This window comes from Cupriavidus sp. 207A1, assembly GCF_057798955.1.
The window spans coordinates 111,763-168,758 of the sequence record NZ_JBYOJO010000013.1 but is presented as its reverse complement, the minus strand read 5'-3'; the positions used below and the strand labels follow the sequence as shown (position 1 = coordinate 168,758).

48 protein-coding genes and 1 pseudogene (2 of these 49 only partly in view) are annotated in these 56,996 nt (G+C 67.8%); 26 read left to right on the top strand and 23 right to left on the bottom strand.

Annotated elements, in window-relative coordinates; all coding sequences use genetic code 11:
* The 3 genes from prmC to AC3FMM_RS23200 form a co-directional block, all read left to right on the top strand.
* A protein-coding gene (prmC, locus tag AC3FMM_RS23210; RefSeq protein ID WP_116313147.1) for a peptide chain release factor N(5)-glutamine methyltransferase crosses the window boundary here: on the top strand, positions 1-489 show its 3' portion. The gene continues 405 nt to the left of window position 1, outside the view; 489 of the gene's 894 nt are visible here — the last part of the coding sequence; the start codon falls outside the window, past its left edge; it ends in the stop codon at positions 487-489.
* Positions 490-610: 121 nt separating this feature from the next.
* Entirely contained in the window at positions 611-922 is a 312-nt protein-coding gene (gene grxD, locus AC3FMM_RS23205; RefSeq protein ID WP_012354019.1) for a Grx4 family monothiol glutaredoxin, read from the top strand.
* A gap of 8 nt (positions 923-930) precedes the next feature.
* Entirely contained in the window at positions 931-1,554 is a 624-nt protein-coding gene (locus AC3FMM_RS23200) for a UbiX family flavin prenyltransferase (protein WP_012354020.1), read from the top strand.
* 28 nt (positions 1,555-1,582) lie between these two features.
* Here the strand turns inward: AC3FMM_RS23200 and AC3FMM_RS23195 are convergent, their stop codons facing one another.
* The 3 genes from AC3FMM_RS23195 to AC3FMM_RS23185 all read right to left on the bottom strand — a co-directional run bounded on the left by AC3FMM_RS23195 (position 1,583) and on the right by AC3FMM_RS23185 (position 4,616).
* Positions 1,583-1,777, bottom strand: coding sequence for a hypothetical protein (locus AC3FMM_RS23195; protein ID WP_112776756.1), 195 nt, complete (start codon positions 1,775-1,777; stop codon positions 1,583-1,585).
* 143 nt (positions 1,778-1,920) lie between these two features.
* Entirely contained in the window at positions 1,921-3,438 is a 1,518-nt protein-coding gene (gene amaB, locus AC3FMM_RS23190) for an L-piperidine-6-carboxylate dehydrogenase (RefSeq protein ID WP_115681249.1), read from the bottom strand.
* Entirely contained in the window at positions 3,435-4,616 is a 1,182-nt protein-coding gene (locus AC3FMM_RS23185; RefSeq protein WP_116313149.1) for a saccharopine dehydrogenase family protein, read from the bottom strand. The genes amaB and AC3FMM_RS23185 overlap by 4 nt, the downstream gene beginning before the upstream one ends.
* 130 nt (positions 4,617-4,746) lie before the next feature.
* On the opposite strand from AC3FMM_RS23185, the gene AC3FMM_RS23180 reads away from it, so the two are divergent.
* Positions 4,747-5,196, top strand: coding sequence for an Lrp/AsnC family transcriptional regulator (locus tag AC3FMM_RS23180; RefSeq protein ID WP_010809873.1), 450 nt, complete (start codon positions 4,747-4,749; stop codon positions 5,194-5,196).
* Between the two features lie 45 nt (positions 5,197-5,241).
* Complete coding sequence (gene dapB / locus AC3FMM_RS23175; RefSeq protein ID WP_115711005.1) at positions 5,242-6,051, top strand: 4-hydroxy-tetrahydrodipicolinate reductase; 810 nt, start codon at positions 5,242-5,244, stop codon at positions 6,049-6,051.
* Positions 6,052-6,087: 36 nt separating this feature from the next.
* Here the strand turns inward: dapB and AC3FMM_RS23170 are convergent, their stop codons facing one another.
* The 4 genes from AC3FMM_RS23170 to AC3FMM_RS23155 all read right to left on the bottom strand — a co-directional run bounded on the left by AC3FMM_RS23170 (position 6,088) and on the right by AC3FMM_RS23155 (position 11,157).
* The gene (locus AC3FMM_RS23170; RefSeq protein WP_488687543.1) at positions 6,088-6,819 is read right to left on the bottom strand and encodes a hypothetical protein; all 732 of its coding nucleotides are present in this window, start codon (positions 6,817-6,819) and stop codon (positions 6,088-6,090) included.
* 178 nt (positions 6,820-6,997) lie between these two features.
* The gene (locus tag AC3FMM_RS23165) at positions 6,998-8,488 is read right to left on the bottom strand and encodes a chloride channel protein (protein WP_116313152.1); all 1,491 of its coding nucleotides are present in this window, start codon (positions 8,486-8,488) and stop codon (positions 6,998-7,000) included.
* Positions 8,489-8,592: 104 nt separating this feature from the next.
* Entirely contained in the window at positions 8,593-9,609 is a 1,017-nt protein-coding gene (locus tag AC3FMM_RS23160) for a Bug family tripartite tricarboxylate transporter substrate binding protein (RefSeq protein ID WP_116313153.1), read from the bottom strand.
* Positions 9,610-9,663: 54 nt separating this feature from the next.
* Positions 9,664-11,157 carry an acyl-CoA synthetase gene (locus AC3FMM_RS23155; protein WP_116313154.1) on the bottom strand — a complete coding sequence of 498 codons (1,494 nt, stop codon included), beginning with the start codon at positions 11,155-11,157 and terminating at the stop codon, positions 9,664-9,666.
* Between the two features lie 123 nt (positions 11,158-11,280).
* On the opposite strand from AC3FMM_RS23155, the gene AC3FMM_RS23150 reads away from it, so the two are divergent.
* From AC3FMM_RS23150 to AC3FMM_RS23140, 3 genes are all read left to right on the top strand, one after another.
* Complete coding sequence (locus AC3FMM_RS23150) at positions 11,281-12,195, top strand: LysR family transcriptional regulator (protein WP_488687542.1); 915 nt, start codon at positions 11,281-11,283, stop codon at positions 12,193-12,195.
* A 134-nt stretch (positions 12,196-12,329) separates the two neighbouring features.
* Entirely contained in the window at positions 12,330-12,863 is a 534-nt protein-coding gene (locus tag AC3FMM_RS23145; protein ID WP_488687541.1) for a winged helix-turn-helix transcriptional regulator, read from the top strand.
* Positions 12,856-14,214 carry an MATE family efflux transporter gene (locus AC3FMM_RS23140; protein ID WP_116313156.1) on the top strand — a complete coding sequence of 453 codons (1,359 nt, stop codon included), beginning with the start codon at positions 12,856-12,858 and terminating at the stop codon, positions 14,212-14,214. The genes AC3FMM_RS23145 and AC3FMM_RS23140 overlap by 8 nt, the downstream gene beginning before the upstream one ends.
* A 113-nt stretch (positions 14,215-14,327) precedes the next feature.
* Here the strand turns inward: AC3FMM_RS23140 and AC3FMM_RS23135 are convergent, their stop codons facing one another.
* The 4 genes from AC3FMM_RS23135 to AC3FMM_RS23120 form a co-directional block, all read right to left on the bottom strand.
* Positions 14,328-15,776 (bottom strand): efflux transporter outer membrane subunit, encoded by a 1,449-nt coding sequence (locus tag AC3FMM_RS23135; RefSeq protein WP_488687540.1) that lies wholly within the window; start codon positions 15,774-15,776, stop codon positions 14,328-14,330.
* A complete protein-coding gene (locus AC3FMM_RS23130) occupies positions 15,773-18,961 on the bottom strand; it encodes an efflux RND transporter permease subunit (RefSeq protein WP_115711020.1) in 3,189 nt (1,062 codons plus the stop codon). The genes AC3FMM_RS23135 and AC3FMM_RS23130 overlap by 4 nt, the downstream gene beginning before the upstream one ends.
* Positions 18,958-20,181, bottom strand: coding sequence for an efflux RND transporter periplasmic adaptor subunit (locus tag AC3FMM_RS23125; protein ID WP_115711022.1), 1,224 nt, complete (start codon positions 20,179-20,181; stop codon positions 18,958-18,960). Before AC3FMM_RS23125 ends, AC3FMM_RS23130 begins: the two co-directional genes overlap by 4 nt.
* Before the next feature lie 250 nt (positions 20,182-20,431).
* Complete coding sequence (locus tag AC3FMM_RS23120) at positions 20,432-22,846, bottom strand: carbohydrate-binding family V/XII (protein WP_488687539.1); 2,415 nt, start codon at positions 22,844-22,846, stop codon at positions 20,432-20,434.
* Positions 22,847-23,116: 270 nt separating this feature from the next.
* On the opposite strand from AC3FMM_RS23120, the gene AC3FMM_RS23115 reads away from it, so the two are divergent.
* Entirely contained in the window at positions 23,117-24,262 is a 1,146-nt protein-coding gene (locus AC3FMM_RS23115) for a metallophosphoesterase (protein WP_326347771.1), read from the top strand.
* Between the two features lie 34 nt (positions 24,263-24,296).
* Here AC3FMM_RS23115 and AC3FMM_RS23110 read toward each other — a convergent pair whose 3' ends face one another.
* Positions 24,297-25,211: a phosphoribosyltransferase gene (locus tag AC3FMM_RS23110; RefSeq protein WP_326347772.1), complete on the bottom strand. Its 915-nt coding sequence runs from the start codon at positions 25,209-25,211 to the stop codon at positions 24,297-24,299.
* Between the two features lie 134 nt (positions 25,212-25,345).
* On the bottom strand, positions 25,346-27,013 hold the full coding sequence (ettA, locus tag AC3FMM_RS23105) for an energy-dependent translational throttle protein EttA (protein WP_018005229.1): 1,668 nt from the start codon (positions 27,011-27,013) through the stop codon (positions 25,346-25,348).
* Positions 27,014-27,162: 149 nt separating this feature from the next.
* Between ettA and AC3FMM_RS23100 the strand changes: the two genes are divergently transcribed.
* Together AC3FMM_RS23100 and AC3FMM_RS23095 are read left to right on the top strand one after the other, a co-directional pair.
* Positions 27,163-27,387, top strand: coding sequence for a hypothetical protein (locus AC3FMM_RS23100; RefSeq protein ID WP_010812270.1), 225 nt, complete (start codon positions 27,163-27,165; stop codon positions 27,385-27,387).
* Between the two features lie 49 nt (positions 27,388-27,436).
* On the top strand, positions 27,437-27,970 hold the full coding sequence (locus tag AC3FMM_RS23095) for a YgjP-like metallopeptidase domain-containing protein (protein WP_488687553.1): 534 nt from the start codon (positions 27,437-27,439) through the stop codon (positions 27,968-27,970).
* Here the strand turns inward: AC3FMM_RS23095 and AC3FMM_RS23090 are convergent.
* Positions 27,952-28,836, bottom strand: coding sequence for an endo alpha-1,4 polygalactosaminidase (locus AC3FMM_RS23090; protein ID WP_488687538.1), 885 nt, complete (start codon positions 28,834-28,836; stop codon positions 27,952-27,954). The genes AC3FMM_RS23095 and AC3FMM_RS23090 overlap by 19 nt on opposite strands.
* Before the next feature lie 418 nt (positions 28,837-29,254).
* Between AC3FMM_RS23090 and AC3FMM_RS23085 the strand changes: the two genes are divergently transcribed.
* The 4 genes from AC3FMM_RS23085 (at position 29,255) to AC3FMM_RS23070 (ending at position 34,288) form a co-directional block, all read left to right on the top strand.
* Positions 29,255-30,157, top strand: a complete 903-nt coding sequence (locus AC3FMM_RS23085; RefSeq protein ID WP_115711032.1) for an amidohydrolase family protein — start codon at positions 29,255-29,257, stop codon at positions 30,155-30,157.
* 43 nt (positions 30,158-30,200) lie between these two features.
* Positions 30,201-31,115, top strand: a complete 915-nt coding sequence (locus AC3FMM_RS23080; RefSeq protein WP_115681267.1) for an amidohydrolase family protein — start codon at positions 30,201-30,203, stop codon at positions 31,113-31,115.
* Positions 31,116-31,216: 101 nt separating this feature from the next.
* A complete protein-coding gene (locus tag AC3FMM_RS23075) occupies positions 31,217-32,659 on the top strand; it encodes a UbiD family decarboxylase (protein WP_488687537.1) in 1,443 nt (480 codons plus the stop codon).
* A gap of 237 nt (positions 32,660-32,896) precedes the next feature.
* Entirely contained in the window at positions 32,897-34,288 is a 1,392-nt protein-coding gene (locus AC3FMM_RS23070; protein WP_115711035.1) for a nucleobase:cation symporter-2 family protein, read from the top strand.
* A 16-nt stretch (positions 34,289-34,304) separates the two neighbouring features.
* On the opposite strand, the gene AC3FMM_RS23065 is transcribed toward AC3FMM_RS23070, so the two are convergent.
* Positions 34,305-35,228: a LysR family transcriptional regulator gene (locus AC3FMM_RS23065; protein WP_473704257.1), complete on the bottom strand. Its 924-nt coding sequence runs from the start codon at positions 35,226-35,228 to the stop codon at positions 34,305-34,307.
* A gap of 209 nt (positions 35,229-35,437) precedes the next feature.
* On the opposite strand from AC3FMM_RS23065, the gene AC3FMM_RS23060 reads away from it, so the two are divergent.
* Genes AC3FMM_RS23060 through AC3FMM_RS23040 form a run of 5 tightly spaced genes read left to right on the top strand, consistent with a single transcriptional unit; the run spans position 35,438 to position 40,886 of the window.
* A complete protein-coding gene (locus AC3FMM_RS23060) occupies positions 35,438-36,322 on the top strand; it encodes an FAD binding domain-containing protein (protein WP_116313165.1) in 885 nt (294 codons plus the stop codon).
* On the top strand, positions 36,310-36,822 hold the full coding sequence (locus AC3FMM_RS23055; protein WP_115681271.1) for a (2Fe-2S)-binding protein: 513 nt from the start codon (positions 36,310-36,312) through the stop codon (positions 36,820-36,822). The genes AC3FMM_RS23060 and AC3FMM_RS23055 overlap by 13 nt, the downstream gene beginning before the upstream one ends.
* On the top strand, positions 36,822-39,110 hold the full coding sequence (locus tag AC3FMM_RS23050) for a xanthine dehydrogenase family protein molybdopterin-binding subunit (protein ID WP_488687552.1): 2,289 nt from the start codon (positions 36,822-36,824) through the stop codon (positions 39,108-39,110). The genes AC3FMM_RS23055 and AC3FMM_RS23050 overlap by 1 nt, the downstream gene beginning before the upstream one ends.
* Positions 39,107-39,703 carry a UbiX family flavin prenyltransferase gene (locus tag AC3FMM_RS23045; protein WP_116313167.1) on the top strand — a complete coding sequence of 199 codons (597 nt, stop codon included), beginning with the start codon at positions 39,107-39,109 and terminating at the stop codon, positions 39,701-39,703. Before AC3FMM_RS23050 ends, AC3FMM_RS23045 begins: the two co-directional genes overlap by 4 nt.
* A gap of 55 nt (positions 39,704-39,758) precedes the next feature.
* Positions 39,759-40,886 (top strand): CobW family GTP-binding protein, encoded by a 1,128-nt coding sequence (locus AC3FMM_RS23040; protein WP_116313168.1) that lies wholly within the window; start codon positions 39,759-39,761, stop codon positions 40,884-40,886.
* Positions 40,887-40,917: 31 nt separating this feature from the next.
* Here the strand turns inward: AC3FMM_RS23040 and AC3FMM_RS23035 are convergent, their stop codons facing one another.
* The gene (locus AC3FMM_RS23035) at positions 40,918-41,922 is read right to left on the bottom strand and encodes an AraC family transcriptional regulator (RefSeq protein WP_488687536.1); all 1,005 of its coding nucleotides are present in this window, start codon (positions 41,920-41,922) and stop codon (positions 40,918-40,920) included.
* Between the two features lie 368 nt (positions 41,923-42,290).
* On the opposite strand from AC3FMM_RS23035, the gene AC3FMM_RS23030 reads away from it, so the two are divergent.
* Both AC3FMM_RS23030 and AC3FMM_RS23025 read left to right on the top strand, forming a co-directional pair.
* Positions 42,291-43,640 (top strand): nucleobase:cation symporter-2 family protein, encoded by a 1,350-nt coding sequence (locus AC3FMM_RS23030; RefSeq protein WP_116313169.1) that lies wholly within the window; start codon positions 42,291-42,293, stop codon positions 43,638-43,640.
* A gap of 4 nt (positions 43,641-43,644) precedes the next feature.
* A complete protein-coding gene (locus AC3FMM_RS23025) occupies positions 43,645-45,066 on the top strand; it encodes an amidohydrolase family protein (protein WP_488687535.1) in 1,422 nt (473 codons plus the stop codon).
* Between the two features lie 648 nt (positions 45,067-45,714).
* Here AC3FMM_RS23025 and AC3FMM_RS23020 read toward each other — a convergent pair.
* Positions 45,715-46,074 (bottom strand): annotated as a pseudogene (locus AC3FMM_RS23020) (contractile injection system protein, VgrG/Pvc8 family); the annotation flags it as partial.
* A 530-nt stretch (positions 46,075-46,604) separates the two neighbouring features.
* Here AC3FMM_RS23020 and AC3FMM_RS23015 point away from each other — a divergent pair.
* Complete coding sequence (locus AC3FMM_RS23015) at positions 46,605-46,793, top strand: hypothetical protein (RefSeq protein WP_488687534.1); 189 nt, start codon at positions 46,605-46,607, stop codon at positions 46,791-46,793.
* Positions 46,794-46,972: 179 nt separating this feature from the next.
* Here AC3FMM_RS23015 and AC3FMM_RS23010 read toward each other — a convergent pair whose 3' ends face one another.
* The 4 genes from AC3FMM_RS23010 to AC3FMM_RS22995 form a co-directional block, all read right to left on the bottom strand.
* Positions 46,973-47,443 carry a helix-turn-helix domain-containing protein gene (locus tag AC3FMM_RS23010; RefSeq protein WP_116313171.1) on the bottom strand — a complete coding sequence of 157 codons (471 nt, stop codon included), beginning with the start codon at positions 47,441-47,443 and terminating at the stop codon, positions 46,973-46,975.
* 176 nt (positions 47,444-47,619) lie between these two features.
* Positions 47,620-49,494, bottom strand: a complete 1,875-nt coding sequence (locus AC3FMM_RS23005) for a TRAP transporter large permease (RefSeq protein ID WP_488687533.1) — start codon at positions 49,492-49,494, stop codon at positions 47,620-47,622.
* A gap of 38 nt (positions 49,495-49,532) precedes the next feature.
* Positions 49,533-50,552, bottom strand: a complete 1,020-nt coding sequence (locus AC3FMM_RS23000; protein WP_326347787.1) for a TRAP transporter substrate-binding protein — start codon at positions 50,550-50,552, stop codon at positions 49,533-49,535.
* Positions 50,553-50,588: 36 nt separating this feature from the next.
* A complete protein-coding gene (locus AC3FMM_RS22995) occupies positions 50,589-52,034 on the bottom strand; it encodes a mannitol dehydrogenase family protein (protein WP_488687532.1) in 1,446 nt (481 codons plus the stop codon).
* A 269-nt stretch (positions 52,035-52,303) separates the two neighbouring features.
* Between AC3FMM_RS22995 and manD the strand changes: the two genes are divergently transcribed.
* From manD to AC3FMM_RS22980, 3 genes are read left to right on the top strand one after another with little or no spacing between them, the layout of a single operon-like run.
* Positions 52,304-53,512 carry a D-mannonate dehydratase ManD gene (gene manD, locus AC3FMM_RS22990; protein WP_488687531.1) on the top strand — a complete coding sequence of 403 codons (1,209 nt, stop codon included), beginning with the start codon at positions 52,304-52,306 and terminating at the stop codon, positions 53,510-53,512.
* A gap of 34 nt (positions 53,513-53,546) precedes the next feature.
* Positions 53,547-54,581: a Zn-dependent oxidoreductase gene (locus tag AC3FMM_RS22985; RefSeq protein WP_115711067.1), complete on the top strand. Its 1,035-nt coding sequence runs from the start codon at positions 53,547-53,549 to the stop codon at positions 54,579-54,581.
* Position 54,582: 1 nt separating this feature from the next.
* Positions 54,583-55,536 carry a sugar kinase gene (locus tag AC3FMM_RS22980; RefSeq protein ID WP_488687530.1) on the top strand — a complete coding sequence of 318 codons (954 nt, stop codon included), beginning with the start codon at positions 54,583-54,585 and terminating at the stop codon, positions 55,534-55,536.
* A 70-nt stretch (positions 55,537-55,606) separates the two neighbouring features.
* Here AC3FMM_RS22980 and AC3FMM_RS22975 read toward each other — a convergent pair whose 3' ends face one another.
* Entirely contained in the window at positions 55,607-56,611 is a 1,005-nt protein-coding gene (locus AC3FMM_RS22975; protein ID WP_488687529.1) for a Bug family tripartite tricarboxylate transporter substrate binding protein, read from the bottom strand.
* Positions 56,612-56,626: 15 nt separating this feature from the next.
* Positions 56,627-56,996, bottom strand: partial view of an amidase family protein gene (locus AC3FMM_RS22970; RefSeq protein ID WP_488687528.1) — the final stretch only. The gene runs 1,052 nt beyond the window's last position; 370 of the gene's 1,422 nt are visible here — the last part of the coding sequence; its start codon lies beyond the right edge, outside the window; the stop codon is at positions 56,627-56,629.

Genomic DNA, 56,996 nt, shown 5'->3' with positions numbered 1-56,996 from the left:
CTTGCGCGTGAGCGGCGCGACGCGCGGGTCTGGGCCACCGACATCTCGCCCGGCGCGCTGATGGTGGCGCAGGACAATGCCCGCGCGCTGGGCGCCGAGCATATCGAGTTCCTGGTCTCGGACTGGTACGCGGCGCTGCCGCCGGACCTGCGCTTCCACCTGATCGTCAGCAACCCGCCCTATATCGCCGCGGGCGACCCGCACCTGGCCGAAGGCGACCTGCGCTTCGAGCCGATCGACGCGCTGACCGACCACGACGACGGCCTCTCCGACTTGCGCGCCATCGTCGGCGGCGCCGGCGCGCGGCTGCTGCCGGGCGGCTGGCTGCTGATGGAACACGGCTATGACCAGGCGGCGGCCACGCGCCTGCTGCTGCAAGCCGGCGGCTTCGACGAGGTCTTCACCGCGCGCGACCTGGCCGGGCTGGAGCGCTGCACCGGCGGACGCTGGCCGGGCGCGCAACCCGCCGGTACGTCCGCGGCACCCTGAAGCGCCGCGGCGATTCCGGTAAAATCGGCGTCAGATTCCCGCCGTGCGGCCCGGCCGCACGGTATCCCTTCCTCCCCAGGCGGCGCCCGCGACACGGCTTCGCCCCACTGAAAAGCAAACCATGAGCGACGTGCAGCAACAGATCGACCAGATCGTCAAGGGCAACCCGGTAGTCCTGTTCATGAAGGGCACCGCGCAATTCCCGATGTGCGGCTTCTCCGGCCGCGCCATCCAGATCCTGAAGGCCTGCGGCGTCGATGCGCCGACCACGGTCAACGTGCTGGACGACGAAGGCATCCGCCAGGGCATCAAGGAATACGCCAACTGGCCGACCATTCCCCAGCTCTATGTGAACGGCGAGTTCATCGGCGGCTCGGACATCATGATGGAGATGTACCAGAACGGCGAACTGCAAACCCTGCTGAAGGGCTGAGTCCCGCCATGTCCGGGGCTGGCGGCACACCGCAACGGCTGATCGTCGCCATCACCGGCGCCACCGGGGCCATCTACGGCGTGCGCCTGCTGCAGGTGCTGCGCGCGGCGCCCGCGGTGGAAACCCACCTGCTGATTTCGCCGGCCGGCGTGATGAACCTGCAGCACGAGCTGGACATCGGCCGCGCCGAGGTCGAAGCGCTGGCCAGCGTGGTGCACAACGTGCGCGACATCGGCGCGACCATCGCCAGCGGCTCGTTCCGCGCCCAGGCCATGGTGGTGGCGCCGTGCTCGATGCGCACGCTGGCGGCAATCGCGCATGGTTTCTCGGACAACCTGATCACCCGCGCCGCCGACGTCACGCTCAAGGAACGCCGCAAGCTGGTGCTGATGGTGCGGGAAACGCCGCTGAACCTTGCGCACCTGCGCAACATGACGGCGGTGACGGAAATGGGCGGGATCGTGTTCCCGCCGGTGCCGGGCTTCTACCAGAAGCCGCAAAGCATTGCCGAACTGGTTGACCATACGGTCGGGCGCGTGCTGGACCTGGTGGACCTGCCGCAGATCGGGCAGACCCTCGCACCCAGCTGGGGCGGGCTGAACGCCCGGGCCGGCGACGCGGCCGGGAACTGAGTCCGGCCCCCGGGTTACCGGGATCCGATTACCAGCGGCGATAGCCGCGGCCATAGTACCCGTACCCGCCGTAGTAGTACGGACGCGGCGCCACCACCACCGGCGCGGGCGCGACGTACACCGGCGCAGGACCGACCGCCGGGCCGGCGGGCGTGGGATAGACGGCGCAGCCGCCCAGCAGGGTCACCGATGCCGCACCGGCAGCCAGTCCAATCGTCAGCATTCTCATCATTTCATCCTTGGGGTCGCAACGGGCATGTGCCTGCCTTGCTGACGTTATACGGGCGGAACGCGTAATACGGCGTCAAAGCCGTGTAACGCTTGTTACCGTTCCCTACGCGCCATGCCGCCGCCCCCGGGATGCCGTCAGATTTCGAAGCGGATGCCCTGTGCCAGCGGCAGCGAATCGCCGTAGTTGATGGTGTTGGTAGCGCGGCGCATATAGCCCTTCCACGCATCCGAGCCTGATTCGCGGCCGCCGCCGGTCGCCTTTTCGCCGCCGAAGGCGCCGCCGATTTCCGCGCCGCTGGTGCCGATATTGACGTTGGCGATGCCGCAATCGCTGCCCGCCGACGACAGGAAGCGCTCGGCCTCGCGCATCGATTCGGTGAAGATGCACGACGATAGCCCGTGCGCGGCGGCATTGTTCAGCGCGATGGCCTCGTCCAGCGAGGTGTACGGCATCAGGTACAGGATCGGCGCGAAGGTCTCGGTCAGCATGGTGTCGTGCTGCGCGTCGGTCATCACCAGCGCGGGCCGCACGTAGCAGGCATGCGGATAGCGGTCGGCCAGCAGGCGCTCGCCGCCGGTGACGATATTGCCCTGCGCGCGGCACGCCGCCAGCGCGTTGGCCATGGCGTCGCCGGCGGCGCTGTCGATCAGCGGGCCGACCAGCGTGCCGTCTGCCAGCGGATCGCCGACCGGCAGCCGGTCGAACACCGTGATCAGCCGGCTCGCCATGGTGTCCATCAGGTCCGCATGGATAAAGCAGCGGCGCAGCGTGGTGCAGCGCTGCCCCGCGGTGCCGGCCGCGGCAAAGGTGATGGCGCGCACCGCCAGCTCGATATCGGCCGAGGGCGCGACGATGGCGGCGTTGTTGCCGCCCAGCTCCAGGATGCAGCGCTTGAAGTGCCCGGCGCAGGCGATGCCGACCTCGCGGCCCATGCGGGTCGAGCCGGTGGCGCTGACCAGCCGCACCGCCGGGTGCTCGACCAGGTGGGTGCCCAGGTTGCGTCCGCCCGGCAGCACCGCCGAGATGCCGCCGTGCTGCGCCGCCGCCGCGGCCAGCACGCGCTCCAGCAGGCCGTGCGCGGCGAGCGCGCACAGCGACACCTTCTCCGACGGTTTCCAGATCACGCCGTTGCCGCACACCAGCGCCAGCGCCGCATTCCACGCCCACACCGCCACCGGGAAGTTGAACGCCGAAATCACGCCGCATAGTCCGTACGGATGCCAGGTCTCGCGCATGGCGTGCTGCGGGCGCTCGGAGGCGATGGTCAGCCCGTGCAGCTGTCGCGACAGGCCGACCGCGAAATCGCAGATGTCGATCATCTCCTGCACCTCGCCCAGCCCTTCCTGCAGGATCTTGCCGGACTCGAGCGACACCAGCCGGCCCAGCGCCGTCTTGTGTTCGCGCAGCACCTCGCCGAAGCGCCGCACGATCTCGCCGCGCGCCGGCGCCGGCATCAGCGCCCACGTGGTCTGCGCCGCGTGGGCCCGCGCGATCAGCGCATCGGCCTGCGCCGGCGTACAGGGCGGCAGGTGGCCGATGGCCTCGCCGTCGACCGGCGAGCGCACCGTCACGGCACCGGCAGGCGTGCCCTCGCGCCATGGCCGCGGCAGGCCCAGCGAATCCCAGCAGGCGGCAAACTCTTGCGCTTTCATACGAGACTCTCCTGGAGCGGATGCTGCGTGTAGTGGCGGCCGAAGCGGTTGGCCAGGAAGGCGTCGAGCGGCATCGACTCCTGCCGCACGAAGCCGGCCTGCGGCAACGCGCCGGTGGCCACCATGTCGAGCGCGGTGCAGATGCCCGCGGCGGTGGTCAGCTGGATCGCATTGACGTGGCCGCCCTCACCGTCCACGCCGCCGATGCGCGCCGAGAACGAAGCCTGCGTCAGCGGCCCGCGCCCGCGTTCGCCTCCGGCCGGGTAGCCGGTGGCGGTCGCGAACACGATCACCACATCCTGCTCGGTCACCGGAATGGCGCGGTCGAAGATATCGCGCAGCCAGTCGCGGCGTTCGCGCAGTCGCAGGTCGTTGAGCAGCAGCTTCATCAGCGCACAGTGGCCGGGATAGCGGATCGACTTGTAGTCGACATGGCGCGCGCGCCCGGCCAGCGTCTCGGGCAGCGTGCCGAGCCCGCCCGATGTATTAAAGGCTTCATATTCGATGCCGTCCAGCGCAAAGCTCTCCAGCCCTTCCAGCGCCGTCAGTTCGACTCGCCGGCCGTCGACGATGGCCTCGCATGGGTTGCAGTACTCGTTGATCAGTCCCTCGGTGCTCCAGGTCAGGTTGTACTTGAGCGCGTTGCTCGGGTAGCGCGGCAGCGCCCCCACCCGCATCTGCAGGTCCAGCAGCTCGCCGCCGCCGCGCAGGAAACGCTGCGCGAGATCGTGGCCGACCACGCCGATAAATCCTGGCGCCAGTCCGCATTGCGGCATCAGCACCGAGCGCGCGCCCTGCGCCAGCTGGCGGATGGCCTGGGTGGCGGCGACGTCCTCGGTCAGGTCGAAGTAATGCACGCCCAGGCGCGCCGCCACCGAGGCCACGCTGATCGCGGCATGGAACGGCAGCGCGTTGAGCACGGCATCGGCGCCGGCCAGCAGCGCGGCGCAGGTGCCAGGCTCGGTGGGGTCGCCGGCGCGCGCCAGCACGCCGCGCGGCAGGCCATCGAGGCGGCGCCCGTCATGGTCGACCAGACTGACGCGGTAGTCGCCGCTGTCGTGCAGCATGGCCGCAATGGTGCGGCCGATCTTGCCCGCGCCCAGCACTGTCACGTGCAACGGGCGGGCCGCCTTGGGCAGCTCGCGCGGGGCCTGCCGGCCGAGGTTCGAGGCTTGCATGGTGTCTCCGTCCACAAGAAGAAAAAGGATTCGGTTGACTGGAGTATGGAGAGCCCTGCCGACACAATGAAGGCACAAGAACGACGAAAAACCGCCATAATCGAACGAAACGGCAAGGCATCCCGACGCAATGACCGAACTCGACACCACCGACCGCCACCTGCTGTCGCTGCTGCAGGCCAACGCCCGAGAAAGCGCCGCCAACCTGGCGCGGCACCTGGGGATCGCGCGCACCACGGTGGTGGCGCGCATCGCGCGGCTGGAGCGCAGCGGCGTGATCGCCGGCTACGGCGTGCGGCTGGGCCAGCGCATGGAAGACAACGCCATCCTGGCGTATTGCGGCCTGTCGGTGCAGCCCAAGGCCGCGCCCGCGATCCTGCGCGCGCTGCAGCGGCTGCCCGAGATCGAAGAGGTCAATTCCGTCAGCGGCCCGGTCGACTACCTGGTGGCGATCCGCTGCGACACGCATGACCGGCTCGACCGGCTGCTCGACGAGATCGGCATGCTCGACGGCGTCAACCACACCACCACCTCGATCGTGCTGGCGCGCAAGCTCGACCGCCGGCGCGCCGCCGGCTGACGCGGTATGCTGCCAGACCCATCAGCCTTTGCGGAGCAACAGAACATGAGCAATCCGATCCGTGTCGCCGTGGGCGGCGTGACCGGCTGGGCCGGCGGCGAACTGGCGCGCGGCGTGGCCCATGCGGCCGACATGGCCCTGGTGGCGGGCCTGTCGCGCGGCGCCGCCGGCCAGACCCTGGCGCAGCTGACCGGCCATGCCGATACCCCGGGCGTGGCCGCCGCCAGCATCGAAGCGCTGGGCCAGACGCCGTACGACGTCTACGTCGAATACACCAAGCCCGGCATCGCCAAGCACAACATCCTGCAGGCGCTGGCGCACGGCGCGCACGTGGTGGTCGGCACCTCCGGGCTGACCGACGACGACTATGCCGAGATCGACGCGGCCGCGCGCCAGGCCGAGCGCGGCGTGCTCGCCTGCGGCAATTTCGCTATCACCGTGGTGCTGCTGCAGAAATTTGCCGAGATGGCGGCGCGCCACCTGGAACACTGGGAGATCATCGACTACGCCAAGGCCGGCAAGATCGACGTCCCCTCCGGCACGGTGCGCGAGCTGGCGTACCGGCTCGGCCAGGTCAAGGCCGCCGCGCAGGCGGTGCCGGTCGACCAGGTCAACGGACCGAAGGAGACCCGCGGCGCGACCATGTCGGGCACGCAGGTGCACGCGGTGCGGCTGCCGGGCTACCAGCTGGGCGTGGAAGTGATCTTCGGCGCCGACGGCCAGCGCCTGCACCTGAAGCACGAAGCCGGCGACGGCTCCAAGCCCTATGTTGCCGGCGCGCTGCTGGCGATCCGCAAGGTGCACACCGTGCGCGGCGTGGTGCGCGGGCTGGACAAGGTGATGGAAGGACTGTGAGTCTGTCGGCAGGCGCAGCGCCGCCCGCCTGTGCTGCTACCAGCTGCCCGGCTTTTCCGGCTTGGCCGGCGCCTTCGGCGCGGGCTTGGCCGCGGCGGTCTTGCCCTTGGCCGCCGGCGCCGAGGCCGGATTGAGCTGCTTGTCGACCTCGGCGTCCTTGTCCGCCATCAGCGCGCGCGCCTGCGGCAGCAGCATCTCGATGGTGCCGGTGCTGGGGTCTTCCGGCATCGCGTACAACTCCACCGTCAGCGGCCGCTGCATCCAGCCGGCATGCAGCGTCTTGACGTTCTTGCCGGCCTTGTCCCGCATGTCTTCCTGCTCCTGGCGGAAGGGCTTGCCGTAGAGCGCGCTGATGCTGTCGGCCGCGGCCTGCTGCGAGTTGGCTCCGGCGGTCGGTACCACCAGGCCGACCAGCGCATTGCGGTCGACAAAGGCCACCACATAGGGGCCATCCATGAACGCCGGGCGCTGCGCGCGCGGCACCCCAACCTGGCGCATCAGGCCATCGCCCTTCAGTTCGACGCAATAGCCCGTGACATCGCGGCCGTCGGGCGAGCGCTTGTCGGCGCAGTCGGGCAGCGCCGGCAGCGGGTTGCCGATTTCCAGCATGGCCAGCAGCGGCGCCAGCGCGCTGTTTTCGGCCTGGGCCGAGGGCTTGGCGGCCGGTGCGGAGGCGGGGGTGGCGGCAGGGGCAGCGGGGGTAGCAGCATTGGCGCCGGCGGCGCCCAGCAGGCCGGCAAGTGCCAGCCCGGCAACGGGGAATTTCAAAACGGACTCCTGGTGAAAGGCTCCGGGTTGGAGCCCGCCCCCGCCGGGTTGTTCCTGCGCGGGGCGAGATCGTGGCGAACGATTCACTTGCGGCGCGCACGGCAAGGAACGACAAGGGGGCGTGCGCTAGCTTACCCGATGGCACCGGCGCCGCCGTCACTCGCGCGCCGCGCCGGCATTACCCCGCCGGCGCCTTGCGCGTCAGCGCCAGGGCCTCGCGCCGGAAAGTGTGGCCGACCTGGTGGTAGAACGGGTGCGGCGAGAACTGCCGCGAGATGAACGACGCCAGCAAAGACGCCGCCAGCAGGAACACCGTCAGGTCCTGCGTGCGCGTCATCTCCATCACGATCACGCTGGCGGTGATCGGCGCCTGCGTGGCCGCCGCCAGGAACGCCGCCATCGACACCAGCGCCAGCACGCGCGGCTCGGCCATGCCGCCGACGAAATGCGCGACGTTCTCGCCGATGCCCGCGCCGATCGCCAGCGCGGGCGTGAAGATCCCGCCGGGGATGCCGGCGAAGTACGACACCACGGTCGCCACCAGCTTGGCCAGGCCGAACCACAGCGTCGCCTGCGATTCGCCGTTGATCAGCGCCGCGGCCTGCTCATAGCCGGTGCCAAAGGTTGCGCCCGCGGTGGCCCAGCCGAGGATCGCCACCACCAGGCCGCAGCCGAACGCGGTCCACACCGGATGCCGCCCCGGCCAGTCGCGCCATGCGGCCGGCAGCAGCGCCGGCACACCGCCCTGGAGCGCCTTGGCGAACACGCCGCCCAGCACGCCGGTCACCAGCGCGCACAGCAGGACCGGGCCCCAGGCCTCATGCAGTCCCAGCATCGGCACCTTGACCACGAAATACGGGTTGTTGCCCAGCACCGCCAGCGACAGGAAGCCGGCGGTCAGCACGCCCGACAGCACCAGGCGGTCCCAGCGCACCGCGGTGCCGCGGCCCAGTTCCTCGATGGCGAACACCACCCCGGCCAGCGGCGTGTTGAACGCCGCCGCCAGCCCGCCGGCCGCGCCGGCCGCGATCAGCGCATTGGGATGAAAGCCGATGCGAAAGCGCAGCTTCTCCTGGCACCAGCGGCCCCAGGCCAGCATCGCTGCCGCACCCACCTGCACCGACGGGCCCTCGCGCCCGACCGAGGCGCCCGCCAGCAGCGCCGCGGTGGTCAGCACCACCTTCCACATCGACTGGCGCAACGACACCAGCAGCGTCTGCGCCGGGCCCGACGGCGGCAAGGTGACCGCCGCGATCACCTGCGGGATGCCGCTGCCCCGCGCCTGGGGCGCCAGCCGGATGGTCAGCCAGCGCAGCGCGGCCAGCCCGAACGGCAGCATCACGAACGCCAGCCACGGCGTGGCCTGGGTCAGCTGGCGGTTCCAGTGCAGCGCGACCTCGGCGATCCACGCGAACACCAGCGAGAACAGCCCGACGCAGCCCGCGCCGAACATGAACGCGGCATAGCGCAGCGTGGTGCGCGAGATGCGCCCGGCCTGGCGCGACTTGCGCCACGCCGCCACGCGCGCGCGGCGGCTGATCTGGTTCAGCAGGCGGGGATCGGATGGCGGCGCGCCGGTGTCGGGCTGCGCCTGGGAGTCCGGGCTATCGCCCGGCGCGGCGGACGATGACGAGGCAGGCTTGGGATCGTTGGGGTCGCGATCTGTCATGGCTGGGGCGGGCGCAGGCATCCGGCGGGAGCGCGCCCCGCCGCCTTGATGAACTGAAACTATACGCCCATCGCCCACCGGTCCCTGCGCACCCGGCCGACGCGTCAGTCCAGCGAGATGTTGTTCGCCTTGATCACCTTGCCCCAATGGGCGCGGTCGGCCTCGAGATAGCGGTCGATCTCTGCCTGCGTGCGCGGCGGCTGCACCAGCAGCCCGAGGGCGCTGAAAGTGGCGCGGAACTGCGGGTCCTTCAGCACGTGGTCGGCGGCTGCCTGCAGCCTGGCCACCGCTTCGGGCGGCGTCTGCGCGGGCACGGCCAGGCCGAACCAGGTGGCGGCCTGGAAGTTGGGATAGCCGCTTTCGGCCACGGTCGGCACGTTCGGCAGCACCTCCAGCCGGCTGCGCCCGGTGACCGCCAGCGCCTTGAGCTTGCCCGCCTTGATATGCGGCAGCGAGGTGCTGACCACATCCACCATCAGTTGCACGTCATTGGCCAGCAGCGCTGCCAGCGCCGGGGCGCTGCCGTTGTACGGCACGTGCGTGACACCGATGCCCAGTTCGGTCTTGAGCATCTCGGTGGCCAGCTGCAGCGCATTGCCCAGGCCCACCGAGGCATAGTTGAGCTTGCCGCCCTCGGCCTTGGCGTAGGCCGCGAACTCGCGGATATTGCCGGCCGGCACCCGGGTGTTGGTGACCACCACCAGCGGCGCCTCGGCGCCAATGCTGAAGATGCGGAAGTCCTTGGGCGGATCGTACTGGATCTTCTTGTACAGCATCGGGTTCAGCACCATGCTGCCATTGGTCGCCAGCACCATGGTGTAGCCGTCGGCCGGCGCGCGCGCCACGCTGGTGGTGCCGATCATGGTGGCCGCGCCGGGGCGGTTTTCCACCACTACGGTCTGGCCCAGCTGGCGCGACATGCCATCGGCCAGCGCGCGGCCGAACTGGTCGGTCGAGCCGCCCGGCGTATATGGCACCACCAGCTTGAGCGGGCGGTCGGGATAGGCCGCCTGCGCGGCCCCGCCCCAGAGCGCCAGCGCGCACCCCGCGCCAGCCGCGATCGCGGCGAGCCATGCGCGCCGTGGCTTGCGTCCGGCTGTCTTGGTCGGTTTGTTCTGCATCGCGTCTCCTCCTGTCGTTATCGGCTTGTGCCAGGTGCAGTCCCGCCGGTGCGCTCAGACGCGGCGCTGGCGGCCTTCCCAGTATCGGTCGCGCAGCCGGCGCTTGGCCAGCTTGCCGGTTTCGTCGCGCGGCAATTGCGCCTCGACCACGATGCTGCGCGGCACCTTGAAGCCGGACAGCCGCTCGCGCAGCCAGTCGATCACCTCGGCCTCGCGGATCTCGGCGCCCGGCATCGGCTGCACCATGGCCAGCAGGCGCTCGCCGTATTCCGCGTCGGGAATGCCGAACACCACGCAGTCGGCCACGCCCGGATAGCGCACCAGTTCGTGCTCGATCTCGGCCGGGTAGATATTGACGCCGCCCGAGATCACCATGTCCGAGGCGCGGTCGCAGATGAACAGGTAGCCGTCGGCATCGACATAGCCCATGTCGCCCAGCGTCACCAGCCCGTCGCGGTCGATGGCGGCGCGCGCGGCCTCATTGTTGCGGTAGGTGAAGTCCGGGTAAGCGGGCTGGCGCACGTAGACCAGGCCGATTTCGCCCGGCGCGCACTGGCGGCCTTGTTCGTCGAGGATGCGCAGCTGCGCGTCGTCGACCGGCCTGCCGGCGGTGCCCGGGCGCGCGGCGGCGTCGGCCGGGGTGGCCACGGTGATCATGCCGGCCTCGCTGGAGGCGTAGGTTTCATGGATCACCGGACCCAGCCACTCCAGCATCGCGCGCTTGACCTCTGGCGCGCACGGCGACCCGGTCGAGGCGACGAAGCGAATGGAAGACAGGTCGTATCTGGCGCGCACCTCCGGGGGCAGCTTGAGCAGCCGCACGTACATGATCGGCACCAGGTAGAGCACGTCGATGCGGTGCTGCTCCACCAGCGCCAGCACTTGCTCGGCGTCGAAGCGCGGCGTCAGCACCAGGCGCTCGGCCATCTGCAGCGCGTTCTGGATAAACGAGCCCGGCGCACTGTGGTACAGCGGCGCCGACATCAGCGCGCGGCAGCCCGGCTCCAGCCCGTAGGTCTGCCGCACCACCGAACGCATGCGCGCCAGCTGTTCCTCGAGCCCGACCAGCGGCAGCGCCTGGCGCAGCACGCCCTTGGGCCGGCCGGTGGTGCCCGAGGTGTATGCCATATGGCCGCGCGGCGCCACGCGCGGGCCGTCGTACGCGGGCTGCTGCGCGAGCCACGCTTCATATTCAGTCGCGCCCGCCGCGGGACCGCCCACCGACAGCACCGGCATGCCGGCCGGGACCGCGTCGCGCAGCGCGGGCAGCAGGTCGTCCTGCACCAGCAGCACCCTGGCGCCGCTGTCGCTCAGCAGGAAGCGGACTTCCTCGGCGGTAAAGTGCCAGTTGATGGGGCAGTAGTAGCAGCCGGCGATGCGGCAGGCATGGACCACGTCGGCATACACCGGATCGTTGCGCAGCAGTACCGCGATCACGTCGCCCTCCTGCACGCCGAGCGCGCGCAGGCCGCCGGCCAGGCGGGCGCCGCGCGCCAGCAAATCCTCGCCGCTGCGGTGCATGTCTTGATACCAAAGATCCGTGGCCATCCGCTGTCTCCAAGCTTGGGTTTTGTCAGCCGCCCACTGTATCGGCGTAGCCACGCATCGACAATCAGGCCGGGTGGAATCACAATGTTGCGCCAGACGTGACAATCCTTCAGGCAATCCCCGATGGACCTCAACCTGATCCAGGCCTTCGTCGACATCGTCGATGCCGGCAACCTTGCCGAAGCCGGGCGCCGGCGCGGCGTTACGCGGTCGCAGGTCAGCCGCCAGCTGCGCGAGCTGGAACACCAGGCGGGCGCGCAGTTGCTGCGCCGGACCACGCGCCGGCTCGAGCTGACCGAGCCCGGCCAGGCGCTGTACCAGCACGGCGTGCGCATCCTGCAGGAAGTGGCCTCGGCGCAGGCCGAGATCGACAGCCTGGGCCAGACCCTGCGCGGCCATGTGCGCGTGAGCGTGCCTACCGGGCTGGGCGACGCCTATATCGCGCCGCTGCTGCTGCAGTTCGCGCACAAGCATCCCGGCATCACGCTGCGGGTGTTCTTTGCCAATCGCGTCAACGACCTGATCGCGGCCGAAATCGACGTGGCGCTGAAGGTCACGTCGGCGCCGCCGCTGGACCACGTGGCGCGGGAAATCTGCGATATCCGCTGGCAACTGTATGCATCGCCGCAATACCTCGCCAGCATTGGGTCGGTGCAGGTGCCGCCGGACCTGGCCGGCTGCAGCTTCCTGTGCCCGCCCTTCCCGCCCCGCCAGTTCCCGCTGTCGCTGTACCGTGACGGCCAGCGCGTGGACGTGGCGCTGACGCCAACGCTGCAGTCCGAACACTTCCTGTTCCTGGCGCGGGCCGTGCGCGAGGGCCATGGCATCGGCATGCTGCCGGTCTATATCGGCTGGGAAGAGGTGCGGGCGGGCAACCTGGTGCCGGTGCTGCCGGACTGGTGCCCGGAGGGGCTGGGCAACAAGCTGTTCATCATCACCACGCCCAACCTGCATCCGTCGATGGCCACGCGCGCGCTGATCGGCTTCCTGCGCGAGGAACTGGGCAAGCTGGAGGTATTCCGGGACGCGGTGAAGTAGCCGGCACCAGTGGCCGCTGATCGCACGCTTTCGCAAGGCCATGGGTTGGCCCGCCTGCGAACTTGCGGTTTGCAAGCTATGCTGCAGCAAGCTTGCAAATCGAAAGCAAGCACCACACACCACGGCGGAGACCCATGCCCCCCACCGATTTCACCGCGATGCCCTGCCCCGTGGCCCGCTCGATGGCCGTGCTGGGCGAACGCTGGGCCATCCTCGTGTTGCGCGAGGCCTTCTACGGCAGCACGCGCTTCGACGAGTTCGAACGCAACCTGGGCATCGCTCCCAACATCCTCAGCGCGCGCCTGAAGACGCTGGTGGCGCACGGGCTGCTGGCGCGCGTTGCGCCCGAGGGCGGCGCACGCCATGTCTACCAGCTGACCGACAAGGGCCGCGACTTCTTCCCTGCCTACGTGGCGCTAAAAGCCTGGGCCGACCGCTGGATGACCGACGACAAGGGACCGCTGACGCTGCTGCAGGACCGCCGCACCGGTACCGAGATCGCCGAGCCGGCATTGACCCGCGCCGATGGCAGCGCGATCACGCTGGACGACGTGCGGGTGTTGCCGGGCCCGGGCGCGGGCCGCTTCCTGCGCCAACGCTTCGGCGACGCCGGGGCCGCCGCGGTCGCGGCGGTCGCGGCGGGAGGGCAGGAGACCGGCCATGACTGACACGCGCGCATTGCCCGCCGGCACGCTCCCCGCCGACGCGGTGCCGGCCACCGAAATCGCCCGCCGCATCGGCAAGCTGGCCGGGCCCACCGCGCTGATTGCCCTGCTGCAGGCGGTGGCACAGCTGATCGAAACCTGGCTCGCCGCGCGCCAGGGCACCGCGGCGCTGGCCGGCTGGGCCGTGGTGCTGCCGTTTGCGCTGCTGCTGCAGCAGATGTCGACCGGGGCCATGGGCGGCGGCGTGGTCGCGGCCATCGCGCGCGCGCTGGGCGCCAACAAGCGTGACGATGCCTCGGCGCTGGTGATGCATGCGCTATGGATCGCCGTGATCGCCGGCCTGGCCTTTGCCGTGGCGCTGGCCGGGTTCCCGCGCGCGGTGCTGGGCGCGGTGGCCGGCGCCACCGCAGCCGATGCGGCCGCCACTTATGCGATCTGGCTGTTCGGCGCCGGCGCGATCCCGGCCTGGCTGGCCAACACGCTGGCGTCGGTGCTGCGCGGCGGCGGCCGCCATGCCCTGGCGGCGCGCGTTCTGGCGCTGATGTGGATCGCGTTCCCGGCGCTGTCATGGCTGCTGGCCGAGCCCGCCGGCATGGGCCTGGCCGGCATCGGCGCGGCGCTGGCGGCGGTATCGTGGGCCGCGGCGCTGGCGATGGCGATCGTGGTCGCGCGCGGCGGCGCGGGCTTCGTGCCGGTGCTGCGGGTGCGGCTGTCGTGGCCACTGTTCGCGCGCATCCTGTCGGTGGGGCTGGTGGCGTGCGCGCTGGCCTCGGTCGCCAACCTGACCACCATCCTGGTAACCGCGCAGCTGCGCCACCATGGCACCGCCGCGGTGGCGGCCTACGGCATCTCGGCGCGGCTGGAATTCCTGATGATCCCGCTTGCGTTCGGCGTGGGCTCGGCGCTGACGGCGCTGGTCGGCCGCGCCGTCGGCGCCGGCGACTGGCATACGGCGCGGCGCACGGCCTGGGTGGGCGCACTGCTGGCGCTGGCCATCGCCGGCAGCGCGGGCGCCGCCGTCGGCCTGGCGCCGGTGCGCTTTGCCAGCCTGTTCACCAATGACGCCGAAGTGATCGCCATCGCCGCGCGCGCGCTGTCATGGGTGGGGCCGGCATTCGGCGGCTTCGGGCTCGGCATGGCGCTGTACTTCGCCTCGATGGGCGCGGGGCGCATGCGCTGGCCGGTGGCGGCCGGGCTGTGCCGGATCGCGCTGGCCGCCGGGGGCGGCTGGTTATTGGCCAATGTGTTCGGGATGGGGTTGGACGGGCACTTCCTTGGGGTGGCGCTGGGAATCACGGCGTATGGCGTGGTGACGGCGCTGGGGGTCAGGCAGGGGGAGTGGTCGGCGCGATGAAGCCGTTACGGGCCAACATCGCTGGTTTGCTCCCCTCTCCTCCACCCCTCTGCAAGCGGTGCCAGTGAATGGTGGCGGCAGCGGTGCGCAAACCCTCGCAACTCCGTGCGTTGCTACCGCGCCAGCACCTTCGCATCCCCCTGCATTCCCGCCTCGCGCACAGCCTGCGGCACCGACGGCCAGCCGCCGCCCAGCGACTTGTACAGCGCCGCGGTGCTGGTCAGCGTGTCCACCTGGCCCTGGATCACCGCCAGTTGTGCGTTGAACAGCTTCTCGCGGGCATTGGTCACCTCGAGGTAGCTCGAATAGCCGCCCTCATAGCGCGCGAAGGCCTGGTCCGCATAGATCGTCAGGCTCTTTTCCTGCTCGCGCAGGCTGCCAAGGCGGGTGCGCGTCTCGGTGCCGCTGGCCAGCGCGGAGTTGACGTCGGCCAGTGCCTCCAGCACCGTGCGCTGATAGGCCAGCAGGGCCTGGTCGCGCTGCGCCGAGGCCGTCTGCACCTGCCCGCGGATGGCGCCGCCCTGGAACACCGGCTGGGCCAGGCCGGCGCCGAACCCCCACACCTGCGAAGCGCTGTGCCACAGCGCTCCCGGCGTGCTGGCGATGGCTCCGAACAAGCCGCTCAGGTTGACCGCCGGCAGGTACAGTGCCTGCGCCGCGCCAAGTTGCGCGTTTGCCGCGATGGCCGACTGCTCGGCCTGCAGCACGTCCGGACGCCGCGACAGCAGCGTGGCGGGCATGTCGGCGCCGATGGACGGCGCCTGCAAGGCTGTCACAGCCTTGCCGCGCTCGATCGGCCCGGGCTCGCGCCCGAGCAGCACGGATAGCGCGTTTTCGGTCTGCGCAATGGCGGTGCGCAACGGCGGGATGGTGGCCTCGGCCACGTAGAAATCATTCTCCGCCTGCGCCAGCTCCATCTGGGAAATGACGCCGCCCTCGTACCGCTGCCTGAAAATGTCCAGCCCGTCGCCGCGCGAAGCCAGCGTCTGCTTTGCGACTTCGAGTTGCGCATCGAGCCCCCGCAAGGTCGCATAGCCCTGGACCACCGACGCCGCCAGCGACAGCACCACCCCGCGGCGGGCATATTCCGCGTTCCACAGGCTGGCCTCGGCCGCCTCGGCCTGGCGGCGGATGCGGCCCCACAGGTCCAGTTCCCAGCTTGCGTTGGCCAGCAGCTGGTAGGTGTTGCGCGGGCTGTCGAGGCCGGCGAAGGGCGTGCCGTTGAACGTGCCGAGGCGCTGGCGCGCGGCCGACGCCGACAGGTTCAGCTGCGGAAAGAAGCCCGAGCGCGCCACCATCAGCTGGCCGCGGAATTCGTCGATGCGCGCGGCCGCAATGCGCACGTCAAAGTTGCTGGCAAGGGCCTCGTCCACCAGGGCGGTGAGCACGGGATCGTCGAACTGGTTCCACCAGTCGCTGTCGGCGGCAATCGCCAGCGGGCCGGTGTCGATGCGGTACTGGGCCACGTCCGGCGTCGCCGGCCGCTGGTAATCAGGGCCGATGGCGCAGCCGCCCAGCGCTGCCGCCGCGCAGGCGCCGAGCATCCACGCACGCGCGCTCATGATGGTTCTCCGGCCGATGGCCTGGCCTGGGGCGGGCCGTCGCCCGAGGTCGGCGCCGCACCGCCCGCCGCCTTTTCCCTGGGCTTGCGCTCGGCCAGCACCTCCAGCCCCCAGAAGAACATCGGGATAAAGAACAGCGCAATCACCGTGGCCCCGAGCATGCCGCCGATCACGCCCGTGCCCAGCGATTGCCGGCTCGCCGCCGAGGCGCCGCTGGCGATGGCGAGCGGCACGCAGCCCAGGATGAAGGCCAGCGAGGTCATGATGATCGGCCGCAGGCGCAGCTTGGCGGCGTGAATGGCCGCGTCATAGGCGCTGAGGCCCTCCTTCTGCCGCATTTCCACGGCGAACTCGAAGATCAGGATGGCGTTCTTGGCCGCCAGCGCGATCAGCACGGTCAGGCCGATCTGGAAATAGACATCGTTGAGCATGCCGCGCATCAGGATGGCCAGCAAGGCGCCAAACAGGGCGAACGGCACGGCCAGCAGCACGCCGAGCGGCAACGACCATTTCTCGTACTGCGCCGCCAGGATCAGGAACACCATCAGCAAGGCAAAGGCGAAGACATAGACCGCCGTGGATCCAGCGGTCTTTTCTTCATAAGCCTGCCCGCTCCAGGAATAGGCGTAGCCGATGCCGAGCACCTCCTGCGCGGTTTCCTCCATGGCCGCGATGGCCTGCCCCGAGCTGTAGCCCGGCGCGGCGTCGCCCATGATCTTGGCCGCGGGGAAGTTGTTGAAGCGCGTGACGATGTCGGCGCCCGGGACGTACTTGGTGGTGGTCACCGCCTTGATCGGCACCATCTCGCCCTTGTGGTTGCGCACATAGACATTGTCCAGGTCCTCGGGACGCGAGCGGTACTTCGGCTCGGCCTGCAGGATCACCTGGAACAGCCGGCTGTTCTTCGGGAACTGGCTCACGTAAAGCGAACCGAACATGGTCTGCAGCGCGGAATACACCGCCTCGACCGGCACACCCTGTGTTTCCGAGCGCTCCCGGTCCACCTCCACCATGAACTGGCGCGAGCGCGAATTGATGGTGGAATTGACGCCCGTCAGCTCCGGCCGCTGGCGCGCCCTGGCAATAAACTGGTGCACCTTCTCCTCGAGCTGCTGGTAAGTACCGTCCGCCGTGCTCTGCAGCCAGAACTCGAAGCCGCCCGTGGTACCCAGACCCGGGATCGAAGGCGGGTTGATGGGGATGACCGCGCCGTCCTGGTATGTGGAGAACTCTTTCTTGGCCTTGAGGATCAGGTCCTCGGCGCTCTCGCCCTCGCCGCGCTCGTGGAAGCCCTTGAGCGTGACGAACAGCGTGCCGGCATTGGCCTTGTTCTGGGAATCGATCAGGCTGTAGCCATCCACCGTTGCCACCGAGGACACGCCGGGCTGCCGGGCCAGCCATGTTTCCGCGCGCGACGACAGGTTGCCGGTGCGGTCCAGGCTGGCGGCATCCGGCATCACCACGGCCCCGAACAGGTAGCCCTGGTCCTCCACCGGCAGGAACGATCCCGGAATGCGCATGAACATCAGCACGCTGACGGCGACCATCGCGAGGATGATCGCAATCGACATCGCGGTACGCTTGATGACCACCTGCAGCGATCGGTCATAGCCGGCCACCAGCCGGTCAAAGGAATTGTTGAACCAGGTGAAGAAGCGGTTCTTCTTGTGTTCGCCGGGCTTGAGCAGGATGGCCGCCAGCGCCGGCGACAGCGTCAGCGCGACCACGCCCGACAGCACCACCGACACCGCGATGGTGATGGCGAACTGCTTGTAGAGCTGGCCGGTAATGCCGGACAGGAAGGCCACGGGAATGAACACGGCCAGCAGCACCAGCACGATGGCGACCACCGGGCCGCTGACTTCGTCCATGGCCTTCTTGGCAGCCTCCTTGGGTGGCAGCTTGAACTCGACCATGTTGCGCTCGACGTTCTCGATCACCACGATGGCATCGTCCACGACGATGCCGATCGCTAACACCATGCCGAACAAAGTGAGCATGTTCACCGAGAAGCCGAATGCGCTCATGCCGACAAAGGCGCCGATAATCGACACCGGCACCGCAAGGATCGGTACCAGGGTGGCGCGAAAACTCTGCAGGAACAGGTAGACCACCAGGATCACCAGGATCACGGCGTCGCGCAGCGTATGCACCACCTCGTCGATCGACTCCTGCACGAAGGTGGTGGTGTCCAGCGCGATGTCGTATTCCAGCCCGGGCGGGAAACTCTTCTTCAGTTCCGCCAGCGTGGCGCGCACCTGCTTGGAAACATCCAGCGCGTTGGCGCCCGGCTGCTGGTAGACCGCCATCAGCGTGGCCGTCTTGCCCTTGTAGCGGCTGCGCAGCGAGTAATCCTTGGAGCCAAGTTCGGCGTGCCCGATGTCCTTGAGGCGCACCAGCGCGACGTCGCCGGACTGCGCGCGCAGGATCATGTTGTCGAACTCGGCCGGCTCCGTCATGCGGCCCTTGGTGGCAATCGGAAAGGTCAGCTGGACCGCGCCGTCGGTGGGGGACTGGCCGATGCGGCCGGCCGAGAACTGCTGGTTCTGGTTGGCCACCGCGTTCTTCACATCCTCGGTGGTGATGCCCAGCGACGCCATGCGGTCCGGCTTCAGCCAGATGCGCATGGCGTAGTCCGGACTGCCGAAGATGGAGGACTGGTTGGCGCCCGGAATGCGCTTGAGCGCGTCCAGCACGTAGATGTTGGCGTAGTTGCCGACGAAGGTCTGGTCATAGCTGGCGTCCGGCGAATAGATGGCGATCACCATCATGAACGCCGACGAACGCTTCTGCACCGATACGCCCTGCGAGGTCACGGCCTCCGGCAGCGTGGGCAGCGCCAGGTTGACGCGGTTCTGCACGTCGACCTGGGCCAGTTCCGGATCGGTACCGATCTCGAAGTACGTGGTCAGCGTCAGGTCACCCGTCGATGAACTGGTCGAGTTCATGTACATCATCCGGTCCGCGCCGTTGACCTGCTGCTCGATCGGCGCGGCGACGTTCTGCGCCACCACTTCCGCGCTGGCGCCCGGGTACCTGGTGGTGACGGTGATCGACGGCGGCGTGATGTCCGGGAACTGGGCGATCGGCAGCTTGGTCAGCGCCACCAGCCCGCCCACGGTGATGACAATGGAGACGACCGACGCAAAGATCGGCCGGTCAATAAAAAAATGGGCAAGCTTCATGGCTTGCCTCCCGCCGTGGCGACGCCGGACGCCGGCGTCGGCGCCGGTGCGGGTGCGGCCGCCACGCCGCTGGCCGCGGCGGGCGCGGCAGCTGGCCCGGCCTGCACCGCCTTGACAGGCGCCCCTGGCGCCAGCCGCAGCGTGCCGCTCACCGCGACCCGTTCACCCGGTTTCAGCCCGGATCGCACCACCCAGTTGTCGCCGGTCCACTCGCCCACGTCCACCACCCGCTGCTGCGCCTTGTTGTCAGGACCGATCACCCAGACCGCCTGGCCGCGCTGGGTCTGCACGATCGCGTCCTGGGGCACGGCGATGGCCTTGGCGCGCTTCGCGCCATGCACCTTCACGCGCACGAACTGGCCGGGCCGCAGGACGCCTTCCGGGTTGGACACCTCGGCGCGGACCAGGTAGGTGCCGGTATCCGCGCTGAACGACGCGTCGGCAAAGGCGATGCGCCCGTGGTTGGGGAATGACTTGCCGTCCGCCAGCACGATCACGACATCGAACGCATCCTGCTCCGGGAACTTGATGGCGCCCGATTCGCGCTCGGTGCGCATCTTCAGGACTTCGTTCTCGGACAGGCTGAAATTGACCCACATCGGATCCAGCTTGGCCACATAGGTAAGCAGGCTGTTGGTGGTGTCGATATAAGAGCCGGCCTGCCGCTTGGCAAAGCTGGACAGCCCCGCCACCGGCGACTTGATCGTCGTATAGCTCAGGTTGAGCCTCGCACTGATCACGTTGGCGCGTGCCCCTTCCACGGCGGCGGCCGCGGCCTGGGCCTTGCCGGTGGCGTCATCGAGGTCGCGCTGGCTGAGGGCGTTGCGCTCGGCCAGCGGGCGCACGCGCTTGAGGTCGGCCTGGGCCGTCACCAGGCGCGCCTGCTGCTGCGCCAGCTCTGCCTCAGCGGCCTGCAGGGTCGCCTCGAACGGCTTGCGATCCATCAGAAACAGGGTCTCGCCGGCCTTGACCAGTGCGCCTTCGGTATAGACGCGCTTGTCCAGGAAGCCATTCACCCGGGCCCGGATTTCCACCTGCTGCGAGCTCTGCGTCTGCCCGACAAAGTCGAACACGATCGGCACATCGCGCAGCGTCACTGTCATGACTCCGACCTCGGCTGCGGGCGGCGCGGCCGGCGCGGCTTTCTCCTTGCCGCATCCGGCCAGTGCCAGGACAGGAAGCAGCCATAGCGCGCCGCGCCAGTTGAACACGCTTTTCACAGGACCCCCCAACCAGAAATTTGTTGCGTTGCCGTAGCGCGGCCGAAGCGACCGGCGTTGCAGTTGCCCGGCCCACCGGGTGCACCTTTGCCCACCCCTTTCCTCCGGCAGAGTAAGGCCGGGCCCAGTCAGCGCCAATTCAATCTTTCTTGCGCACGTATTAAGTCCTTTCGAGCCGCGTCACGCGCGCGCCATCCCTTTGTTCTGCGCCCGCCGTGCCGTGTCCGGACAACTATCGCCGCCGCGGCGATCAGCGCCGGAACCCGCCATGAAAGCCACCACCGCGCAAACCCCGGCCGCCGAATCCGCCCCCCATGCCGCCACCCATGCCGCCGCGCCCTTGCCACTGCTGCGCGGCTGCGCTGAAGCGCCGCTGCCCCAGCTCGCGCGCCTGGCGCTGCTGGTCCAGCCGGCCGGTGACATCGTTGCCGGGCTGTACCGGCTCCCAGCCGCCGGGGGTGTGCTTTTGCCAGCCGTTGTCGGTGTGCTGGTACACGGAGCCGTCGTGGCCGGCATATACGTTGCCGTTGTTCCACACCACCGCGTTGTTCTTGTCCGGGTTGGCGACGAAGCCGCGGCTGCCGGCTGTGTGCTGGCCGGTCTGCGTATTGCCGGCAATGCCCGCCTCGGCGGCGCCGACGCGGCCGGTCTGGGCGTTGTAGCCCGCCGCCTGCCGCCCCGCCGCATAGTCGCCGGTGTAGGTGTTGCCGGCCACGCCGCCGCGCGCCGCGCCTTCGCGCCCGGTCGACGGGTTGGCGAAGGCGCCCTGGCGGCCGGCCGCATAGTTGCCGGAATAGGGATTGAACGCGGCGCCGCGGCTGCCCTCGTAGCGCGCGCCGGTGGCGGGGTTGTAGCCGGCGCCCGCGGTGCCGCGCCATTCGGTGCCGGTCCAGGCGTTCCAGCCCTGCGCGTGCGTCACCGTACCCTGGCCCCAGCGGCCGTAGAAGTTGGCCTGGTTCACGTTGACGTAGTTCCAGTTGTACGGGCCGCCCCACCAGTATGGGCCCCAGTACGGCGAGGCCGCGCCCCAGAATGCGCCCGCGGCGAAGCCGAAGGCAAAGCCCTCGGCCAGGCCGATGCCAAAGCCGGCGCCGTAGCCATAGGTAACCGGATAGCCGTAGTAGACCGCGCCCACGTAGGGGGGATAGACATAGCCCGTGCCGTAGACCACGGTGCCGTCGGCACTCACCACCACCCCCATGTAGCCGGGCGTGTAGCCCACCACCACGGTCTGCGGCGTGACGGCATAGATACGCACGTAGGTGACGTAGTACACCGGCGAGGTCGGCGGGATGGTATAGATCGCCGACGGCACCTCGGTGGCCACCTGCCACGGGCCGGCGGGCGCCGGCGCCGTGAACCAGACGCCGTTGGCCACCGCGTAGTAGTGGCTGCCATCGACCTCGATCACCGGCGTGCCGGTATTGACTGCGTAGCTGAGCGAAGTGCCGGTGATCGGCACGAAACGCGGCGCGCCGTCATACGCCACCGTCAGGCTGGCCTTGCTGCGCGACACCGTGGCGGTCTGCGGGATGGTGGCGGCGATCTCGGCCTCGCGCGCCTGCGGCGTGCCGGGCACGGAGACCAGCACATTGGCCTTGGGATCGGTGGGCGGGATGCGGGCAAAGTCGGGCGGCAGCCGGCTGCCCGGCACGTACTGCCACGGCCCGGTCAGCATCGGCGCGCGGAACCAGCGCCCCGAGACCAGCACGTAATACTGGTTGGCGGCCGGATCGACGAAGACCGCGTGGTCGGCGTTGGCCATGGTCAGCAGGCTGACGCCGCTGACCGGCGCCATCTGCGGCGCGCCGCTGGTCACCACCAGCTCGGTCGGCTGGGTGGCAAAGAGGATGGCCGGGGCGCGGGCGGGGCGCTTGCCGTCGGCGGGCAGCATCGTGTCGGGCTTCATGCTGGCGGCCGCCTTGCCGGCCGCGCTCTCCAGCGCCTTGGGCACGGTCGTCATCACTTCCCAGGCGCCGCCGGCGGATTCCGAGCGATACCAGTAGCCGGCCACCTTCAGCCATAGCTCGCCGTCAGCCGCGCGCAGCAGCAGCGCGCGGCTGTTCAGCGCGCGCTCGTACGAGGTTCCCGGCACGGTACGCCAGGCGGGCTCGCCATCGACCAGCACCAGCAGCGTCGGCGTGGTGGCGAACAGGATCTGCGGCGCGTCATTGCGCACCGCGACGCGGCCGGCTTTCGCGATTTGCTGCGACACCGCGTAGCTGGCCTGCAGCTGGTCCAGCGGCACCGTCAGCCCGTTGGCCGGCAGACGCGACACCAGCGACTGGCGCACGCGGTCGGCGGCGTCGGGCTGCGTCGGCACTTCGACGCTGTCGACCGTGATGCGGCTCAGCTGCACCAGCCCGGAGGGCTTGTCGATATCGCCGGTGGCCGAGAAATGGACCACGCCGTAGGTCGGCGAGCCCGTCTTGTCGCCCACCGCCACCGCGGCGCGTCCGGACAGGCGGTTGCCGTCCCAGGTCTCGATCTGGGGCTGGTACAGCTGGACATGGTCGGGGGCCGCATCAAAGTTGCGCGGCCAGGTCAGGGGTGCCGTGGCCACCGCCGACGACTTGGCCGGCGTGGCGGCCTGCGCGGCGAGCGGGGCCAGCGCCAGCCAGGCCGCCGCAACCAGCGCGCTGGTCTGGTTTATCCGAAACGACATGGGGTTTCTCCGGGAGGGCGCCGCCTGCCGGCTGCCGGCACGCGCGGGCAGGATGCTGCACAACAGGCGGCCCATTGCGCGAATCTAGAGTAGCCTGCCAGCGCGAACAATCCGATTTGAAAACATTCAGGATCCGCCAGAAAAAAGACAGATCAGCGGCGGGCGTCGGCCCAGCGGGTGCGCATCTTGCATCGCCTGCGCCCTCCGCCGCGGCCCTTGAAGCGGTCCGTCGCGGCCTCATCTCTTAGCACTCCACCCCGGCCCACGCCCATGCCTCCACGCACCACCATCCTCACCGCTGCGTTCGTCACGGCCCTGCTGCACGGCTATATCGGGCTGCGCCTGCTGCCGGCGATGCCGGTACCGATGGCGGTCAAGGCGCTGGCGGTAGCCTGGCTGGCCCTATCCTGCGCACTGCTGCCGGCCGGACTGCTGGCGCGGCGCGTCAGCCAGCCCTGGTCGGACCTGGTGTCCTGGATCGGCATGCTCGCCATGGGATTCTTCTCATCGCTGCTGGTGCTGACGCTGGTACGCGACGTGGCCCTCGCCGCCGCCTGGCTGGCGGGGCAACTGCTGGGGTGGCGCGCGCCCGGCCTGGCCGCCGGCAGCGCCGTGGCAGTGCCGCTGCTGGCATTGCTGGTCACGCTGGCCGGTTATGTCAATGCGCGCCGCCTGGCGCGCGTGGTCGAGGTCGACGTGCCGGTGCAGGGCCTGCCCGATGCGCTGCACGGCTTCACCATCGCCCAGATCAGCGACATCCATGTCGGCCCCACGATCAAGCGGCCCTACCTGGACCGCATCGTCGACCGCGTCAACAGCCTGCAAGCGGACGCCGTCGCCATCACGGGCGACCTGGTCGACGGCACCGTGCGCGAACTGTCGGCCCACACCGCGCCGCTGGCCCGGCTGCAGGCGCGTCATGGCACCTACTTCGTCACCGGCAACCACGAGTACTATTCCGGCGCACAGCCGTGGATCGACGAGCTGCGCCGCCTGGGCGTGCGCGTGCTGATGAACGAGCACGTGGTGCTGCACCATGACGGCGACGCGCTGGTGCTGGGCGGCGTGACCGACTACTCCGCCGGCCGCTTCCACGAAAGCCACCGCAGCGACCCGCAGCGCGCCATCGCCGGCGCCCCCGCCGATGCCGGCGTACGCGTGCTGCTGGCCCACCAGCCACGCACCGCGCCCGCGGCGGCGCAAGCGGGTTTCGACCTGCAGCTGTCGGGACATACCCACGGCGGCCAGTTCTGGCCGTGGAACCTGTTCGTGCCGATGCAGCAGCCCTACACCGCGGGCCTGGTGCGGCATGGCTCGCTGTGGATCTATATCAGCCGTGGTACTGGATATTGGGGCCCGCCGAAGCGGTTCGGGGCGCCGTCGGAGATTACGCGGGTGAGGTTGGTGCGGGGCTAGGCCATTGCTGCTTCACGCAACCCAATGTCCTTGCTCACTTGTGAAGACGAGGCTTTGGTTTAAGTCGCGAAATCCACTTGCGGACCTTATGGCGCTGTTGTCTGCCGTCGCGATGTCGGTCTATTTGTTCTTGCGGCTCAACGAGGAAAATGCCTTTTGACCCAAGTCTGTGAGTCGTCTCTTCCCTTGCCTTAGCGAGGCGACCTCGGATTTCGTCAACCGAGCGGAAACCGATGAGGTACCCCGCTTCATCAGCGGTGAGGGCGTGGGTGGCAATGCCGAAGATCTCCCGGATTTCATTACCGTACCTCCTTTCCAGTTCCAGAATCGTCCTGCTGGGCGCAACCAGTCTACCAGAGCGGCCGGCGTTCACCAGTACGACTGCGCCAACCACCTCGGCGCGGCGGCCTCGGATGTAGTTGGCCAATTCCGCAAGGGTGCCTCCCATTGTCGTAACGTCGTCTACCAGCACATAGTGCCCGCCGGGTTCTACATATCCGGTGAATTCAGCCCGCGAGTTCATCCGTTCCATAGGATCCGCGCCTGTGTGAAAGACCCGGGTTATCTGCACGATCGACTTGTCGATCATCCCGCCGAGTTCACTGTGCAGATACACGGCCAACATATGCGGAATGGCATTGTCACCCGTTGCCTCTCGTGCGTGAGGTGCCACAAAGATGCGTGGACGGGGAGAACATCTGACTCGCAGCTCAGCGAGCAAGGACGGCGCAAGGTCTGCCACCAGCTGAACCGCGGCCTTGCCGTTGCCCGCCTTGGCAGCCTTATAGCTCGGATGAGCCTTTAGCTCGCGATCGGTACGGTAGAGAAAATGTACCGTCTCAACCGATTTTGGAAAGGCATGCTCGCGAACGCTCGGAGACGGCAGCGCAGGCTTGTGCCGCCGCCAGAATCGTTGACTTTTGCGAGCTGGACGCTTTGACTTTCGCATCCACCAAACCTATCCGGCATCACACTAATGCCAAAGGTCTGGCGACGTGTTTCAGAATTTTCGACAGCGCATACAGCCAGCACCATAAAAAACCAGGCCCACAGGCCTGGCTCTCTTGCTTGCTCGGCAGTGCCTCACCGCACAATCGGCTTGTACCGGATCCGCTTCGGCTTGGCCCCTTCCTCACCCAGCCGCTTCTTCTTGTCCGCCTCGTATTCCTGGTAGTTGCCGGGGAAGAACTCCACATGCGAGTCGCCCTCGAACGCCAGGATGTGCGTGGCGATCCGGTCCAGGAACCAGCGGTCGTGCGAGATCACCATCACGCAGCCGGCGAACTCCAGCAGCGCGTCTTCCAGCGCGCGCAGCGTTTCCACGTCGAGGTCGTTGGACGGTTCGTCCAGCAGCAGCACGTTGCCGCCGGCGATCAGCGTCTTGGCCATGTGCAGGCGGCCGCGTTCGCCGCCCGACAGCGTGCCGACCTGCTTCTGCTGGTCGCCGCCCTTGAAGTTGAAGCGGCCGATATAGGCGCGCGACGGGGTTTCGTAGCGGCCCACGGTCAGCACGTCGGCGCCGCCCGAGATCTCCTCGAACACGGTCTTGGTACCGTCCAGCGCGTCGCGGCTCTGGTCGACAAAGGCCATCTTCACGGTCGGCCCGATCTTGATCTCGCCGCTGTCCGGCTGCTCCTTGCCGGTCAGCATCTTGAAGAAGGTCGACTTGCCGGCGCCGTTCGGACCGATGATGCCGACGATGGCGCCCGGCGGCACCTTGAAGCTCAGGTTCTCGATCAGCATGCGGTCGCCGAAACCCTTGCTGACGTTGTCGAACTCGATCACTTCGTTGCCCAGGCGCTCGCCCACCGGGATGAAGATTTCCTGGGTTTCGTTGCGCTTCTGGTATTCCTGGCTGTTCAGTTCATCGAAGCGGGCCAGGCGCGCCTTGGACTTGGCCTGGCGGCCCTTGGGGTTCTGGCGCACCCACTCCAGTTCCTTGTGCAGCGCCTTCTGGCGCGCCGATTCGCTGGCCTCTTCCTGCTTCAGGCGCGCTTCCTTCTGGTCCAGCCACGAGCTGTAATTGCCCTTCCAGGGGATGCCGTGGCCACGGTCCAGTTCCAGGATCCACTCGGCGGCGTTGTCGAGGAAGTAGCGGTCGTGGGTCACGGCCACCACGGTGCCGGGGAAGCGCGTCAGGAACTGCTCCAGCCAGTCGACCGACTCGGCATCCAGGTGGTTGGTCGGCTCGTCGAGCAGCAGCATGTCGGGGCGCGACAGCAGCAGGCGGCACAGCGCCACGCGGCGCTTTTCGCCGCCGGAAAGATGTTCGATCTTTGCATCCCACGGCGGCAGGCGCAGCGCGTCGGCGGCGATTTCCAGCTGCAGTTCGACGTTGTTGCCGTCGCTGGCGGCCAGGATGGCTTCGTACTTGGCCTGGTCGGCGGCGAGCGCGTCGAAGTCGGCGTCCGGCTCGGCATACGCGGCGTAGATTTCATCGAGCTTCTTGCGCGCCTCGAACACGCCGCCCAGCGCTTCCTCGACTGACTCGCGCACGGTCTGCTCGGGGTTGAGCTGCGGCTCCTGCGGCAGGTAGCCGATGTTCAGGTTCGGCATCGGCGTGGCCTCGCCCTCGATTTCCTTGTCGAGGCCGGCCATGATCTTGAGCAGCGTGGACTTGCCCGAGCCGTTCAGGCCGAGCACGCCGATCTTGGCGCCCGGGAAGAACGACAGCGAGATGTCCTTCAGGATGTGACGCTTGGGCGGAACGATCTTGCCCACGCGGTTCATGGTGAAAACGTACTGTGCCATGGGTGCGTGTTGGTGATGGTGCTGGAGTAGGTGCGGGAATGGCGGAGTGTATCAGGCACGCCGGCGCGCGCAGCCTGGGCCCGGCCAGCTCTGGCCTCCGCCGGTACAATCACAGGTTCGTCTTTCCGCTGATTTTTCAAGCCATCGCCATGAGCAAACCCGCCCTGACCCTGAAGTTCAAGTGCAAGAAGTGCACCAAACCCGTCACGCTGTACCTGCAGAAGACGTCGGCGTGCTCGCACATCACCCCGTACCAGGGTTTCTGCAAGTGCGGCGAAATGATGCGCCACGCCACCGGCGACAAGGACGCGGTCGAGTCCTTCGTCAATTCGCTGGACAACAGCTGGATGCACCACCATCACCACCACCACTGAGCCGGCCACCGTGGTGAACCAGACCTGGCGTCCCGCCGGCAAGGACCCGATGCGCTTCCTGGGCGGCTATCCGCCCGACGTGCTGGAGCAGGTGCGCGAGCTGGTCGCCGCCGGCCGGCTCGGCGACCATCTGGCCCGCCGCTACCCGGGGCGCCACACCGTGCAGACCGACCGCGCGCTGTACGAATACACCACGGACATCAAGCAGGAATACCTGCGCAGCGCGCCGCCGCTGCACAAGGTGGGATTCGATGCGCGCCTGGATTCCGCCCAGCGCGCGCTCGGCCTGCATACCGCGATCTCGCGCGTGCAGGGCGGCAAGCTCAAGGCCAAGAAAGAGATTCGCGTCGCCTCGCTGTTCAAGGAGGCGCCGCCGGAATTCCTGCGCATGATCGTCGTGCACGAGCTTGCCCACCTGAAGGAGAGCGAGCACGACAAGGCCTTCTACCGGCTCTGCGAATACATGGAACCGCGCTACCACCAGCTCGAGTTCGATACGCGGCTCTACCTGGCCTGGCGGGAGCTGGAACGCGCCGCTCCCGCCGCCGGCATCGACCCGGGCGCTCAGGCGTCGCAGGCGTAGCGGAACGACCCGTTCAGCGTCCTGGGCAGCACCAGCGTGCGCAGGTTGGCCGCCTGGGCCTTGGCGCACAGCCCGGCGCGCGTGGCGGCGTCCCGGTACTTGGTGGCGTATTCGATCTGGAATACCGGCTTGCCCTGCCCCGTGAACGCGGTATAGGCACCGCACTCGCGGTACTGGAAGCACTGTTCGTTGATGGCGAAGTCAAAGCTCGCGGCCAGCTCGGCCACCTGTCCCACGTCGTTCTTCAAGCCCACCGCCAGCCCGCGCGCATGCGCCTGCGCCGCCAGGAAGCGGTTGTAGTCGAGCTGGGTCTCGGCCGTCAGCGGCAGGCCGGGGCTGTTGGTATAGCCATCGACATTGTCCGGATCGACCGCATCGCAGCCCTTGCTGACCGCCAGGTCCATGCGCGCCTGCATGATGCGACGCACGTTGGCCGAGCGCGTATCCAGCCAGCGCTCGCCGGCCCAGCCCGACAGCGGGGCGCCCTGGTCCGCCTCGGTGAACTGGTTGAAGTCGGGACGCCAGTCCTCGGAACTGCCCGCCGAGAAGTAGCAGATCACGCGCCGGCCCTGCGCCTTGAGCGCGTCGATGGTGGCCTGCGGCGTATCGAACAGGTCGAAGTCATAGGCGGTCACCGCATAGCTGGTATTGAGCCTGCCGGTCAGCTGGATCTGCCAGGTGTCGGTAAGCGCCGGGGCCCAGCGCGTGGTGGCGCTGGTGGTCGTGTCGTTGATGTGCCGCGTCGTGGCCGCGGCCGTCGGCGACACCATCTCGGTCTGCCCGCCATCGCCGCCGCAGCCGCCCAGTGCCAGGCTCAGCGCAACCGACAGCAGCGCCGCTGCCTTCTTCGCATCGTTGCCATGCATATGTTCTTCCCCTTCCCTGTGATGAACCCCGTTCGAAGCGAGCGGCCCTGTTGTCGATATGCCGCGGCGGCCGGGCCTGCCGCTGCGGTCCCCGCAATGTAGCGGATTCAGGGCCTGGTCCGGAATGCAGGCCGGCCCCACTGTTCGTGCGGCGCAACACATGATGCGCTTGACCCATGCCGAGGCGCTATGTATAAAGAGCGCGTGGGTAGAAGCGGTCGATTGGACAGCAGCGGTGCAATGCCGCGACGTCCAACTGGAGATTGCTCACTGACGGAGTGTTTCGTCGGTGGCGCAGTGGTCCAGACGCTCCCCTGACAAAGACTCCCGATCGCAGCATGCAAGGCCGGCCCCGCGGCGTTGTTCGCGCGCGCCCGCCGCATGCGTGTCCAACCTAGTCATTGTTAGGGGATCTCCCATGATCATCGACACCAGCTGTTATCCGACGAACCTGGTGGACCTGGCCTGGCGCCACGACGGCGACCCGTTCACCGGCGAGCGCCTGATCCAGATGATGGACGGCCCATTCACCATCAACGGCAAGCCGCGCCGCATCGACAAGGCCTTTATCCAGCCGCCGCAGGGCAACACCATCTACACCTACACCGACGGCGTGAAATCGGGCAGCGAATCGATCGACGCGTACATGGCCTATACCGTCGAGATGGTGAAGAAGTATCCCGACCGCTTTATCGGCTGCTTCGTCTACAACCCGCGCTGCGGCGTGCAGAACGGCGTCAACGCGATCGAGCACTACGTGAAGAAGCTGGGCTTCAAGATGGTCCAGTTCCAGGCCAACATGCACGCCTACCGGCCGGACCGGGCGCTCGACTGGCTGCGCCCGGCGCTGCAGAAATGCGCCGAGCTGGGCGTGCTGGTCAAGCTGCATACCGGCGACGGCCCCTACAGCATCCCCACCGAATGGGTGCCGATGATGAAGGAATTCCCGACGGTGAACTTCATCATGGCCCACTTCGGCGTGCAGACCGGCGGCGTGTACTGCTTCGAGCCGTTCCAGATGGCGATGGACATGCCCAACGTCTACTGCGAATCGGGCTGGTGCCTGCAGTCGCGCATCGTCGAGTTCGCCAAGGTGCTGCCCAAGCACAAGATCCTGTTCGGTTCCGACACCCCGCCCAACGAGCCCGGCATGTGGCTGCGCCTGCTGGAAGTGCTGTGCTTCGAGCCGCCCCAGGGCCTGAACCTGGATGAAGACACGCTCGAGGACTACCTCGGCAACAACGTCGCCCGGATGATCGGCCTGGCGCCGACGCCGGTGCCGCGCACGCTGGAAGAAGCGAAAGCGCGCCTGGCCGCCTGAGCGCAATGCCCGCGCCAATGACAACGGACTCCGGAGCACCCACATGATTATCGACACCCATCTGCACCCGACCAACCTGGTCGACGAAGCCTGGCGCCACACCGGCGAGCCTTTCAACGGCGAGCGCATGCTCAAGATGATGGACGGCCCCTACATGATCAACGGCAAGCCGCGCCGCATCGACATGGGCTTTATCCAGCCGCCGCCGGGCAACACCGGCTACCGCGACGGCAACCGCCGCGGCCGCGAAGGCATCCGCGACTACATGGCGTATATCGCCGAGCTGTGCCAGAAGTACCCTGACCGCTTTATCGGCAACTTCACCTTCAACCCGCGCTGGGGCCCGGAGGAAGGCGCGCTGGAGCTGGAATTCCACGTCAAGGAGTACGGCTTCAAGATGCTGAAGCTGCATGCCAACATGCACGGCTACCGTCCCGACCGCGCGCTCGACTGGCTGCGCCCGGCGATGAAGGTCTGCGCCAAGTACAACGTGGTGGTGCTGATCCACACCGGCGACGGCCCGTACACGATCCCGACGATGTTCTATCCGATCATCCGCGAATTCCCGATGGTCAATTTCATCATCGGGCATTTCGGCATCCAGACCGGCGGCAACTATTCGTTCGAGGCGTTCTGGATGGCGATGGACACGCCCAACGTGTATTGCGAATCGGGCTGGTGCTTCCAGTCGCGCATCGTCGAGTTCGCGCGCCAGCTGCCGCGCGACAAGATCGTGTTCGGCACCGACACGCCGCCCAACGAGCCCGGCATGTGGCTGCGCGAGCTGGAAATGCTGTGCGGCCCCGCGCCGCAGGGCATGGACCTGGACGAGGACGGGCTCGAGGACTACATGGGCAACAACATCGCCCGGCTGGTCGGCATCGAGCCGACCGCGCCGCCCAGGACGCAGCAAGAGGCCCTGGCGCGGCTGAAGGATACCTACGCCAGCACCCGGTAGTCGCTAGCTGTTCGGCAGGCAGGCACGGCACGGCGGCCGGGACATTCCCGGCCGCCGGGGCAGCCTTCGCCCTGGCCCACCCTGACCCCAGGAGCCGATCCATGAACTCACCCTCAGCGCCCTTCGCCACCGCGACGCCGGCGCGCCAGCCTTTCCACGATACCTCGCAGGACTTCCACCAGTTCCTGGCCGCCTACCGCGAGGCCTTTCCCGACGACGTGCTGCACATCCGCGCGCCGGTCGGCGCCGACCAGGACGCCACCGCGCTGGTGTGGGCACTGGCCGCGCAGGGCCGCCATCCGGCCCTGCTGTTCGACCATGTCGAAGGCCTGGGCACGTCGCTGGCCACCAACCTGTTTGCCTCGCGCGAGCGCGTCGGGCGCATGCTTGGCGGCGTGCCGCCCGCCGGCATCCATGCCGAATACCAGGCCCGCAGCCGCCGCATGGTGGCGCCGCGCGTGCTGGACAGCGGCGCCGTCACCGGCCACGTCGAGACGCAACACATCGACCTGCGCATGATTCCGGCGATCCGGCATTTCGCCACCGACCGCGGCCCCTATATCACCAACGCCATCCTGATCGCGGAAGATCCCGACAGCGGCATCGGCAACGCCAGCTACCACCGCTCGATGCTGCATTCGCCCACCGAGATCGCCACCAGCCTGCATTCGCGCGGCCACCTGTGGCGCATGCAGCAGCGCGCGGCCGAACTGGGCCGCCCGTTGCCGGTGGCGATGGTGATCGGGGCGCATCCGCTGTTCATGCTGGCCGGCGCCGCGCGGCTGCCGTTCGGCGTGGACGAGCGCCATGTGGCCGGCGGCCTGTTCGGCGCGCCGCTGGAAGTGGTACGCACGCCGCGTCACGGCATCCTGGTGCCGGCGCATGCCGAGATCGTGCTGGAAGGCGTGATCGATCCCGAGGCCCGCGTCGACGAAGGCCCGTTCGGCGAGTTCACCGGCTACTCGTCGGACCGCTCGACCAACAACCTGCTGCGCGTGCAGAGCGTGATGCGGCGCACGGACGCGTGGCTGGTCGACGTGGTCGGCGGCAATTCGGCCGAGCACCTGAACCTGGGCCGGATCCCGCGCGAGTCCGAGATGGTGGAGAAGCTGCGCGAGCGCTTTCCCGGCGTCACCGCGGTGCACTACCCCAGCTCCGGCACGCATTTCCACGCCTACGTGGCGCTGCGCCAGAGCCGCCCCGGCGAGGCCCGCCAGGTGATGCTGGGCCTGCTCGGCTGGGACCCGTACCTGAAGACGGTGGTGGCGGTGGACGAGGACGTCGACATCACCCGCGACGAGGAAGTGCTGTGGGCCATGGCCACGCACCTGCAGCCGCACCTGGACGTGGTGGTGGTGGACGGCCTGCCCGGCAGCGCGCTCGATCCGTCCGCGTCCGGCGTCGGCACCACTTCACGCATGGGGCTGGATGCGACGCGCGGGCCGGGCTTCGACGGCATCCGCGCGCGCATCGATCCTGCCGCGATGGCGCGCGCGGCCGCGCTGCTGGCGCGGCTGGAGCGTGCGGCATCCCACGTGCCGTGAGGCGCGGCTCAGGGATAACCCGCTGAAAACGGCGGATTCATCGTTTCACCCGATCGATAAATCCGCCGCGAACGTTGTACCTTCCCTGCGCCGCTGTCATGCTGGATTGACAAGACAGGACAGGCGCGGGCTTCGCACGAGAGGATGGCAGCACCATCCCGCAAGAGGAAGCGCCGGCACCTTGGCGACACGTTAGCGCAATGCGCAACCGGCGTGATACCGACCAAAGGAGACAGCATGAACCCCACCCTGCCTACGCAAGGGAATGCCGCCGTGCATCCCGTCGACGAGGTCCTGCCCCCGCCGCGCCTGCTGGCCCTGGGCCTGCAGCATGTGCTGGTGATGTATGCCGGCGCCATCGCGGTGCCGATGATCATCGGCGGCGCCCTCAAGCTGCCCAAGGACCAGGTCGCCTTCCTGATCGCCGCCGACCTGTTCTGCTGCGGCCTGGTGACGATGATCCAGAGCATCGGCATCTGGAAGGTCGGCATCCGCCTGCCGGTGATGATGGGCGTCACCTTCACCGCGATCGCGCCGATCATCGCCACCGGCTCCAATCCGTCGCTGGGGCTGCCGGCGGTGTTCGGCGCGGTGATGGTGGCGGGCGTCTTCACTTACTTTGCCGCGCCTTATGTCGGCAAGATGGTGCGCTGGTTCCCGCCAGTGGTGACCGGCACCGTGGTGCTGGTGATCGGGATCTCGCTGATGCGGGTGGGGATCAACTGGGCGGCGGGCGGCAATCCCACCCTCAATACCGCGGCAGGCCCGGTGCCCAATCCCAATTTCGGCCTGCCGGTGAACATTGCCATCGCCACCGCGGTGCTGTGCACGGTGCTGGCGCTGGTGGCGTTCGCGCGCGGCTTCCTGTGCAATGTGGCGGTGCTGATCGGCATTGCGGTGGGCTTCGGCATCGCGCTGGCGCTGGGCAAGGTCAGCTTTGACGGCCTGCGCGGCGCGCACTGGGTCGAGTTCATCACGCCCTTCCACTTCGGCTGGCCGACCTTCGACGCCATGACCTCGGTCACGCTGTGCGTGGTCATGATCGTGATCATGATCGAAGGCGTGGGGCAGTTCCTGGCGCTGGGCGAGATCGTCGGGCGCCCGGTCGACTCCGAAGACCTGGCGCGCGGCCTGCGTGCCGACGGTGTCGGCGCGCTGGTGGGGGCGGTGTTCAACACCTTCACCTACACCTCCTACGCGCAGAACGTGGGGCTGGTGCAGGTCACCGGCGTGCGCAGCCGCTGGGTCTGCGCCACCGCCGGCGGCATCCTGATCGTGCTGGGCTGCCTGCCCAAGCTGGCCTTCTTCGCGGCCTCGATCCCGCAATACGTGCTGGGCGGCGCGGCGCTGGTGATGTTCGGCATGGTGGCGGCCACGGGCATACGCATCCTCGGCCATGTCGACTTTGTCGACAACAAGAAGAACGCCTACATCGTCGCCGTCAGCGTGGCGCTGGGCATGATCCCGCTGGTGTCCGACAAGTTCTTCGCGCAGATGCCGGAGCTGCTGGCCAAGTTCTGCCAGAACGGCATCCTGCTGGGCACGCTTGCCGCGGTGCTGCTGAACCTGCTGTTCAACGCGCGTTCGCCGGCCCCCCAGCCCCACGGCCTGGCCAAGGAACCGGCATGACGAAGTTGGCCGGCAGTCAGCTGGCCTCGGCCAGCCTGGCCCGGTAGCGCATCAGCAGGTCGCGGAAGGCCTGCGCCGGCGGCGACAGCGACCGGTCCGCGTGCCCCAGCAGCGAGATCTCGCGGTGGATCACCGGATCGGTCGGCATCACCGTGGCCAGCCCCAGCGCGCCGGTAAGACGCGTGACTGCCGCGCTCATCACGGCGATGCCCAGCCCGGCGTCGACCATGCCGACCATGGTCAGCGGCAGGAACACCTCGTGCACCCGCTGCAGCGTGATGCCGCGCGCGGCCAGCGCGGTATCGAGGCAGTCGCGGATCGGGTTGCCCTTGTGCGGCCCGATCACCGGCAGCCCGGCCACATCCTCCCAGCGCAGCGTCTTGCGCCGGCGCAGCGGATGGTGCGCGGGCATCACGATCACGAAGGCGTCGTCCAGCAGCCGGTGCGCGCTCAGGTCGGGCTGGCCCGCGGGAATGGTGCCGATGCCGAAGTCGACCTCGCCCGAACTGACCATCCTGGTCACTTCATGCTCGGACACATCGTGCAGCTCCACCTTCACGCCCGGATGGCTGACGCAGAACTCGCGGATCACGCGCGGCAGCATCAGCGCCGCCTGGATCGACGATGCCGCGATCGACACGCGCCCGCGTCCCAGCGTGCGCAGCTCGCTGGAGTTCTCGATCACGCTGTCGATATCGGCCACGGCCTTCTTCACCAGGGGCAGCAGTTCCGCGCCCGCCTGCGTGATATGCAGCTGGCGCGTGTGCCGGTCGAACAGCTTCAGGCCGAGGTTGGCCTCCAGCTCGTGGATCAGCGCGCTGACCGACGACTGCGACAGGTCCAGCTTTTCTGCCGCGCGGGTGAAGTGGCGCTCCTGCGCCACGGCGATGAACGCGCGCAGCTGGCGCAGCGACACGTTCATGTTGCTGAGGTTGGGCACGTTGTCTACCTCCGGAGGTTCGGGGTGCGCGCTTGCTGTGGCCTGGGTCCGGCTGGCGCGTCTGATTCAGAGGGTAACACGATCAATTAATCCGTTTCCGGGTCTTTACCGATGAAGACCGGCCGCCCATGATGGATTCGACGGCGCGCGCCCCGCATGACCCCGGCAGGACCGGCAGCCGCCGCCGATGGCACAGACCAGGAGGAGCAATGAGAGCGTTTGAGTATTTCGAACCGGCGACGCTGGCCGAAGCCTCGGCCATGCTGCACCGGTGCGGCGGCAAGGCCAGCGTGCTGGCCGGCGGCACCGATCTGCTGGTGCAGATCAAGGAGTCCGTGCGCAAGCCCGAGCAAGTCATCAACATCAAGAGAATCCCGGGCATGGACGTACTGACCTTCGATCCGGTCAACGGCCTGCGCATCGGTGCGCTGGTGACCACGCGCGCGGTCGAGACTTCCGGCTTCGTGCAGCGCCATTACGCCGGCCTGGCAAAGGCGGTGACGGATTTCGCCTCGATCCAGGTGCGCCATCGCGCCACCGTGGTCGGCAATGTCTGCCGCGCGTCGCCGTCGGCGGATTCGATCGCGCCGCTGGTCGCCGACGGCGCCTCGGTGCACCTGTACGGCATGTCCGGCTCGCGCGAGCTGCGCGTCGAGGACTTTGTCACCGGCGTCGGCAAGACCGCCATCGCGCCGGACGAGATCGTCACCCGCATCACCGTGCCGGCGCCTCGCGCCAACACCGGCAAGGTCTACCTGAAGCATGGCCGCCGCGTGCAGATGGAGCTGGCCACGGTCGGCGTGGCGGTATCGCTGACGGTGGAGGGCGGCCACTGCGCCGATGCGGCGATCGTGCTGGCGGCGGTCGGCCCCACGCCCGTGCGCGCGCTGCGCGCCGAGCACGTGCTGCGCGGCCAGCGCGTGACCGACGCCCTGATCCTGCAAGCCGCGCACGCCGCCATGGATGAAGCCCGTCCGATCAGCGACGTGCGCGCCAGCGAAGCCTACCGGCGGCAGATGGTCAGCGTGCTGACCCGCCGCGCCCTCGAACAAGCCCTGGAGGCCGCCCTGCGCGGAGCATCATGCGAAAAATGATCGAACTCGTCATCAACGGCGAGCCGCGCGAACTGGCGGTGGCACCGCACAGCACGCTGCTCGACGCCCTGCGCCACGACGCCGGCCTGACCGGCACCAAGAAGGGCTGCGACGTGGGCGAATGCGGCTCGTGCACCGTCATCATCGACGGCCGGCCGATGAACAGCTGCCTGGTGCTGGCGCCCGAGGCGCACGGCTGCCACATCACCACCATCGAAGGCGTGCAGCCCGCGCCCGACACCGTGCATCCGCTGCAGGAGCAGTTCATGCGCTGCGGCGCCGCGCAGTGCGGCTTCTGCACGCCGGGCTTCGTGGTGATGGCCAAGGCGCTGCTGGACGAGAACCCGCATCCCACGCGCGACGAGATCCGCTTTGCCATTGCCGGCAATATCTGCCGCTGCACCGGCTACACCAAGATCATCGAGGCCATCGAGCAGACCGCCGCGGCCATGGACCCCGCCGGGTGCGTACACCGTACCCGCGCCAGCGAGGAGGCATGATGACCCACGCCGTGATCGGACACAGCGTCAAGCGCACCGACCTGCTCGACAAGGTCACCGGCAACGCCAGATACGTTGCCGACATGCCCTTCCCCGGCCTGCTGTACGGCAAGATCAAGCGCAGCAATGTCGCCCACGCCCGCATCCGCCGCATCGACACCTCGCGCGCGCTGGCGTTGCCCGGGGTCAAGGCCGTGCTGACGCACGAGAACGTGCCGCGCGTGCTGCATGCCGGCTCGCCGCATCCGCGCTCGGCGTCGGTGACCTGCGACCAGTACATCCTGGACGACAAGGTGCGCTACTGGGGCGAGGGCGTAGCCGCGGTGGCGGCGGTCAGCGAAGAGATCGCCGAGCGCGCGCTCGAGCTGATCGAGGTCGAGTACGACACGCTGCCCGCGGTCTTCACCACCGAAGACGCGGAGCGCTCCGACGCACCGCGCATCCATGAGCGCGAGCCCGGCGGCAACCTGGTGCTGCCGCCGGTGATCGTCAGGCGCGGCGACGTGGAAGCCGGCTTTGCCGAGGCCGACTTCATCCTCGAAGGCGTCTACGAGGGCGGCCGCCCCACCCCCGCCTACATGGAGCCCAACGTGCTCACCTGCAGCTGGGACGGCAACGGCAACCTGACGGTGTGGATCTCGACCCAGACCGCCTTCATGGTGCGCGGCATCATGGCCAAGGTGCTGGGGCTGCCGCTGCACAAGGTGCGCGTGCTGGTCGACCACATGGGCGGCGGCTTCGGCGCCAAGCAGGACCTGTTCCAGCATGAATTCCTGTGCGCGCTGCTGGCGCGCGAGACGCGCCGGCCGGTGCGCATGGAATACACGCGCGAGGAGACTTTCCTTGGCGGCCGCACGCGCCATCCGGCAAAAATCTGGCTGAAGCAGGGCTTTCGCAACGACGGCACCATCACCGCGCGCCAGGCCAGGGTGGTGTTCAATTCCGGCGCCTACGGCTCGCACGGCCCGGGCGTGACCAATGTCGGCACCGCCGCGCTGGTATCGCTGTACCGCTGCAACAACGTGCTGCTCGAAGGCCGCTGCGTCTACACCAACAGCCCCATCGCCGGCGCCTTTCGCGGCTACGGGGTGGTGCAGACCTACTATGCGCTCGACGTGCAGATGGACGAGGCCGCCGCGCACCTGGGCATGGATCCCGCCGAACTCAAGCTCAGGAATGCCGTGCGCGAAGGCGATATCGCGCCGTCGAACCATCCGCTGATCGGGCACGGCCTGGAGGCCTGCATCGAGCAAGGCATGGCACTGCTCGACTGGCCCGCGCTGCGCCGCCGCCCGCGCGACACCACCGGCCCGGTCCGCACCGGCTGGGGCCTCGGTTGCGAGATGCACGGCAGCAGCGCCTATCCCGGCATCAAGGAGCAGGGCAACGCGATCATCAAGATGAACGAGGACGGCACCGTGGTGCTGCTGACCGGCGCGGCCGGGCTTGGTACCGGTGCGCATACCGCGCTTGCGCAGATCGTTGCCGAGGAACTGACGTTGCCGTTCGAGGCGGTATCGGTCGTGCACGGCGACACCGACGTGGTGCCCTGGGACATCGGCGCCTTTGCCAGCCACACCACCTACATGGTCGGCAAGGCCGCGCAGATGGCGGCCGGCGAAATCAAGCGGCAACTGTTCGAGCGCGCCGCGAAGCTGATGGAGTGCGAGCCCGAGGCCCTGACGCTGGCCGACGGCATCATCGCCGTGCGCGACCGCGACGGCCCCACGCTGACGGTGCGCGAGGCGGTGATGCCGCGCAAGGGCATTCCCGCCGCGCAGCTGGTGGGCACTGCCACCTACCACCCGACCAAGTCGTATTCGTTCGCCGCGCATTTTGTCGAAGTCGCGGTCGATACCGAGACCGGATTCATCACCGTGCGCCAGGTAGTGCCGGTGCACGACGTCGGCAAGGTCATCCACCCGGTCGCGGCCGCGGGCCAGATCGAAGGCGGCATCCAGCAGGGCATCGGCCACACGCTTTACGAGGACTACCAGATCGACATGCGCACCGGCCGCTCGCTCAACGCCAACTTCGTCGACTACAAGATGCCGCTGGCGATGGATATGCCCGAGATCCGCACCGTGATCCTAGAAGCCGCGCCGGATCCCGGCGGCCCGTTCGGCGCCAAGGGCGTCGGCGAGGACCCGATCGTCGCGATCGGGCCGGCGATTGCCAACGCGGTGTTCGATGCCATCGGCGTGCGCTTCCGCCATTATCCGATCAAGCCCGAGCAGGTGCTGCAGGCGCTGGCGGAGAAGGCGGCGCGGGAAGGCGGGCGCGCATGAGCCGCAAGCAACGCCTGGTGGTCGCCATCACCGGCGCCAGCGGCGCGGTGTACGGCGTGCGCATGCTGCAGGCGCTGGCGGCGCTGGACGGCTGGGAGACCCACCTGGTCTGCTCGCCGTCCGGCCTGCTGACCGCGCATCATGAGCTGGGCCTGCAGCGCCCGCAGATCGAGGCCATGGCCGACGTGGCGCACAACGTGCGCGATATCGGCGCCACCATCGCCAGCGGCTCGTTCCGCTGCGACGGCATGGTGGTGGCGCCCTGCTCCATGCGCACGCTGGCGGCCATCGCCACCGGGCTGGCCGACAACCTCGTCACCCGCGCCGCCGACGTGATGCTCAAGGAGCGCCGCCGGCTGGTGCTGCTGGCGCGCGAGACCCCCTTCCATCTGGTGCACCTGCGCAACATGACCACGGTGACCGAGATGGGCGCCATCGTGCTGCCGCCGGTGCCGGCCTTCTACGCGCATCCGCAATCGGTGGACGACATCGTCGACCACACCGTGGGGCGCGTGCTGGACTTGTTCGACGTGCCGCACGACGGACTGGTGGCGCGCTGGCAAGGCCTGCGCCCCAGCGTCGCCACCGCTTGAAGAGACTTTCCGCCTCGCGCTCGCGGGGAACGCAGCACCCTAATCAGGAGACAACATGAACGCACCTGCCGTCGCACAACAGCCGCCCGTCCCGGTCACCATCCTTACCGGCTTCCTCGGCTCGGGCAAGACGACGCTGCTCAACCACATCCTGACGCAGAAGCACGGCCACCGCATCGCCGTGATCGAGAACGAATTCGGCGAGGTCGACGTCGACTCCGACCTCGTGATGACCTCGGACGAGGAGATCTACCAGATGACCAACGGCTGCATCTGCTGCGTGGTCGATGTGCGCACGGACCTGGTGCGCATCCTGCAGAAGCTGCTGGAGCGCCCCGAGCGCTTCGACCATATCCTGGTCGAGACCAGCGGCCTGGCCGACCCGACCCCGGTGGCCGCCACCTTCTTCATGGATAACGAAGTCGCCAGGCAGGTCACGCTCGACGGCATCCTGACGCTGGTCGACGCGGTGCATATCGAAAGCCATCTCGACGACCCCCAGCTGACCGGCTTCGACAACCAGGCCGTCGACCAGATCGTCGCCGCCGACCGGGTGATCCTCAACAAGACCGACCTGGCCGACGCCGCGCAGCTCGACCGGCTGGAAGCCCGGATCCACCGCCTGAACGAGGGCGCGCAGATCCTGCGTTCCAACTTCGCGCAGGTGGACCTGGGCAAGATCCTGGGCATCGGCGGATTCACGCCGGGCACGATCCAGGCGCAGGCGCACGACGATCACGATGCGCGCGATGCGCACGATGCGCACGGGCACGCCGGCCACGCGCACGATCGGCACGACGCGCAGCACGACCACGTATGCGACGAGCACTGCGACCACGCGCACGATGACGACAGCCACGGCCACCGCCACGATCCGTCGGTGACCTCGGTTTCGCTGGTGTTCGACCAGCCGTTCGACCGCCAGCGCCTCGAGCATGGCCTGAAGGCACTGCTGGCCGCACAGGGCGACGATGTGTTCCGCATGAAGGGTATCGTCGCGGTGGAGGGCGATGAGCGCCGCTACGTGCTGCAGGCGGTGCACCGGCTGATGGACCTGCACCCCGCCGAGGCGTGGGGTACGGAACCGGCGCAAAGCAAGTTCGTGTTCATCGGCCGCCATCTCGACAAGCTGCGGCTGCAGACGCTGCTGAAGGTGTGCCTGCCGGTGGCGCACGCGGCCTGACTGCCCTGGCGGCAGCGGGACTGGCTTGGCGTCAGTCCCGCTGCAGCGCTGCCGTGCGCAAGGTCTGCGACGGCAGCTCGCCGAACTCGCGCCGGTACTCGCGCGAGAACAGGCTCAGGTGGCTAAAGCCGTGCCGCAGCGCGATCGCGCCGACCATGCCCTTCTCGGGCCGTGCGCGCTGCAGGTCGGCGCGCGCGCCATGCAGGCGCAGCAGCCGCAGGTACTCCATCGGCGTGGTGTCCTTGCTCTTGCGAAAGCCCAGCTGCAGCGTGCGCGCCGACACGCCGCAATGCGCGGCGATCTGCTCCAGCGTCAGCGGCTGGTCCAGGTTGGCGCGCAGATAGGCAATGGCGTGGCGCACGTAGTCAGGCAGCACCGCTTCGAAGCGGCGCGGCAGCATATTGCCGTCGGCGGCAAAGCGGTCGAGCAGCAGCGTCGACAGCACGATGCGCTCGATGCTGGCATCGACCGCCGGCATGCCGCCGCCTTCGCGCCGCACCCGGGTTTCCGCGCGCAGGTAGCCCACCAGCGCCTGCCAGCGCTCGGCACGGCCATCGTCCGCCACTGGCTGCATGTCGAATTCGATCGGCGCTGGCGGCTCGAAGCTGAACTGGTGGCGGAACGCCTCTTCGATCAGCTGGCGGCGGATCACCACGCTGAAGCGCTCGCAGCCCGGGTCCAGCGACAGCGTGGTCGGCACGGTGGGCGAGAACACAAAGGTCGCCCCGGGGGGCATCAGCATCGCGCCACGCGGCGTTTCCACGCGGCAGCCGCCGGCCAGCACGGTCTGGATCACGAACTCGTCCTTGTTCGGCTGCGGCTCGATCTGCACCGCCTGGTTGTAGGCGATGGTCACCAGCGTGAGCCGGCCGATAGTGCTGGTATCGATGCGCGCATCGAGCGCCGCATCGTCCTGCGCCGCGCGCAGGCGCGTGGGACCGAACACGCGGCCGGACAGCGACTGGATGCGATCGAGGTCCCCGTGGCTGAACGGCGAGCGGCAGGCTGCGGCAGACCATGCGGCGGTGGGTGACATGGCATCGAATAAGGAAGGGAACGGGATCACGACGACCGACGCCCGAACGTCCGACGTCTTTTTCCCTCTCCCGCCACGCGGAAGAGGGAGCAAACCAGCGCATCCATCCTATGGCCACCCCCGCCCTCGCGCAACCCAAGGGAAACCCCTGATCCCCCGGCGCGCATTTTGTAAGCCCGCTTGCGGCCCCGTGCCACGGCCTTCGCAATAACGCTATGACGGCATGCGGCGCATCACTACTGTGCAAGGCATGCGTGGGCCATGCGCCGCGCATGGCACCGTGACGGACCGAGCCCGGCAACCACAGACCGGGCCAGCCGCCGCCGGCATGGCGCACTTTTCCCCAGTACGCGGCAGGAGACCACATCATGCAAGCAGCGGTTCACCCCGTCGACCAGATCCTGCCGGCACGCGCCATGGCGTCGCTCGGCTTTCAGCACATGCTGGTCAGCTACCTCGGTGCCATCGCGGTGCCGATGATCGTCGCCGGCGCGCTCAAGATGACGCCGGCGCAGACCACCATGCTGATCAGCACCGCGCTGTTCACCTCCGGCATCGCCACGCTGCTGCAGACCGTGGGCTTCTGGAAGTTCGGCGTGCGCCTGCCGCTGATGCAGGGCGTGGCGTTCAGTTCCGTGGGCCCGGTCATCGCCATCGGCACCGATCCCACGCTCGGCTTCAACGGCGTTTGCGGCGCCATCATCGCCGCCGGCGTGATCGCGATGTTGCTGGCGCCGGTGATCGGCAAGCTCAAGCGCTTCTTCCCGCCGGTGGTGAGCGGCTGCACCATCACCGCGGTCGGCCTGTCGCTGTTCCCGGTTTCGTTTCACTGGTTTGGAGGCGGAAGGGGCGCGCCGGATTTCGGCGCGCCCATCTTTTTCCTGGTCGCCTTCGGCGTGGTGGCACTGATCCTGCTGATCAACCGGCACGGCGGCGAACTGGTGCGCAACCTGTCGGTGGTGATCGGCCTGCTGGCCGGCGGCGCGGTAGCGTGGATGCTGGGCATGGGCAGCTTCGATGAAGTCGCGCGCGCGCCGTGGTTCACCATGGTGACGCCGTTCGCGTTCGGCATGCCCACCTTCAACATCGGCGCCATCACCACCATGGTGATCGTGATGGTGGTGCAGATGGTCGAGTCGATGGGCCTGTTCGTTGCCGTCGGCGACATCGTCAAGCGCCCGCTGACCGAGCGCGACGCCACCCGCGGCCTGCGCGCCAACGGCCTGGCCAGCGCCATCGGCGGCATGTTCGCGGCGTTCCCGTACATCGCCTTCATGGAGAACGTGGGGCTGGTGATCGTCACCGGCGTGCGCAGCCGCTGGGTTGTCGCCACCTGCGGCGCGATGCTGTGCGCGGTGGCGCTGGTGCCCAAGATCGGCGCGCTGTTTGCATCGATTCCGGCCGCGGCGCTGGGCGGGGCCACCATGGTGATGTTCGGCGTGGTCGTCGCCGCCGGCATCAAGACGCTGGGCGAGGTGGAGTACGAGCGCAATCCCAACAACCTCTCCATCGTCTCCATCACGCTGGGCTGCGCAATGATGCCGGTGATGCTGCCCGGCATGCTGGAGAAGCTGCCCGGCTTCCTGCAGCCCTTCGTCCATAGCAGCGTGATCATCGCCTGCGTGGTTTCCGTGGTCCTCAACCTGATTCTCAACGGCCTGCCAGCCCGTGAAGCCGACGAGCTGCCCGCCAGTGCCGACAACGTCCAAGGGGTCTGACAACATGGTGCACAACACCAACGCCACCAACGCCACCAACGCTACCAACGCGCCGGCCGGCGCCCTGCTGATCCGCAACGCCGCCGCCGTGATGACCGGCCGCGCCGGCACTGCCGCACGTGCCGGCGCCGCCGACATCCGCATCCGCGACGGCCGCATCGCCGAGATCGGCGCCACCCTGCCTCACCACGACGGCGAAGCCGTGCTCGACGCCAGCGGCTGCGTGGTCTACCCGGGCTGGGTCAACACCCACCATCACCTGTTCCAGAACCTGCTCAAGGCCGTGCCCAGCGGCATGAACGTCGGGCTGGAACAATGGCTGGCGGCCGTCGCCTACCCGCGCCTCGCGCGCTTCACCCCCGAAATCTTCCGCACCGCAGTGCTGCTGGGCATGGCGGAACTGCTGCTGTCCGGCACCACCACTTGCGCCGACCACCACTACCTGTATCACCACGGCCACGGCGCGGAGACCGGCGACGTGCTGTTCGAGGTGGCCGAAGAACTCGGCATGCGCCTGGTGCTGTGCCGCGGCGGCGCGATCCAATCCGCCTCCGATCATCCCGGCATGCGCGCCACCGCGCTGGTGCCCGAGACGCTGGACGAAATGCTGGCCGATATCGAACGGCTGAAATCACGCTACCACGACCCCGCCGCCGACGGCCTGCGCCGCGTGGTGGTGGCCCCGACCACACCGACCTTCTCGCTGCCGCCCGCCCTGCTGCGCGAACTCGCCGCCTTTGGCCGCGGCATGGACCTGCGCCTGCATTCGCACCTGTCCGAGACCGACAACTACGTCAGGTTCTGCCGCGAGAAATACCAGTGCACGCCGGTCCAGTTCGTCGCCGACCACGACTGGCTGGGACCCGACGTCTGGTTCGCGCACCTCGTCACCGTCAACCCGGAAGAAATCCGCATGCTGGCCGTGACCAACACCGGCATGGCGCACTGCCCTGTCAGCAATGCGCGGCTCGGCAGCGGTATCGCGCCGGTGCGGGCGATGGCGGATGCGGGCGTGCCGATTTCACTGGGCGTCGATGGGGTCGCGTCCAATGAATCGGGCAGCATGGTGCATGAGGCCAACTTCGCCTGGCTGGTGCATCGCGCCCTCGGCGGCGCCGCACAAACGCGTGTGGAGGAGGTAATTCATTGGGGCACTGCCGGTGGCGCGCGGGTTCTGGGGCTGCCCGGTATCGGCACGCTTGCGCCGGGGCAATCGGCGGACCTGGCGATTTATGACGTCAGCGGATTGCGGTTCCATGGGTTCCATGACATCGGTACCGCGCCGGTCGCGGCTGGGGAGCCGACGCCTGTGCGTGATGTGCTGGTGCGGGGACGGCAGGTGGTGCGGGATGGGGCGGTGGTGGGGCTGGATTTGGAGAAGCTGAGGCGGGAGGCGCGGGAGGCGTTGGTGTCGCTTGTGGATTAAGGCCTACCGACTGTCTTGTCTGGGTGCCGGATCAGGTACGAACCGCATCGATCGGATGATGGCTAGGACGTCGGGCAACGCGCGCTCCGATCGTTTCAAGATTGGCTTGCCGCGCGTCTCTGTGATCTCGCGCGGGTCGAATCCAACGACGATCCCGCCATTCATCGTCACGATCGTACGCGTTTCATCACCTAGACAAAAATGGAGGTCACGGCTCCGCGGTGTCGCTACAGCAGTTGCAGTAGCGATGGCGGCATCGGAGTAATACCGCGGGTTGAGGCTGGTGAGGTCACGCTGCTGAGTATCCCGGATCATCATCGGGTCAGACTCACGGCGTTGGCTCATCAGTTCCGGACAAAGATTTTTTGCCGTCCCGGGCTGGCAACTGACAAGCATTGATAGCTCTTTCTCGTTCTCTTTTGGAAAGTAGCTTCCATGTCTAAAGGTACCTCACGAATCGTCCGATGGTGTTACTCGGGCAGTTCCTCCCGCCTTGGCGACAAATTCCAACGCACAGGCTTTCATTGGAAGGACGTATCGTTGCACCCCTTTAGGTATGAGTCCGTCACCTCTCGTTCCCTCCGCCCACACACTGGTGCTCACGAGCGAGAAGGCCATCGCCGTGCCAAAGACTGCAAACGCTTCGAGAAACACCTGACTGTGGCGCTGCTGCGTGGTCAGCCACAGCCAAGGGATCACGGTCAGGCGATAGCGCGCCAGGCTGCCGTCGGCACCAAGCTTCTCGGCCTGCCGGATCAAGCCGGTGCGGCGTGACTGGCCACCGCCGGCGAGCGTGGTCAGCAACGTGACGCGCTGCCCCATCAAACCGTCCAGCGCGATCTCGGCATTGGCGCTGACCGTAACGATGCGCCATTCGAACAGCGCCGAGATGGCCTCGCGGCCGATCCAGGCTTCGACGGCCAATTCGCCCAGTGCGCCATCACCCTCCACGGCATACAGGCGATGGGTAGAGGAAAGGAGATGTTGGTAGAGGCGTGCAGGATCCATTTACCGATGCGTCAAACCGCCTTGTTGTTCAGACGTGCCATGTCGATCTCGCGCATAGGAATCGGCTATTTGTGCGCCTGCGTCTAACGGAAATCAACGGAGAAATGCCGATTCGAAGCGCGACCTTCATCTCGATCAAATACCCCGGAGTTTTTCCCTTCAACGGGACGAGCTTTCGCTTCGGATGCACTCTTAGGCATTCGGCTATTTGCTGACGGGCGAGGCTCGGGCAGCATGCGGCGTCCGTATCGGAATGCGAACTGTCTTATCGCGCCGCGTGCCGTGGCGCGAGAGACTGGGGCTGTCATCGAACAACGGTGACCGAGTGTGGAAACTCGATGTCTCAACCGAACGGTCGTCCATGACGACCGTTCTCGCCTATACGTGCAAGCCATCCATGGCGGGCCGGACGAGGCAGCCGCAAGGCTGACCGGGCAATGGTTGTGACACCGGTTTCCACCCTCGTCGTCAGGCCCGCCGCCCTCCCCTAGCGTCGCGCGGCGGACCTTCATGCAACGATTGGAGGTCCTATGTCGGAAATCGATCTATCTACGGCGCGGTACAGTCTCTTGGCGGTGGCAGCAGGCATTGATGGGGTACTTGCCTTGCTGGAGCAGCAGAGTGAATGGTGGGAAGGTGGCTTTGCGGCGTTTTGCCTGTTGGGATTGGTGAGGGCGCAGTTGGAGCGAGTGCTGGAGGACGATCTGCCGGCCTCTTGATACAGACCGCTTGCCGGCACGAATGGTTGGCATTGCGGTTAAGCGCGCCTTCTCTCGCTTGTTCCCCCCTCTCCCGGCTTGCGGGAGAGGGGCGGGGGTGAGGGCCAGAGCATCAACAAAGTGAATCGTGCGAAGGGTCCTATCACGCCGAGCACCGCGAAGCGTAAGACCGCGCCTCCCTATGCCGCAAAGCCAGCGTCACCGCATTGTGATTCCGTCTTGGCTGCCCAGCTCGACCTCGCTCTACGCAGGACGATCCTTTGCTTCTCTGCGCTCTTGGTTACCTTGATGCGTTCAATGACCGTGGCATTCGACACATTGCCTTCTGCACTCGTCAGGTAAATCAGACGCACCAGTTTGTCGGCCCAGCTTGGCACCTTTCCGCTCGCTTCCCAACGGGTGACGAGCTCTTCATTGCTTCCCAGCAGTTTTGCCAAACCAGCTTGCGATTCCATCAAGCCAACGCTGCGGACATAGCGGAATTCCGAACCAGTGAGCGGAGATGGCCTCTTCGCCAGAGCGATACAGATGGCAACGAAAAGGCCGTCAAGATCTCTGATGGCCACACCTTTACCGTAGGGCGTCCTTAGGATTTCATATCCATTGGCCAGCCATACGTTCTTGAGGCCGCTGTCTGTGTAGTGGTACATCTTCTATGTCTGTTAGGTTGGTGACTTCGTTGATGCGCCGGCCCTCTCCCCCGCCCCTCTCCCGCAAGCGGGAGGGAAGAATTCTATGTGCTCCTCCGCTACAGCGGCGCGCTCACCGATGCCCCCTGCGGGGCGCTAAGGCCCGCCCCCTGAGTGCCCAGCCAAGTAAAGCGCAATTACAAAAACCCAATCGAAAACCAAGGCACCAACGTCAACAAAACCAGCGCCACAAACAGCGCCGCCATATGCGGCCACACCTTTGGCATCGCCACGTCCGGCGACACGCGCCCGATCGCACAGGCAGCATAGAACCCCACGCCGAACGGCGGCGCGAACAACCCCAGCCCCATCGCAAAGATCACCACCATGGCGTAATGCACCTCATGCACGCCGACCAGCTTCGCAATCGGGAACAGCAAGGGCCCGAACAGCACGATGGCGGGGATGCCTTCGAGCAGGCTGCCCAGGATCACGAACGCCAGCGCCGACACCAGCAGGAAGCCGGTCTTGCCGCCGGGAACGGCCGACAGAATTTCCACCAGGTCTTGCGCGAAGCCGGACTGGGTCAGCGCCCAGGCCATTGCGGTGGCACAGCCCACGATCAGCAGGATCGCCCCCGACAGTGTCGCCGTGTCCAACAGCATCGGGTAAATCCGGCGCCAGTTGAACTGGCGGTACACCATGACCCCTGCCACCACCGCATAGAAGATGCCGATGGTGGATACCTCGGTGGCAGTGGCCACGCCCTCCACCACGGCCGTGCGAATGATGACGGGCAGCGCCAGCGCCGGCAGCGCAACCAGCAGCGCCTTCACGATCGCCGGGCGCGACGGCCGCGGTACACGGCTCATGTCTTCCTTGCGGGTCTGGAACCAGACCACTAGGGACATCATCACCAACCCCACCGCCGCTGGCATCAGGCCACCGATGAACAGCGAGGTGATCGACACCCCCGTTACCGACCCAACCGTGATCAGCACGATGCTGGGCGGGATGGTTTCGGACATCGCGCCCGAGGCCGACAGCAGCCCGATCAGGTCGCCGTCCTTGGCACCGCGCCGCTTCATTTCGGGAAACAGGCTTGGCGCCACGGCGGCCATGTCGGCGGCCTTTGCGCCGGAGATCCCGGAGACGATATACATCGCGCCGAGCAGCACATACTGCAAGCCACCGCGTAGATGGCCGATCAGGCTGACCAGGAAGTGGATCATCGCGCGCGCCAGGCCGGTCATCTCGATCAGCGCGCCCAGGAAGACAAAGAGCGGCACCGCCAGCAGGATCAGGTGCGACATGCCCTCCTGCATGCGGTTCGGAATGATGGACAGCGGCGTGGCGGTCGACAGCGACAGGTAGCACAGCGTGGCCAGGCCGAAGGCGAAGGCGATCGGTACGCCGATTGCGACGCATGCGACCAGCATCAGCAGGAAGAAGATCACCAGGTTGATATTGCCCAGCGTCATCAGGGTGGGCGACAGCAGCCACAGCAGGCCGCCGCACAATGCCACCATCAGGCCGGTCGTCGCCACCGGCTTCCAGTGCGCCGCAAGCAGGCGCAAGATTGCCGCCACCAGCATCAGCACGACGCCGGCCAGCACCGCGGCGGCGCGGTAGCCTTCACTGATCTCCAGCGTCGGCGTCGACACCTCGAGGTGCTCGGTCAGATGCTCCCACGCCGGCCGCAGCAACAGCGACAGGAATGCCACCACGAGCCACATGCCGAGCGCATCCACCCAGGCGCGCCTGGCCGGCGGCAGGGCCTTGATAAAGGTGGTCAGCTGCATGTGCGAGCCGCGGTCCAGCGCGATGATGGCGCCGAGCATTGCCAGCCACAGGAACAGGATGCTGGCCAGTTCATCCGTCCAGGGCACCGGCTGGTGCAGGGCGTAGCGCGCGAACGCGCCGCCGCCCAGCAACAGGATCTCTGCCAGCACGATCAGCGCAGCCGGCACCTCCACCACGCAGGCCATCAGGCGGCGCCAGCACGCCGCGGCGGCTGACGGCGTTGACCGCGCCAATGGCGCCGGCGCAATGGCTTCAGCGGTGTGCTCCATCGATGTCTCCTTTCCTTCTTTATCGTTAGTGCCAGCCGTCATGCGAGACGGCCCGCGTATTTCTCCAGCCGGGACCACGCTTCGTCGCCGTACTTCTTCTTCCATTCGGCATAGAAGCCGGCGCCTTGCAGCAAGGCACGGAACGGCGCGGGATCGGGCTGGTTGAAGACGATGCCGAGGCGGCTCAGCTCGGCTTGCGCATCGGTATTCAGCCGCGCGATGTCCTCGCGCTGCTTCAGCGCCGCCGCGGTGAAGTGTGTCGTGATGGCGGTCTGCACTTCCGCCGGCAGCGCCCGAAATTTCTTCGCGTTGCCGAAGATGAAGTGACCATCCCAGGTGTGTCCGGTGAGCGCGCAGAACTTCTGCACTTCATAGAGCTTGGCGCTGCGGATCAGCGCCAGCGGATTCTCCTGTCCGTCGACGACACGGGTCTGCAGCGCCGAATAGAGCTCGCCGAACGGGATGGCCGTGGGCGACGCGCCGAGTGCCTTGAACATCGAAATCCACAGCGGGATGCCCGGCACGCGCACCTTGAAGCCCTTCAGGTCCGCCGGCGAGTTGATCGGCCGGCTTGCCGAGGTGATGTTGCGATAACCGTTGTCCAGGCATTTGTCGAAGACGTGCAGATTCACCTTGCCCAGGGCAGCACGCACATAGGCGCCGACGTCGCCGTCCATCGCGGCCCAGACCGTGGCGTAGTCCTTGAAGGCAAAGGCCACGCCGTTGATGCCGGCGGTCGGCACCAGGGTCTGCAGGTTGGTGCCGGCCGTCGACATGAAATCCATTGCACCGGTTCGCACCTGCGCGATCATGTCGGGCTCGCTGCCCAGCTGGCTGTTGGGATAGACCTGCAGGTCGACCTTGCCGCCGGTGTCCTGGCGGATCGCCACCGCCGCCTGCTGGATCCGCAGCGTGCCCGGATGGTCGGCGGGAAAGGCGGTACCGTACTTGAGGCGGATGGGGGCGGCCTGCGCCAGTACATGTGCGGCCGGCAGTGTCATTGCCAGCGTGCCGGCGGCAAGCGCGCCAAAGCGGCGGCGGGTTAGCGGAACAGCCATGGTGCGGTGGTCTCCTTGTTGTCGGGTGGGGATGGTTCAGGACGACAGCAGTGCGGCGGCGCCGCCAAGGCGCAGAACCGACAGATGCGATGCCAGGCGGTCCGCAAGCGGCGCCGGCCACGGCTCGCTGCCAAATACTGGCGTGTGCGCGAGCGCCCTGCCAACGGCGTCGGCATCGCTGTGCGCGCCCCGCAGGCACGCTGCCAGCGCAGGCGCACCCGGGTCGTCGAACGCAAGCGCCTGGCCGCTATCGCTGCGTCCACTGCGCAGGCAATGCAGCCAGGCGGAGAGCGCGCGTTCCAGCCACGGCCGCTCGATGCCGGCGCTGGCGCGCAAGGCGGGCAGCCAGCGCATCGGCACCTTCTGCGTGCCGTCGGCCGCAATCTGCGCGGTGCGATGGTCGAGCGCGGCATTGCGCAAGCGCTGCAGCAAGGCCTCGCTGTAAGCGGCGACGTCATACCCCGGCGGCGCTTGTACGGTGGCGCGCAGGTCAGCCATCACACCGCGGGTGAAGGCGCCGACCAGCGGATCGTCCACGGCCTCGGCAACGGTCGGCAACCCGCGCAGTTGCCCGGCATAGGCGATGGCGGAATGCGTGCCGTTGAGCAGCTGCAGCTTCATCGCCTGGAACGGCCGGACATCGCCGGTCATCAGCGCGCCGCCCGCCTCCCATGCCGGCCTGGGCCCGGCAAAGCTATCCTCGATCACCCACTGCGTGAAGGCTTCGCAGACGATCGCGGCCTCGTCGCGCAAACCCAGGCGGCGCTGCGCGTCGCGGCGAGATGCCGGCGTGGCGGCGGGCACGATGCGGTCCACCATGGTGTTGGGCAACGCCACGTCGTCGCGCACGCGGCGGGCCAGCGCGGGCTGCGTCAGCTCTGCGTACTGCGCCAGCAGCTTGCGCAGCGTGTCGCCGTTGGTTGGCATGTTGTCGCAGCAGACGATGCTCAGCGGCGCCCCGGCGGGCCGACGGCGCAGTCCGGCAGCCAGTACGCCGAGCGTGCTTCTGGGCGCGTTGGGATGCGCCAGGTCGTGTCGAATATCGGGGTGTTGCGTGTCCAGGCCGGCGCTGGACGGATGCTGGCAGTAGCCCTTTTCTGTCACGGTGCAGGTCACCACGGCGATGCCGGGATCAGCCAGCGCGCCGAGCACCTCCTCCAGCGCATGCGGGGCATACCACGCCTGCACCACGGCGCCGACGATGCGCGTCGTGACCGCCGCGCCTTCGCACTCGGTCACCGAATACAGGAAGTCCTGTGCCGCCAGCGTGCGCGGTGTGCGGGGCTCGCGCAGGCTGACGCCGACAATGCCCCAGCGGCGGTCCCCGGCGCGGATCGCGGCCTCGGTGTACAGCGCCTGGTGCGCGCGATGGAACGCACCGAGGCCCACATGCAGCACGCCGCGCGACAAGCCGCTGCGATCGTAGCCGGGCTGTTGCACTTCAGGGTTGGCGCGGCAACAGTTGCGTTGCGTGAGCCTCATCGGCGGTACCTCGGCAAGTCAGTTGTCAGCAGCATCGTGCGTGCATCCGGCGTTGTCTTCGATGCGAGGAAGTTTGCACGCAGCCGTGGTGTCCAACGTGCGGTGCTTTCGCGATTCACTACGGCAAGGGCTGCATTTGATTGCGGAATCGGCCGTACTCCGCCGCATTCGGCCCGCAGTACTCTGGCCGCATCCACACCGATGCTGGCGTTACGCAAACAGGCGGCGCCGTCGGGCTAAGACAACGACGATCCGGCCGGAGACACCCTTTGAAAATCGAACAGATAAAGACCATCGTCACCTGCCCGGGGCGCAACTTCGTTACGGTCAAGGTGGTCACCGATGCAGGCGTGTACGGACTGGGCGACGCCACGCTCAACGGCCGCGAGCTGGCAGTACGGGCGTACCTGGACGAGCATGTGATTCCGTGCCTGATCGGCCGCGATCCGCGCAGGATCGAGGACATCTGGCAGTACCTCTACCGCGGCGCTTACTGGCGGCGCGGTCCGGTCACGATGACCGCCATCGCGGCCATCGACATGGCGCTGTGGGACATCCTGGGCAAGGTGGCCGGCATGCCGGTGTACCAGTTGCTGGGCGGGCGCAGCCGCCATGGCTTGATGGTGTACGGCCACGCCACCGGGCGCGACCACGCCGAGGCTATCGACGCGGTGCACCGCCATATCGAACAGGGCTACAAGGCGATTCGCGTGCAGTCGGGCGTGCCGGGCTTGTCCAAGGTGTATGGCGTCGGCACCCAACCCGGCCACTATGAACCGGCGCAGAAGGGCCTGCCGCCGGAGGAACCCTGGGACACCTCGCTGTACCTGCGCCACACGCCCGAACTGTTTCGCAAGGTGCGCGAGGCCGTCGGCTTCGGCCCGCATCTGCTGCACGATGCGCACCACCGTCTGACGCCGATCGAAGCGGCCAGCCTCGGCAAGGCGCTGGAGCCTTTCAGCCTGTTCTGGCTGGAAGATCCAACGCCAGCGGAAAACCAGGAGGCATTCCGGCTGATCCGCCAGCACACCACCACGCCGCTGGCGGCCGGCGAAATCTTCAATTCCCTGTGGGACTGCAAGGAGCTGATCAGCCATCAGCTGATCGACTACATCCGCACCACCATCGTCCACGCCGGCGGCATCACGCATGTGCGCCGCATCGCGGACTTCGCCGCAATCCACCAGGTGCGCACCGGCTTCCACGGCGCCACCGACTTGTCACCGGTATGCCTGGCGGCGGCGGTCAACTTCGGGCTGTGGGCGCCGAACTTCGGCATCCAGGAACTGATGCCGCACGGCGCGCTGATCGACGAGGTGTTTCCGCACAGCTACCGGCTGGAGGACGGCTACCTGGTGATGGACGACGTGCCCGGCCTTGGCGTCGATATCGACGAGGCGCTGGCGGCCCGCTATCCGTACGAGCGCGCCTACCTGCCGGTGGCGCGGCTGCGCGACGGTGCGATGTGGAACTGGTAGTCGCCGCATCAGTTGACCGGAACAAGGAGCGAGCATGTTGAGCATCGTCGTCGAGCAACCGCATCGCATGGCCGTGCGCGAGCGGCCCAACCCATGCCCTGCCGAAGGCGAGGTGCGCGTGCGCGTCCGCCTCGCCGGCATCTGCGGTTCGGACCTGCACATCTTCCATGGCAAGAATCCGTTCGCGACGTATCCGCGCGTGATCGGTCATGAGTTCGTCGGTCATATCGATGCGGTCGGCGCTGGCGTCGGCAACAACCGCATCGGCGAGCGGGTGGTGGTGGATCCGGTGGTCAGTTGCGGCCAGTGCCATGCCTGCCGCATCGGCCGGCACAATGTCTGCCAGCGGCTCCAGGTGATCGGCGTGCACCGCGATGGCGGCTTCAGCCAGTTCGCATGCGTGCCGGCACGTAACGCCTACACGGTACCCGACAGCATGCCCACCGCCAGTGCCGCGGTGATCGAGCCGTTTGCCGTGGCGGCCAACGCCACCCACCGCACCGGCGTGCTGCCCTCCGACGTAGCGCTGATCTACGGTGCCGGGCCGGTCGGCCTTAACCTGCTGCAGGTGTTGAAGCGCGTATATGGCGTCCGCACCTTCATCACCGACCATGTCGATGAACGGCTGGCCCTGGCGCGCGGCTGCGGCGCGGAAGAGGACGAAATCATTAACACCGCGCGCGAGCCGCTTGCCCGCGCCCTCGAACTGCGCGGCGTGGCGGGGGGGCCGACACTGATCTACGACGCGGTCTGCCATCCCGCCATCCTCGAGGAAGCCGTGGCCCTGGTCGCGCCGGCGGGCCGCATCGGCGTGCTTGGGTTTTCCGCCACGCCGTCGGCCGTGCCGCAGCAGGCGCTGACCAGCAAGGAACTGACCTTGTACGCCTCGCGCCTGAACTGCGCGATGTTTCCCACGGTGATCGACTGGATCACGCGGGGGTTGGTAGATCCGGGCCGGATCGTCACACACCAGATCAACTTCCGCGACGTGGCCGGCGCCTTCGACCTCGCCGAAAGCCACCCGCGTGCCTGCTGCAAGGTGCTGCTCGACCTGGGCGAGGACGCCTGAGATGCGGGCGACCTTCGACATCGTCGCGCTCGGCGAGCCCATGGTCGAGTTCAATCACGCCGGCCCGCGCGATTCGCGCACCTATGTGCAGGGCTTTGGCGGCGATACCTCCAACGCCATCATCGCCGCGGCACGCCAGGGGGCGCGGTGCGCCTACCTGACCAGGCTGGGCGACGATGAATTCGGCCGCATGTGCCTGTACCTGTTGCGCACCGAGCGCGTCGACACCAGCGCCGTCGTCATCGACGCTTCGGCACCTACCGGCCTCTACTTCGTCCATCACGGGCCTGAAGGCCACGCCTTCACCTATCGGCGCGCGGGTTCCGCCGCGAGCCGGCTGCAGCCCTCGGACCTGCCGGTCGCAATGATTGAAAGGGCCACGTGGTTCCATGTCTCGGGAATCAGCCAGGCCATCAGCAACTCCGCCGCGCGTACCGTGCGCGAGGCCGTCCGCATTGCGCGCCAGGCTGGCACCAAGGTGTCCTACGACCCCAACCTGCGGCTGGCGCTCTGGACCCTGGAGCGCGCCCGGGAAGTGATCGTCGCCACTCTTCCCCTGTGCGACCTGTTCCTGCCAAGCCTTGACGACGTGCGTCTGCTTGCAGGCATCGACGATCCCGCCGGCATCGTGGCGTGGTGCCACCGGATGGGCGCACGGCAGGTGGTGCTAAAGCTGGGCAAACAGGGCTGCCTGGTATCCGACGGCGTGCAGCTGACCGTCGTGGCGCCGTACCGCGTCGACGCGGTCGATGCCACCGGTGCAGGCGATTGCTTCGACGGGACTTATCTCGCGCGTCTGGTGGCCGGCGATGACCCTGTGTCCGCCGCGCGATGGGCCGGCGTGGCGGCGGCGCTGGCCACCACGGGCTACGGCGCCGTGGCACCGCTGCCGCGGGGGCAAGCGGTCCGGCGTGCGCTGTCAGGGCAAGACCGGGCAGCCAGCTCGGCTGCCTGAGCGGCTGCCTGAGCGGCTGCCTGAGCGGCTGCGGCTGCGCCTGCTGCCTGCCACATGCCGTGCGCGCCGATCAATCCCCCTTGAAGCCAGACGCCTTGATCACCGGCGTCCAGCGTGCGGACAGTGCGCCGGCATACCTGGCGACTTCTTCCGTGGTGCCGCCGGGCAGGATGTCATAGCCGGCGCGCGCCAGCTTGTCGCGCACGTCCGGCATTGCTAGGACCTTGCGCACGGCCTGATACCACTGCGTCGCCACCTCGGGCGGCGTGCCGGCGCGGACATAGAGCAGGTAGCGCGACGAGGTCACGAGGTTGGGAAAGCCGGATTCCGCAAAGGTCGGCACATCGGGCAAGGCATCGGCACGCTTTTCGCCTGCCACGGCTAGCACGCGCAGCTTGCCGCCGCGATGCAGTTCGGTAAAGGTGGTGATGGCGTCCATGCCTGCCGCGATCTGGTTGCCCATCATTTCCGTCGCCATCGCCGCGCCACCGCGATATGGCACCAGCGTGCTGCCGGTGCGGGACTGACTGACAAACTCGACGGCAAGGAAGTGCAGCAGCGTGCCGACCGTGCTGATGCCGATCGCATACTCGGCCGGTCTGGCCCGGGCGGCCTTGACGAAGTCCGCCAGCGTCCTGATCGAAGAGCTGGCGCTGACCGCTATGCCGAACTGGACGCCGGTCACATCGGTGATCGCCGTGAAATCGGTGGCGGGGTTGAAACGCATATTGCTGTAGATCAGCGGCCCGATGAACATCGGATCGACCGGTGCGAGCAGAACGGTGTTGCCGTCGGCGGGCGCGTTCTTCAGGAATTCCGCCGCCACGCGCGTGCCGGCACCGGGCCGGCTTTCAACGATGACAGTACGGCCCATGGCTTCTCTCAGCTTCTCGGACAGCAGGCGGCCCATGTAGTCGGCCGGCCCGCCCGGCGGAAACGGCACGATGATGCGCGATACGGTCTGCCCCCATGCAGCCCTGGAAAGCAAGCCACCGGTGCAAAATGCTGCAGCGGTGGCCGCCAGCATGGCGCGGCGGGAAAGCTGTGGGGCGTAAGCACGACTGCGATCGTTCATGGCAAGCTCCTGGGTCTAGATGCCGGGTTGCACGTCGGTGAAAGGGGTAAAGCGCGCCGCGTCTTCCACTATCTCGCCGGCGTGCAGCAACAGGTCCTCCCGGTAGCGCCATGCCATCAGCTGCACGCCGACGGGCACGCCACCGGCCATGCCTGTCGGCACGGACAGTCCCGGCATGCCCAGCATCGCCGTTGCCAGCAGTGGGCTCTGGGCGTCGAGCAAGGCCCGGCTTTCTTCGGGCGTGCGGATATCCGCGTCCTGCACGCTGGGGCGCTGCCACGACACCGGCATCAACACCAGCGGATACGTTTGCATGAACATCGACCAGTTTCGGGCGATCGCCTGGCGCCGTGCCAGCGCATCGAGAAAGCCATCGCGATCGGTT

Coding starts and splice junctions, on each gene's coding strand:
- AC3FMM_RS23180 (WP_010809873.1), top strand. CDS start 4,747: ATGACCGAACTCGACACCACCGACCGCCACCTGCTGTCGCTGCTGCAG.
- AC3FMM_RS23090 (WP_488687538.1), bottom strand. CDS start 28,836: ATGCATGGCAACGATGCGAAGAAGGCAGCGGCGCTGCTGTCGGTTGCG.
- AC3FMM_RS23145 (WP_488687541.1), top strand. CDS start 12,330: ATGCCCCCCACCGATTTCACCGCGATGCCCTGCCCCGTGGCCCGCTCG.
- AC3FMM_RS23000 (WP_326347787.1), bottom strand. CDS start 50,552: ATGGCTGTTCCGCTAACCCGCCGCCGCTTTGGCGCGCTTGCCGCCGGC.
- AC3FMM_RS23055 (WP_115681271.1), top strand. CDS start 36,310: ATGCGAAAAATGATCGAACTCGTCATCAACGGCGAGCCGCGCGAACTG.
- AC3FMM_RS23100 (WP_010812270.1), top strand. CDS start 27,163: ATGAGCAAACCCGCCCTGACCCTGAAGTTCAAGTGCAAGAAGTGCACC.
- AC3FMM_RS22975 (WP_488687529.1), bottom strand. CDS start 56,611: ATGAACGATCGCAGTCGTGCTTACGCCCCACAGCTTTCCCGCCGCGCC.
- AC3FMM_RS23135 (WP_488687540.1), bottom strand. CDS start 15,776: ATGAGCGCGCGTGCGTGGATGCTCGGCGCCTGCGCGGCGGCAGCGCTG.
- AC3FMM_RS23115 (WP_326347771.1), top strand. CDS start 23,117: ATGCCTCCACGCACCACCATCCTCACCGCTGCGTTCGTCACGGCCCTG.
- amaB (WP_115681249.1), bottom strand. CDS start 3,438: ATGAAAGCGCAAGAGTTTGCCGCCTGCTGGGATTCGCTGGGCCTGCCG.
- AC3FMM_RS22985 (WP_115711067.1), top strand. CDS start 53,547: ATGTTGAGCATCGTCGTCGAGCAACCGCATCGCATGGCCGTGCGCGAG.
- AC3FMM_RS23110 (WP_326347772.1), bottom strand. CDS start 25,211: ATGCGAAAGTCAAAGCGTCCAGCTCGCAAAAGTCAACGATTCTGGCGG.
- AC3FMM_RS23050 (WP_488687552.1), top strand. CDS start 36,822: ATGACCCACGCCGTGATCGGACACAGCGTCAAGCGCACCGACCTGCTC.
- AC3FMM_RS22980 (WP_488687530.1), top strand. CDS start 54,583: ATGCGGGCGACCTTCGACATCGTCGCGCTCGGCGAGCCCATGGTCGAG.
- AC3FMM_RS23030 (WP_116313169.1), top strand. CDS start 42,291: ATGCAAGCAGCGGTTCACCCCGTCGACCAGATCCTGCCGGCACGCGCC.
- AC3FMM_RS23185 (WP_116313149.1), bottom strand. CDS start 4,616: ATGCAAGCCTCGAACCTCGGCCGGCAGGCCCCGCGCGAGCTGCCCAAG.
- AC3FMM_RS23085 (WP_115711032.1), top strand. CDS start 29,255: ATGATCATCGACACCAGCTGTTATCCGACGAACCTGGTGGACCTGGCC.
- AC3FMM_RS23040 (WP_116313168.1), top strand. CDS start 39,759: ATGAACGCACCTGCCGTCGCACAACAGCCGCCCGTCCCGGTCACCATC.
- AC3FMM_RS23005 (WP_488687533.1), bottom strand. CDS start 49,494: ATGGAGCACACCGCTGAAGCCATTGCGCCGGCGCCATTGGCGCGGTCA.
- AC3FMM_RS23035 (WP_488687536.1), bottom strand. CDS start 41,922: ATGTCACCCACCGCCGCATGGTCTGCCGCAGCCTGCCGCTCGCCGTTC.
- AC3FMM_RS23155 (WP_116313154.1), bottom strand. CDS start 11,157: ATGGCCACGGATCTTTGGTATCAAGACATGCACCGCAGCGGCGAGGAT.
- AC3FMM_RS23195 (WP_112776756.1), bottom strand. CDS start 1,777: ATGCTGACGATTGGACTGGCTGCCGGTGCGGCATCGGTGACCCTGCTG.
- AC3FMM_RS23160 (WP_116313153.1), bottom strand. CDS start 9,609: ATGCAGAACAAACCGACCAAGACAGCCGGACGCAAGCCACGGCGCGCA.
- AC3FMM_RS23200 (WP_012354020.1), top strand. CDS start 931: ATGTCCGGGGCTGGCGGCACACCGCAACGGCTGATCGTCGCCATCACC.
- AC3FMM_RS22995 (WP_488687532.1), bottom strand. CDS start 52,034: ATGAGGCTCACGCAACGCAACTGTTGCCGCGCCAACCCTGAAGTGCAA.
- AC3FMM_RS23130 (WP_115711020.1), bottom strand. CDS start 18,961: ATGAAGCTTGCCCATTTTTTTATTGACCGGCCGATCTTTGCGTCGGTC.
- AC3FMM_RS23095 (WP_488687553.1), top strand. CDS start 27,437: ATGCGCTTCCTGGGCGGCTATCCGCCCGACGTGCTGGAGCAGGTGCGC.
- AC3FMM_RS23150 (WP_488687542.1), top strand. CDS start 11,281: ATGGACCTCAACCTGATCCAGGCCTTCGTCGACATCGTCGATGCCGGC.
- dapB (WP_115711005.1), top strand. CDS start 5,242: ATGAGCAATCCGATCCGTGTCGCCGTGGGCGGCGTGACCGGCTGGGCC.
- AC3FMM_RS23010 (WP_116313171.1), bottom strand. CDS start 47,443: ATGTACCACTACACAGACAGCGGCCTCAAGAACGTATGGCTGGCCAAT.
- AC3FMM_RS23070 (WP_115711035.1), top strand. CDS start 32,897: ATGAACCCCACCCTGCCTACGCAAGGGAATGCCGCCGTGCATCCCGTC.
- AC3FMM_RS23140 (WP_116313156.1), top strand. CDS start 12,856: ATGACTGACACGCGCGCATTGCCCGCCGGCACGCTCCCCGCCGACGCG.
- AC3FMM_RS23075 (WP_488687537.1), top strand. CDS start 31,217: ATGAACTCACCCTCAGCGCCCTTCGCCACCGCGACGCCGGCGCGCCAG.
- AC3FMM_RS23025 (WP_488687535.1), top strand. CDS start 43,645: ATGGTGCACAACACCAACGCCACCAACGCCACCAACGCTACCAACGCG.
- AC3FMM_RS23165 (WP_116313152.1), bottom strand. CDS start 8,488: ATGACAGATCGCGACCCCAACGATCCCAAGCCTGCCTCGTCATCGTCC.
- AC3FMM_RS23015 (WP_488687534.1), top strand. CDS start 46,605: ATGTCGGAAATCGATCTATCTACGGCGCGGTACAGTCTCTTGGCGGTG.
- AC3FMM_RS23060 (WP_116313165.1), top strand. CDS start 35,438: ATGAGAGCGTTTGAGTATTTCGAACCGGCGACGCTGGCCGAAGCCTCG.
- AC3FMM_RS23120 (WP_488687539.1), bottom strand. CDS start 22,846: ATGTCGTTTCGGATAAACCAGACCAGCGCGCTGGTTGCGGCGGCCTGG.
- AC3FMM_RS23045 (WP_116313167.1), top strand. CDS start 39,107: ATGAGCCGCAAGCAACGCCTGGTGGTCGCCATCACCGGCGCCAGCGGC.
- AC3FMM_RS23080 (WP_115681267.1), top strand. CDS start 30,201: ATGATTATCGACACCCATCTGCACCCGACCAACCTGGTCGACGAAGCC.
- grxD (WP_012354019.1), top strand. CDS start 611: ATGAGCGACGTGCAGCAACAGATCGACCAGATCGTCAAGGGCAACCCG.
- ettA (WP_018005229.1), bottom strand. CDS start 27,013: ATGGCACAGTACGTTTTCACCATGAACCGCGTGGGCAAGATCGTTCCG.